The sequence below is a fragment of the Vibrio sp. T3Y01 genome (genome assembly GCF_013114525.1).
Lineage (GTDB): Bacteria > Pseudomonadota > Gammaproteobacteria > Enterobacterales > Vibrionaceae > Vibrio > Vibrio chagasii_B.
In genome coordinates this window covers 346029-393816 of sequence record NZ_VTXJ01000002.1, presented here as the reverse complement: position 1 = coordinate 393816, position 47788 = coordinate 346029, and the positions used below count along the sequence as shown (strand labels likewise).

At 45.6% G+C, this 47788-nt stretch carries 33 protein-coding genes (1 of these 33 running past the window's edge); 11 read left to right on the top strand and 22 right to left on the bottom strand.

Annotation, left to right across the window (positions count from 1 at the left end; genetic code table 11):
* Nucleotides 1–481 precede the first annotated feature (481 nt).
* The gene (locus F0232_RS04235) at nucleotides 482–1543 is read right to left on the bottom strand and encodes an alpha/beta hydrolase fold domain-containing protein (RefSeq protein ID WP_061032965.1); all 1062 of its coding nucleotides are present in this window, start codon (nucleotides 1541–1543) and stop codon (nucleotides 482–484) included.
* A gap of 209 nt (nucleotides 1544–1752) precedes the next feature.
* Here F0232_RS04235 and F0232_RS04230 point away from each other — a divergent pair, with 209 nt between their 5' ends.
* From F0232_RS04230 to F0232_RS04215, 4 genes are all read left to right on the top strand, one after another.
* Nucleotides 1753–2682, top strand: a complete 930-nt coding sequence (locus tag F0232_RS04230; protein ID WP_105058732.1) for a LysR family transcriptional regulator — start codon at nucleotides 1753–1755, stop codon at nucleotides 2680–2682.
* Between the two features lie 10 nt (nucleotides 2683–2692).
* Nucleotides 2693–3625: a LysR family transcriptional regulator gene (locus tag F0232_RS04225; protein WP_061032963.1), complete on the top strand. Its 933-nt coding sequence runs from the start codon at nucleotides 2693–2695 to the stop codon at nucleotides 3623–3625.
* Between the two features lie 129 nt (nucleotides 3626–3754).
* The gene (locus tag F0232_RS04220) at nucleotides 3755–4708 is read left to right on the top strand and encodes a DUF2860 family protein (RefSeq protein WP_105058731.1); all 954 of its coding nucleotides are present in this window, start codon (nucleotides 3755–3757) and stop codon (nucleotides 4706–4708) included.
* Between the two features lie 91 nt (nucleotides 4709–4799).
* Complete coding sequence (locus F0232_RS04215) at nucleotides 4800–6050, top strand: alpha/beta fold hydrolase (RefSeq protein WP_061032961.1); 1251 nt, start codon at nucleotides 4800–4802, stop codon at nucleotides 6048–6050.
* Nucleotides 6051–7265: 1215 nt separating this feature from the next.
* Here the strand turns inward: F0232_RS04215 and F0232_RS04210 are convergent.
* Both F0232_RS04210 and F0232_RS04205 read right to left on the bottom strand, forming a co-directional pair.
* Nucleotides 7266–8279: a LacI family DNA-binding transcriptional regulator gene (locus F0232_RS04210; RefSeq protein ID WP_050643642.1), complete on the bottom strand. Its 1014-nt coding sequence runs from the start codon at nucleotides 8277–8279 to the stop codon at nucleotides 7266–7268.
* A gap of 93 nt (nucleotides 8280–8372) precedes the next feature.
* Complete coding sequence (locus F0232_RS04205; protein ID WP_105058730.1) at nucleotides 8373–11447, bottom strand: GH116 family glycosyl hydrolase; 3075 nt, start codon at nucleotides 11445–11447, stop codon at nucleotides 8373–8375.
* Between the two features lie 64 nt (nucleotides 11448–11511).
* Here F0232_RS04205 and F0232_RS04200 point away from each other — a divergent pair, with 64 nt between their 5' ends.
* Complete coding sequence (locus tag F0232_RS04200; protein ID WP_055319186.1) at nucleotides 11512–12459, top strand: aldose 1-epimerase; 948 nt, start codon at nucleotides 11512–11514, stop codon at nucleotides 12457–12459.
* A 55-nt stretch (nucleotides 12460–12514) separates the two neighbouring features.
* Here F0232_RS04200 and F0232_RS04195 read toward each other — a convergent pair whose 3' ends face one another.
* From F0232_RS04195 to F0232_RS04145, 11 genes are all read right to left on the bottom strand, one after another.
* Nucleotides 12515–14929: a glycosyl transferase gene (locus F0232_RS04195; protein WP_105058729.1), complete on the bottom strand. Its 2415-nt coding sequence runs from the start codon at nucleotides 14927–14929 to the stop codon at nucleotides 12515–12517.
* A 93-nt stretch (nucleotides 14930–15022) separates the two neighbouring features.
* Nucleotides 15023–16114 (bottom strand): ABC transporter ATP-binding protein, encoded by a 1092-nt coding sequence (locus tag F0232_RS04190; RefSeq protein ID WP_105058728.1) that lies wholly within the window; start codon nucleotides 16112–16114, stop codon nucleotides 15023–15025.
* Nucleotides 16114–17463: a GH1 family beta-glucosidase gene (locus F0232_RS04185; protein ID WP_105058727.1), complete on the bottom strand. Its 1350-nt coding sequence runs from the start codon at nucleotides 17461–17463 to the stop codon at nucleotides 16114–16116. The genes F0232_RS04190 and F0232_RS04185 overlap by 1 nt, the downstream gene beginning before the upstream one ends.
* Nucleotides 17464–17480: 17 nt before the next feature.
* The gene (locus F0232_RS04180) at nucleotides 17481–18329 is read right to left on the bottom strand and encodes a carbohydrate ABC transporter permease (RefSeq protein WP_017061568.1); all 849 of its coding nucleotides are present in this window, start codon (nucleotides 18327–18329) and stop codon (nucleotides 17481–17483) included.
* Between the two features lie 46 nt (nucleotides 18330–18375).
* A complete protein-coding gene (locus F0232_RS04175) occupies nucleotides 18376–19362 on the bottom strand; it encodes a carbohydrate ABC transporter permease (protein WP_105023945.1) in 987 nt (328 codons plus the stop codon).
* A 67-nt stretch (nucleotides 19363–19429) separates the two neighbouring features.
* Nucleotides 19430–20677, bottom strand: coding sequence for an ABC transporter substrate-binding protein (locus F0232_RS04170; protein WP_017068576.1), 1248 nt, complete (start codon nucleotides 20675–20677; stop codon nucleotides 19430–19432).
* Between the two features lie 18 nt (nucleotides 20678–20695).
* Nucleotides 20696–21703, bottom strand: coding sequence for a substrate-binding domain-containing protein (locus F0232_RS04165; protein WP_171750708.1), 1008 nt, complete (start codon nucleotides 21701–21703; stop codon nucleotides 20696–20698).
* Nucleotides 21704–22137: 434 nt separating this feature from the next.
* A complete protein-coding gene (locus F0232_RS04160; protein ID WP_171750707.1) occupies nucleotides 22138–24156 on the bottom strand; it encodes a methyl-accepting chemotaxis protein in 2019 nt (672 codons plus the stop codon).
* Between the two features lie 199 nt (nucleotides 24157–24355).
* Nucleotides 24356–25645 (bottom strand): carbohydrate porin, encoded by a 1290-nt coding sequence (locus F0232_RS04155; RefSeq protein ID WP_171730367.1) that lies wholly within the window; start codon nucleotides 25643–25645, stop codon nucleotides 24356–24358.
* 373 nt (nucleotides 25646–26018) lie between these two features.
* The gene (locus F0232_RS04150; protein ID WP_171750706.1) at nucleotides 26019–28079 is read right to left on the bottom strand and encodes a prolyl oligopeptidase family protein; all 2061 of its coding nucleotides are present in this window, start codon (nucleotides 28077–28079) and stop codon (nucleotides 26019–26021) included.
* 11 nt (nucleotides 28080–28090) lie between these two features.
* Nucleotides 28091–29008, bottom strand: a complete 918-nt coding sequence (locus tag F0232_RS04145) for a LysR family transcriptional regulator (RefSeq protein WP_128163337.1) — start codon at nucleotides 29006–29008, stop codon at nucleotides 28091–28093.
* A gap of 233 nt (nucleotides 29009–29241) precedes the next feature.
* On the opposite strand from F0232_RS04145, the gene F0232_RS04140 reads away from it, so the two are divergent.
* The 3 genes from F0232_RS04140 to F0232_RS04130 all read left to right on the top strand — a co-directional run bounded on the left by F0232_RS04140 (nucleotide 29242) and on the right by F0232_RS04130 (nucleotide 35551).
* A complete protein-coding gene (locus F0232_RS04140; RefSeq protein WP_171750705.1) occupies nucleotides 29242–30936 on the top strand; it encodes an L-lactate permease in 1695 nt (564 codons plus the stop codon).
* A gap of 203 nt (nucleotides 30937–31139) precedes the next feature.
* Nucleotides 31140–32279 (top strand): FMN-dependent L-lactate dehydrogenase LldD, encoded by a 1140-nt coding sequence (gene lldD, locus F0232_RS04135; RefSeq protein ID WP_171750704.1) that lies wholly within the window; start codon nucleotides 31140–31142, stop codon nucleotides 32277–32279.
* Nucleotides 32280–32695: 416 nt separating this feature from the next.
* A complete protein-coding gene (locus tag F0232_RS04130; protein ID WP_171750703.1) occupies nucleotides 32696–35551 on the top strand; it encodes an FAD-binding and (Fe-S)-binding domain-containing protein in 2856 nt (951 codons plus the stop codon).
* Between the two features lie 106 nt (nucleotides 35552–35657).
* Here the strand turns inward: F0232_RS04130 and F0232_RS04125 are convergent, their stop codons facing one another.
* From F0232_RS04125 to F0232_RS04095, 7 genes are all read right to left on the bottom strand, one after another.
* Nucleotides 35658–35900, bottom strand: a complete 243-nt coding sequence (locus tag F0232_RS04125) for a hypothetical protein (RefSeq protein ID WP_171730362.1) — start codon at nucleotides 35898–35900, stop codon at nucleotides 35658–35660.
* 113 nt (nucleotides 35901–36013) lie between these two features.
* Nucleotides 36014–37750 carry an ABC transporter permease subunit gene (locus F0232_RS04120; protein WP_171750702.1) on the bottom strand — a complete coding sequence of 579 codons (1737 nt, stop codon included), beginning with the start codon at nucleotides 37748–37750 and terminating at the stop codon, nucleotides 36014–36016.
* Nucleotides 37751–37754: 4 nt separating this feature from the next.
* Nucleotides 37755–39284 carry an ABC transporter substrate-binding protein gene (locus F0232_RS04115; protein WP_105058719.1) on the bottom strand — a complete coding sequence of 510 codons (1530 nt, stop codon included), beginning with the start codon at nucleotides 39282–39284 and terminating at the stop codon, nucleotides 37755–37757.
* Between the two features lie 47 nt (nucleotides 39285–39331).
* A complete protein-coding gene (locus tag F0232_RS04110; protein WP_171750701.1) occupies nucleotides 39332–40183 on the bottom strand; it encodes an ABC transporter ATP-binding protein in 852 nt (283 codons plus the stop codon).
* On the bottom strand, nucleotides 40180–40938 hold the full coding sequence (locus tag F0232_RS04105; RefSeq protein WP_105058717.1) for an ATP-binding cassette domain-containing protein: 759 nt from the start codon (nucleotides 40936–40938) through the stop codon (nucleotides 40180–40182). Before F0232_RS04105 ends, F0232_RS04110 begins: the two co-directional genes overlap by 4 nt.
* Nucleotides 40939–41147: 209 nt before the next feature.
* On the bottom strand, nucleotides 41148–42485 hold the full coding sequence (locus F0232_RS04100; RefSeq protein ID WP_105058716.1) for an MATE family efflux transporter: 1338 nt from the start codon (nucleotides 42483–42485) through the stop codon (nucleotides 41148–41150).
* Between the two features lie 210 nt (nucleotides 42486–42695).
* Entirely contained in the window at nucleotides 42696–43565 is an 870-nt protein-coding gene (locus F0232_RS04095) for a GyrI-like domain-containing protein (RefSeq protein ID WP_061032943.1), read from the bottom strand.
* 115 nt (nucleotides 43566–43680) lie between these two features.
* Here F0232_RS04095 and F0232_RS04090 point away from each other — a divergent pair, with 115 nt between their 5' ends.
* The 3 genes from F0232_RS04090 to F0232_RS04080 all read left to right on the top strand — a co-directional run bounded on the left by F0232_RS04090 (nucleotide 43681) and on the right by F0232_RS04080 (nucleotide 46493).
* A complete protein-coding gene (locus tag F0232_RS04090) occupies nucleotides 43681–44829 on the top strand; it encodes a PLP-dependent aminotransferase family protein (RefSeq protein ID WP_105058715.1) in 1149 nt (382 codons plus the stop codon).
* Nucleotides 44830–45089: 260 nt separating this feature from the next.
* A complete protein-coding gene (locus F0232_RS04085; RefSeq protein ID WP_061032941.1) occupies nucleotides 45090–46079 on the top strand; it encodes a rhodanese-related sulfurtransferase in 990 nt (329 codons plus the stop codon).
* A 156-nt stretch (nucleotides 46080–46235) separates the two neighbouring features.
* Nucleotides 46236–46493 (top strand): YdcH family protein, encoded by a 258-nt coding sequence (locus F0232_RS04080; RefSeq protein WP_032498145.1) that lies wholly within the window; start codon nucleotides 46236–46238, stop codon nucleotides 46491–46493.
* A 54-nt stretch (nucleotides 46494–46547) separates the two neighbouring features.
* On the opposite strand, the gene F0232_RS04075 is transcribed toward F0232_RS04080, so the two are convergent.
* Nucleotides 46548–47788: the 3' portion of a HAMP domain-containing sensor histidine kinase gene (locus F0232_RS04075; RefSeq protein WP_105058714.1), read on the bottom strand. It continues 34 nt past the right edge of the window; 1241 of the gene's 1275 nt are visible here — the last part of the coding sequence; its start codon lies off the right edge, out of view — the gene reads right to left on this strand; it ends in the stop codon at nucleotides 46548–46550.

The following is a 47788-nucleotide window of genomic DNA, read 5'->3' as shown; positions in this document are numbered from 1 at the left end:
TTTAAAAAGTACGCTAAATCAGTCCCGACATTTTCCCTCGGTAGTTAGTGTAATGACAAAGTCGCTTGGTAATTAAGGTACGACAGAATCGCTTGGTGATCACAGTCGCCGAGCGGCTTCGCTCAACTCGTTTTTGGACAGAAGTTTGTTAGTAATTTTACTCTAATTTGTAATGCTCGAATGGGTAAAGTATGGAATGGGGGGGCGGGTGTAATCCTTCGTTTCCTTTCAATATCTGGAATACTGATTAGACAACCTGATGTGTGAAGGTTGTGATGAGTTAATAATTATCGCCACCCACGATACCACTCGAGAGAAGCACGAGGTGTTGCTTTTAATTCGTTCCCTCTGGTTACGTAATATTGCGGCCTTCATATCTCCCCCGTTATCCAATATGCCAGCTCTTCACAACGGATATCATGCCACATAGGTGGCATGATTATATTAGAAGGAGTGAATATTAGTTATATTTAACTTAAAGTTACTTCACCAGATATCCATAAAGAAACTCACTCAATGCCTGATAATGTTCATTTGATTCAGGCGTACCAAAAGCGGCGGCGTAATCTCCATGTGACTGACCTTCGTAGACATTTAGCTCTGCCGGTACACCCACTCTTCTAAGTTCACGATGTACTCGAACAGTATCACTCAATAACAAATCGCGAGTACCAGTAATTAGATATGTTGGCGGAAAGTTGTTAAAGCTACCGTTGATTACAGATACAACCGGATCGCTCGGCTCTATGTCCCCAACATATACGTCAACCATAGCCGAGGCCATTCCGCGCCAAGCTCCTAGGATATGATCGAGTCCTTCGTTAATATAGCGGCTGTCTCCTGCCATTGTCATATCAACACTTGGTGTTCCGACATATAGTGCGCTTGGTATCGGCAATGCTTGCTTATTCAGCTCTTGAGTTACTGCGAGAGTTAGTGAGCCGCCAGCAGACGAGCCTCCCATAACAATTGATTCAGCGGAATGACTTTTTAATAGCTCGTTCCAGACTGTAATGATGTCATTTCGTGCAGCTGGAGCAGGTGCGTCGATCGATTTAGTGTAATCGATAGCAATCACTGGTATTTGCATTTTCGCTGCAATAATAGATGCCTCTGCTGCAGAAGCTAAACCACTATTGAGCATGTAAGCCCCCCCTTGTATTGCCACAAACAGTTTATCTTTTAACTTTGGTGCTACTGTTTTTGGCGTAACCCAATAGACGTCAACACCTGCAATTGAAGCTTTCTCTATGGTGACTTCTAAAGTATGAGCAATAAACTCAGTTCGCTCTATGGCAGCTTTATCTCGTGATTCAACAACAGAACGCCACTCAGACTCAGTTTTAGGTAAGTTTTCTTGCAATGCTTCAACATTAGCTGCCGGAAAGTTTTTCGAAAACTCGTAAAACTCGGGGCTCACAGCCGTCGTTAAAGGTATTGGTTGAGAAGAGAGAGTTAGCGCATTTTTATCTGCGTTCGCCATTACACCTGCACTAAATAAGCTTGCTGCAATATAAGAAAGAATAAGATTTCGTGATTTCATGTTGTCACCTATACAGTTTGATATAAAAGCACTCCTTGCTGCGATGAACGTAATATAAATAAATTAATTGAACTACTGTATGAATTAGAGAAATTCATTTTTGAAAGATAAGCTCTTAATTGAAAGAGAGTAGCAACTCTCATTTTAGTAAAGAAACGAATTGGCTTTGGTGTTTCTCTGCTAATGTTTAGGACAGTAACAACATAAGGATGTGTGCTATTAATATCAAAGAGTTAGATCTAAATCTTCTTCGAATTTTACGTGCTGTAGTTGAAACTCAGAACTCACATGCCGCTGCAGAAAAACTAGAGATATCACAAACCAGTGTTAGCCGAGCAATGGCAAAGCTTAAAGAGAACTTTGGTGAACAGCTATTTATCCGAAAAGCACATGGAGTGGAGCCATCTGAGTTAGCAGTCATGCTAGCTGAAGCTTCTACTCAGATGCTTCATCCTATTGAACGAGTGATTGAAGATTATTCTGCCTTTGATCCCAAACAATATTCAGGAAGTGTCAATATATTAGCCAATACCTTCTTGCTAGAATTTTTTGGACCACGATTGATTCTTGCATTGTATGCTGCTTTCCCTAACGCAACGTTCAACATATCTCAATGGCAAAAAGACTCACTCTATGAGGTATTGCAAGGGAATATCGACTATGTGATTCAATTTGAATCCTACGATATGCCTCAAGATATGTACTGTCGTAACCTTGCAACAATGGAAAACGTAATTTTAGCGAGAAAAGATCACCCCTCTCTTTCTCAAGGAAGTGAGTGGTGTTCTATCCATAATCTACCGATTGTTCGACTCTATCTTGACGGCATTAATCCTAGAAGAGGAATATTGGAGCGAGTATATGAGCAGCAAGGTTACCAAGCTAACTTTTTGCTGACCACACACAGTGTTAGGACGGTCGTAGAACTGGTTAAAAACAGTGATGCTATCATTTACTCGAGTGATTATGTTCGTCAAATTGCCCCAGAGCTTGCCTGTTACCCGCTCCCCCCGTTATCTCATCAATACAATGTACTCGACATCAATGGCGCTTACCTTCAAACTCGCCGAGGTAGTCCTTTTAGCCAATATTTGCATCAAACTGTCCACACATTTTTTGATCAGACTTTATCTGCATAGTGAAACTAGTATGAAGAACAAACTGCAAGAGCTTGACTTAAACTTATTGAAACTGCTTAAAACTGTGGTGGAAACACGTAATACTCACGCCGCAGCAGACAAGCTAGGGATTTCACAAACCAGTGTGAGTCGTGGCCTAGCAAAGCTTCGTGATGTGTTTGGTGAACAGCTGTTTATTCGTAAAGCACATGGGGTTGAGCCTTCCGAATTAGCTGAGAAGTTGGCGGAAGCGAGCGACTTGATGTTAAGGCCGTTAATCAAGGTAGTCGAGTCTTACCAGAACTTTGATCCAGTGGAGTTTAATGGCGACGTTAAAATTGCCATGAATATTTTCTTTTTAGAGCTGCACGGAGAAGGTATTTTTAACGTGTTACGTGGTCAATTTCCAAATGCTAACTTCAGCATGGTTTACTGGCAGGAACACTCACTGGCAGAAGTGCTTAACGGTAGCATTGACTACTTAATTCACTTTGAAGGCTACCCGCTACCTCAGGAAATATACAGCCACACTCTAGAAGAAGTTGAACTTTGTCTAGTAGCGAGAGAAAACCACCCGGTGCTGAGCAAAAGTTCAGAATGGGCATCAATTCACCATCTGCCATTGGCGCGAGTAATTATTGACGGAATAAACTCGAAGCGCTCTCCCGTTGAAGAAGTTTACCTTGCCAAAGGTTTTCAGCCACGAGTTTCCTTGACGACGCATAGTGTTCGCGTTCTAACCAATAAACTAAGCACGTCTGATGCAATTATGTTTGGTAGCCAGTATATGACTTCACTTGATCGGCGCTTGGCCAGCTACCCACTACCAGAGCTGCCTAAGCAAATGAGAAAGATCAGAGTGAGTGGCGGATATTTGCAATCAAAGCGTGGTTACCCACTCAATCAACACCTTCACCAAATCATCCAGTCTTACTTTGATAGTCTTGCACTCCCTGAGGTTTAAGCTAGATATGGCAAAAATGCATTTCTCTAATTCATAGTTAGCATGTATGAATAGGAATATACTTCTTATCAACTTATGGAATAGTCGTTTACGGATAGCCTGACCTAATAATGTTGATGAGAATGACCAATGAATAAGAAAACTCTTTGCCTTTTTGCCTTACTACCTATTTCTTTTAGCTCTGCTCATGCATTTGATACTTCACGCTTCAGTGGTGAGATCTCTTTAAACTCTGGCTTTAGCACTACCAACTCTAACTTTGATACCAATGGTCCAGAGCAAATCAATCATCTTGGTAAAGGTGAAAGTTCAGAGCAAGGGTTTATTGCCCCTCTAGGCAATCTTTACTACGCCCTAAACGAACAAAGTAACCAGCGAGTCTACCTAGGTACTTCACGTGATGACTTAGCCGTTGGAACACTCGCCTTTGAACTTGGATATCAATATGACTACAAAAATGGGACTAGACTCGATATCGGCTACCTTCCGACTGTTGTTGCCGATGAGGTATGGAGCAACCCTTATCTAACCGGACAAAATCGAGCGACTACAGACCGAAAAGGTGACGCCTATCGTCTGAAGCTTTCAAATATTTGGAACAGCGGTGTGTCTTTTGATATGGCCTATGCGACGGCAGATATTGAAAATGAAGAAATTACCTCTTCAGCACTTTTGAGAGAGAGTGATACCTACTATATTAAAGGACAATATCGCTCTATGCTGAATGTGAATTCCGGTTATATAACAGCTTTCAGCTACACTAAACACGATGCAACAGGTGAGGCAAATACGTTTGATGCTTACAAAGGTGAGCTAAGCTATTTTTATGTCACACAAAACTACGGCCTCTCATTGACAGGCAGCTACGCATGGAGAGACTTTTCAGCAAACAACCCGATTTTCAATCAAACAAGAAGCGATGATGTATATCGCCTATTTTTGGCTTATGAGTATAAGAATATTCCGAGTTGGGATAACTGGAGTATCACGTCATTTGTTGGTAGTACGATTAACAGTTCCAACATCGACTTTTACACGAGTGACAGTTTACTGATGTCTATCGGTATGAACTACAAATTCTAACTGTGAAAGTTACAGTGTTGTCGAGCCCGCTTATACAGCGGGCTTCTTGTAATGAATCCATAACAAATCGTTTTCCAGTAGGAGTAATTTGATGACACGGACACTTATTTGGGCACTGGGCCTATTGGTATTTCTCAGTGGCTGTGGTTCGTTAATCACACTTCAGTCAGACTTGCATCAAGCAGATAAGCTCTATCAAGAGTTTTCAATTGTTACTCCCGACTCTGACGAAAATGCTCGCTACCTCGTGCTGCAACTCTCAACAATAGATAAAAGTGGCGTACTGACCGCACACTCGATGTCGAGTAGCAACAAAACTCGCTTCCCTTCATTCTTCAACCTGACTGAATACATTGTCATTTTTGAAGATAGTAATTTAGATTTTATTTATCAAACTAACGAACCAAGCTATCTGTATCAAAAAACGTTGCTCGCTGACGATCAATTCATCCTTACTTCAAAGAATCGGATTTCAGATGGTATTCCCGCATTAGATGGCCTATTGGTTACTCCATATCTAGAATTCGAGGTAAAGCCAGAGCGAATTGGTAGAATTGTTGAATGGAATGACCCTGCGTTTTCCCATGAGGCAAAAGAAATGGGCATGTGGCAGCCTCTACAGTTTGTTGAGAGTGACTATGTGGGGCTATTTTTTCTTGAACCATACCAAGATGATAAAATCCCCGTCCTTTATATTCATGGAATGGGGGGAAGTGGAAGAGATTTTGAACAGATGATCGATGCGCTCGACCGGGACAAGTATCAACCGTGGATCATTAACTACCCCTCAGCCTTCTCGCATACACTGCTTTCACACTCGATCGCAGGCATTATGCGACAGCTACATCAAGAACACGATTATCAACCAATCCATATTGTGGCTCACAGTATGGGAGGCGTGTTAACTCAAAGATATCTGAATGTGTGTAGTGCTAGCAATCGCTGTGAACTCGTGCGCTCATTTACCTCGATAGCGTCTCCTTTTGGTGGGGTTTCTTCTGCGGAAGCAGGGGTCAAATACTCTCCAGTTGTCATGCCCTCGTGGCGAGATTTAACGCCAAATGGAAAAGCGATTCAAAACCTTTTTTCTCCCCAAGCGCAAAAGAATGTTCCCGCTCACTTGTTAATCTTTGCTTATCAAAAAAGTCCAACGACACGAGGAGAAAGTGGAGATGGAACCATATTGTTGAGTAGCCAATTACGAATAGAGTCGGTAAACCAAGCCCACTCACTTTACGGGGTAAATGAGGATCATATAAGTGTACTCCACAGTAGCGATGTGCAGAATAAAACCCTAACTTTCTGGGAGCTAATTGAAGAAGCAGAACTAGCTAATCGTTAGGAAAGTAACCATATGCATTTGGCCCTTACAAATACCCTAAAATATTGCCTTCAAAATAGTCGGTCTACTTTGGCATTAAAAAAAGGGAGTTTATCTACAAAGCATTGCTTATTTTCACATCTTCCGTTGAGGCTGAACAACCTATTGCCCCAAATAACGTTTTATCTCTATCTACACACATTGCGGGGCATTTCTGTGTTTCATACCCCACCAGCAAGCCTCTGGACTTAAGTTTTCCTTAGCATCGTTTCTTTAACGGTCACACAGAAGAGTAATTTTCCATCCACGAATGCAACTGCTGAGCTTTATTTAGAGCGATACTAATTTTTCCAATACTGAGTCAAAACTTTGTTCTGCGATTGATATTTCAGGTAATGGTGTTTCTATGTTTACTGATTTTCCCGACTTTATGATTCGTATTTTTTTATTTATTGGATCGGGAAAGAAATGAATCCAGTCGCGCCCATTAACTCGGGGTTTTGATGGCTCGGGATTAAATTGAGGAAAATGTTCTGAGACATAAGCTAAGTATTTTGGTGCAAATTCTGTTGTTTTGGGGCAAACCGTCGCAAGGTAAACCATTATTTCTTTATATGAAATGGCAGCGTCGTACGGCTCAGCATTTCAAGCGATATATGCCTTTGGGGCAATGATACATGTTCTAACATCTTGCCAAAGACCATCTTCTAGACCTCTGTTCCCCCTAAGCCTGTATCTCCCTCCTTGTTGAGCCTGAGCTGAAGCATCAATCTTGTTTTCAATAAGTATTGCTTGTGAGGATAAGTCATCTGATTGATAGATATAGACTAAGTCTGACTCGCCTAGGTTAGTATCTACGACAGAGTGCCAAGCACCGAGCGTTTTCACTAAGGTTATTTCTTCTCGAACACGACAAACAAACCATTGAGCAAATGAGTCGGAAACATTAAACTCCTCTAGCACTAACAGAATAACATCACGCTCATTAACACTCTAAAATGTATTTAGTTCTTTCATTAGCCATAGCTTTCCTATAGTTGTTATCTGATAAGCGCCCACTTCCCTAGACATTACATAGATAAGAAAAAGTAGGTCAAATCACCTCACTATCATTTGAGAGGTTGAGCGCGGCTGGCAAGGAATAGGGCAGAAGTGTTTTAGCTTACCTGCCCCATGCCCTGCATTAACATCAATACGAATTATCACGGGCGCACCACCTTGATGCTTGTGTTGAAATTAACGATACAAAGACTTAGTCGACTCCCTGACGATTAAATCGATCGGTGGTAATCGCGCTTCATGCCTCTCACCAGATAACAAGTTCAAGATCGACTGAGCACACACCTCGCCAATCTCTTCAATTGGCTGCCTTAATGTTGTTAACGCGGGTGTGAAATACTTTGACGTTGGCAAGTCATCAAACCCAATCACAGACACATCTTCTGGCACTTTGTAACCGTGATCATGGAGCGCCTTAATCGCCCCATAAGCCGTTTGATCATTGGCGGCAAACAGGGCAGAAAAATGAATCTTAGATTCAATTAATTCCACGGTTTTCTCATAGCCAGTTTCACTACTGAAATCCCCTTGCTTGACGAGCTTTGGCATCACCTTAATGCCCGCTTCTTGAAGCGCTTTCTTATAGCCTTCAAAACGATTACCTGCGTCTGGCTGGCTTGAAAGCCCTTTGATATGAGCAATATTCACATGCCCCTGTTGGAGCAAGTGGAGGGTTGCCATGTAACCACCCAACACATTATCAATGTTAATTGAGCGAACATTATCTGCAACCATGTCATAGCCTACCGCAACCACCGGAATGTCTTGCGCATACTTCGCGATGTCTTCTTTGGTAATGCTGCCTGTCACAATGATCATGCCATCGACATTGCTCTTAGCCAGATACTCTAAAGCGTGTATCTCGAGCTTTTTTTGCCAATGCCCGGTTGCTATCACTAACGAATAGCCTTGAGCTATCAGGGTTTTCTCCATGTCGTTGAGGATACGACTGGTATAAGGGCTATCAGGATGTTGCACCAATACACCTATAGTGAGTGAACGGCGATTAATGTTTTCCTGCATCTGAAAATTGGGCTTGTAGCCGGTGTCTTTGATCGCCTGTTCGATATTCTGGCTTTTATCATCCGACACATAGGTTGTTCGATTAAGAAAACGAGAAACCGTGCTTGGCGAAACGCCAGCTAGCCTCGCTACATCGTATACGGTGGTTTTTTTAGTTTTAGTGCGCATCTCGATACCCTAATCCAGTGACATTTGGGGAGCCCTAGAGCTCCCCATCAGTTTCAACTCAACATTGCTCAAGTTGAAACTCATACTATTTAATTAATATAAGTAGGCGAAAATCATCCCCGGTCGGAAGTAGCGACCTGCGGTGTATTTCAACCCAGTGCTCAGAAGCCACTTGTGAAGAACCATGGCTTGCTCCGCTGAAATTTCACCTTTAACCATATTAACAAATTTACCACTGTCTTTAGTCAGCTCAGGACTAACCCGACCGTCAGACAGCACACAGTTTTGCAATTTAAGTGCATTAATCCACTTTTTCGCATCATTTTGTGACAATTTAAAAGATTCTGTAAGATCTTTCTCATCAAATGAGACAGAACAATTGAACCCTTCTGGTGCGGCAAATGGAATCTTTGAATAGTCATACAGCGCGGTATACACAGTATCCATCAATGTTTCCGCTTGCTGCGATTTACCCGCTAAACTCAACGCTGTCGCGACACTAAACTGCACGCCGATCCACACGTCTTGCGCCTGAAAAGCCTCATGTGGAGAGCCATCCGCGAGCGTCATGTTCGCTACCCCAAGTTTAGGGCTGTTAATCTCGAAGTTATGTTTATAAACATAGTCCAATGCACGCTGAATGCGCTGTTGCGGGAAAATACCCTCTAGGCCAATCAGTTTGAGATAGCTGTCTGCAAGCAGTGCATCACCAAAGCTATTGTCTGAATCAGACACCAACTCTAGATATTCTTGCGTGAAAGCTTGAGGTGCTGTCTCACTCAATAAGCGTTTCTTAGAGGCTCTTTGAGATACCTTATTAATGTTAATGGAGGTATCGGTCTCATTGAGATAAGCATTGAGCGTATTCTTGTCAAGAATCGCATCACCCGTTAAAGTCAGCCCGAGAGTTTCCAAAGCTTGATAGCCTTCGCCCGTTAGATGCTTAGCTTGGACAGGCGTCACAAAGAAGTGGTAATAACCTTCTTTCTCATCCCACAAGCTCTGCTCAACTGTTGCTAATGCCTTTTTCGAACGTGTCAGGTAACCCGCGCCTAGATCGTTTTCACCTATCAATTGTGCAAGTTCACTCGCGGCTTGCAGGCCTGCAACCCAGAGACTCGCACAGTAAATAGAGATACCGTGAGACGCAAGGTTATCGAAGGTGTCGTCTGTACCTCGGGTTAGCGGTAAATCGTCACCTTCAGCAATCAAGTTCGATAAGAAATCGATGCTCTCAGTCACAGCCTGCCAGCACTCTTTAACCACTGATATATCTTGTGTGTTTTGGTAGTGACGGTACACCATTAGAATGTATTTCGGTGCTAAGTCCTTCCATTCCTTAACATTATGCCAGCTATACGCGTCAGGCTGAATGTCGAACGGGCTACCCAAATCGTGGATTACTGCACCTCGAATCGCACGCACACCTTGGTACTTTTCATCAACCAATTCAGCATTCGGTGTCGCTTCATATTCCCAGTAACGGCGCTGAGTGAAGTCTTCAGCCAAAATCGCTTTTGAGAACTCTTTCATTACGCAGCCATCAAGCTCCGGCAGCAAGTAAAGCAGTGAAAACGAGCCGTAAAAATACACATCCAAAGAGTTAAAGAATGGGTAATCAACACACTCTTTCACTAGGAACTTATCTTCTTTATCCCATACCGTAGATTCGGCTAAAAACGACAGTGAGTTCATCGCCATCGTCGCATAGCGCAGCGCTGATTCAGGCTGTGATATTTTGCTTTGAGCTTGCTCTAGGAAAGCGGTCTGTTGCTCAATAATCTTCTGCTCAATCACCTCAAGCTTTGGCAAAACATCTTGTAACATCGGTAAGGCAGGCTTTGCTTGTGGGTAGAATTGCGTGTAAGCCTTGTCTGAGTGCCAGCCATTGAGCATCACTTTACTGTGTGCCATCACCTGTGCGAAACGCAGGTCAACGGATTCGCCCGGCTCCAACTCAACCTGAACCACGACCAATGCACTCAATGCTTCGCGCCCAGTGTAGATCCCAGTTTGGAATTCTGTATTAGTACGGCCTGTTTTCAGTGCGAACTCAGTTTGCTGGGTCACTTTCGAAGTATAAAGCGTTGGCTTAACAGACACCGTTACCTTGCCAGATTTAGTCAAACGGTTTTCGGCTTGAACACCAAACACCACCTCACCCTCAATGTCACTTTGATAAGGGGACTGACTAGTGAGCTGAACACCGGTAAAACCGTGGCTTTCATCATTGACCTTCACCGCTTTATGCTGCTGAGCAATCGGGTTTTGAGATAAGGTACACGCCGAATCTTGAATCCCATCACGACCTTTTCGGTAGGTTGAACCAATCAAGTTTTGTAGAGGTTGAGCAAGAGTAATCACGCGTGTTTGCTGTGATTCATTAGTAATCTGGAAGTGGTTCCAGTGCATCGGCATAGAACAGAGGCGCTTATCCTCTTTAACGATCGGCGAGACTACCTTTCGCTTTATATTAATACCATCAAAACTATTATATTTATATTCAGCTAATGGATATAAAGCCTTATATTCGATATCGCTACCATTAACACTTTCTATATCACTATTATTTCCCGCAGTTAGTGATAGCTGTCTCGTTGTATCATTTATTAACAAACCATTAAAGAAATCTAAGGCTACATATAATTGACAATCAATCGACGATGAATCTGATTCTATTAATAATTGAGTCTTATTAGAAAATTCGACATCCCACTTTATAAACTTATCTTTATTTTCTTTATAGAAATTACCATTTTCTAATGCGGCACGAATGAGGTTAATCGCATTCGAAATGTTTTCTTTATCTATCTTCTTTCCATCGAATAGCGCTGGGTAAAAATTCAGATGAACACTAAGCTCTTGCTCGTTAACAACCTGAAGCGCTTCAATAGTCGGCACATCCATCACTGACGCATAAAAGTCATTAAAATTAATAACTTGTTCTGAACAGTCGACAAATATTCCTGGAATAAAGCTGAAGTTTGGCGTGTTACCATTTGGCGTCAATGTAAAAGTATTACCGATACCACCGATCGCCATACCTGTATTTTCTGGTGTCGTAGAAATTGGCGTGTACCAAGGTTGAATAAATTCAACTGCATCACCTTTTTTACACAGGTGTTTTGAATTTCCTGAATAGCTTGTATATGGAATTTTATTATTCATTTTAAAACCGCCATTGAATATTTTTTTCTTCTTGTTAATATCTTTCAAAAATGGAGACATCAACATGTTTAAAATTATAAATGAAAAATTTGGAAATATTGACTCTGTCACATTAATAAACCACCAGCATGGTATAGAACTTCAAATAATCAATGGATTTGGTGCTGTTATAAATAAATACATTGTAAATAACAGTCCATTCTCTTTTATTTGTGGTTATCAGAATTATGATGAACTGATCAACCAACATCCGTTCTTTTCCCGCAGTGCTAAATTATTCCCTTTTCCAAACCGTTTAAACTTAGGTCGCTACAGTTTCGACAACCAAAACCATCAACTCCCAGCTAACTTCCCTTGGTCTGATCACGCCGTACATGGCTTGCTCTACAACCAACCTTTTTCAATCAAAAACAGCGCAGCCAATGAAAAATCAGCCAGTGTGACGCTGCAATATCAGACATCATCTTTGCACCCTGCTTTCCCGTTCGCTTTTAACCTTGAAGTCACCTTCACTATCGACACAACGGGTAAGCTCTCTTGCTCAACAACTGTCTCTAATTGTGGTGATTTCGCCTTCCCATTCGGTGATGCTTGGCACCCTTATTTCTCGCTCGGCAATGACCTAGAACAGTGTGAATTGACTATGTCGCCTTGCGCTGAGGTCGTACATGAGAACGACCTACCCAATGGTGAAAAACAGGCTTTTGACCGTTTGTCTTTGGATGACTCCCTGACCAGTCAAAGCCTAAACCACTGCTTTGAATTTGATTCTAAGACAACCAACCAACTGACTTTGACACACTCAGATTCATCTGCCGCAATTCATTATCAACAAGATGCGAGCTACCCATTTGTTCAGCTATACACTCCGACAAGTGAGCAAAGTATTGCAATAGAGCCCATGACTTGCCCTGCCGATGCATTCAATAACCAGATTGGCTTATTAACGCTTAGCCCGAACCAGTCTCAAACCTTCACTTGGCAATGCCAAGCCACCTATCAACCAAAATAACCAAAATAACCAAACGAAAGAGCAATAAAGGGCGCATAAAGCGCCCTTCTCTTTGTTAACCTAAAACCACCTCTACCGTGTGCTCTCCCGATGTAAATACCGGTGCTTTGTTGCCTGAAATCAGGTCACCATTGACCTTCATCTCAACCACGCCCTTACATACGTTATTCGGGTTCGTGACATGAATATGATACGTCGCACCACGGAACTGACGACGGACCTTAAACTCAGGCCACTCAGCCGGAATACAAGGATCCACCAGCAAGCCATCAATTTCAGGTCGAACACCTAGAATCCACTGCGTACCTGCCACGTATGTCCAAGATGAAGTACCAGACAGCCATGCATTACGACCTAGGCCGAACTGTTTATGTTCGTCGCCCAAGATGTTTTGCGGGTAGCAGTATGGCTCCGATTCGAAAGTATCAATATCGTCGTTCTTAGAAGCCGGATTAATTTGACGGTAGTACTCATAAGCACGCTCGCCGTTGCCCATTTTCGCTTCCGCGATCATCACCCATGGGTTTGAATGCAGGAAGATACCACCGTTCTCTTTCGCACCCGGTGGATATGTCGAAACGCCACCAAGTTGTGGATCAAAGCCGTTGTAGCCTGGAGTTGAAAGCTTGATACCATTGGTCGTGTTCAGCTTGTTGTAAACCGAATCTAGTGCTTGTGTGGCACGTTCTTGTGTCGCGAAACCAGAAATCACAGGCCAGCTTTGACCGTTAGTGTAGATCTGCCCTTGTTCATTCTTGTGAGAACCAATTGGCAGGCCTTGCTCATCAAAGTAACGCACAAACCATTCGCCATCCCAACCGCACTCATTCACTGTGCTCTGCATTTGTTGGTATTGCTCATTGAACTGAGCGGTCAGCTGTTCCTCACCGCGTAACTCACAGAGGTCCAACATATCGAGCAGAGCTTTACCGTACATGTTGGCTACCATCATCGACTCTGCACCTGTTGGCAGGTTCACCGTGTCATTCCAGTCTGCAAAACCTAATAACGGTAGGCCGTGCTCACCCGTATTGGTGTAGGTAAACTCGATCGCGCGGCACAAGTGATCCCAAACGGTGCCTGTTTCCACAGGGTTGCCCGCTTTGTCTTTTTGATAGAACGGAATCACTTTGTTCAAGAAATCAGCATTGCCTGTCTCTTTCACATATTGAGTGACTGCGTAGATGATCCACAGATGATCGTCGCCGTAGTAATCCGGACGATCTTCCTCTTCACGTGAGTCACCCGCGTTCGCTTCCATGGTTGAAGGGAAGAACTGGTGCATTGCAGAACCATTGATGTTTTGCACTGATAGTAAGCGCTCAATGAACTCACGCGCCTCTTCTGGCATATGAGTAATCACGCCCAACGTATCTTGCGAAGAATCACGGAAACCGATGCCACGTGCGCCATAGCCAAGCTGGTACAGAGACAGGTAACGAGACCAGTTTTTGGTGGTGTGACACTGACGTGGGTTATGTACGTTAAGCATCGAGTTCATAGCAGGGTCTGGTGTTTCAACCTGAACCGCTTGTAGGTAACCATCCCAATGTTCAGCCAGTTCAGCGAAAGCTGAATCAACCACTTGATGGTCACGATATTTAGCCAGCAGAGGAAGTGCAGCTTCTAGGCTCTGTTCTTGCGCGATTTGTACAATCGTACGTTCTGTCTGCTCTGGAGATAACCAACCCAAACGCAGGTTAAGCGCGCCAATGTTGTCACCACGCAAACACTCAGTATTGCCAAGCTCATCGTTTTCTAACGCTTGCGGGGCAGCCCATGTGCCGTAACCAAATTGACCAAGGAATGATTGGCGGTCTCCGTCAAACGACGTAGCAGGACGATCCGCTGTCATCAGGTTTACTGCATAGTCGCGCTTCATGAAGGCATACTGCTCAAGCACAGTATGACCCGACTCTTGCTGGTGCGCTTTCAGCGTCATGGTTTGTGGAACCCAATCCGCATTCAATAGCTGCTTAAGTGCATCGAAGTGTGTGAATTCATACACAGGAACGACATCAACGTGTAGCGCTTTATCTGAAATGTTGGTGACTTTGATGTCTTGTAACAGCACTTGGTCAGCTTTTGGCACGAAGAAGGTCGCTTCACAACGCACACCAAACGCCTCTGCAATGATGGTGGTGTAAGACAAGCCTGTATGGTTTTCAAACTTATCAAGCGGCTTCAGAGTTGGTGTGTAGAAAGGTGAGAACACCTCTACATTACCCTCTTCGTCACGCACCTTAAGGTATAGGGTCGAGCCTTTGAAATCTGAGTTAGGCAGCTGTGCAATGTACTTGGTGATGCGGTTCAGTGCCGGGTCGCCCTTACACAACAACACGCCACCGTTGCTATCAACAATGCCACCGAAATCTAATGTGCCCACGTAGTTACACCATTTGATTGGTGTACATGGTGTGGTTGCTACGTATTCTTTGTTTTTATCGTCAAAATATCCGAATTTCATCATCACTATCCCTAGCCCCTCCCAAATCAGGAGGAGCCAAAACAATTTGTCGTAAGTTGGTTGGTGTCAGCTCAATGGCTGATTTAAATTGACTGGCTAGCTCGCTAGCGAATTCTCGCTCAGTGCGTCAAACAGGTGGAAAGCATCCAGATCCAAGTAAAGTGTCAGTTCTTTCACATCCACTTCAGCTGCTTGGGTCTCAACCATCAGCGGTTGGCCGCCGATTTCTGTTTTCAGAAGAATGCTCGCACCCAGCAGTTCCTTGTCTTTGATTTTCACAGGGAATGGCAGCACACGGTCGTGGTCAACTTGCTCAGCACGTAGGTGAATGTCTGTTGGACGAACACCAAAGTGAAGCGCTAGGTTTTTAGACGCCAGAGACTTAAAACGCTCCGGAAGTGGGATATGAACATCACCAAGTTCAACGAAGTATTCACCTTCTTTTTCAATCAGCTTAGCTTCCAACATATTCATTGACGGGTTACCAATGAATTGCGCGACAAACTTGTTAGCTGGGCGTTGGAACACCTCAGTTGGTGTGCCCACTTGAGCAACATAACCGTCTTTCAGAATTACGATGCGGTCTGCTAGCGTCATCGCTTCGATCTGATCGTGTGTAACGTAGATGGTGGTGGTTTTAAGCTCACGGTGTAGGTGCTTTATTTCTTCACGCATCACGCCACGCAGCTTGGCATCAAGGTTAGATAACGGCTCATCAAACAAGAACACTTTCGGTGTACGAACCATCGCACGGCCCATGGCTACACGCTGACGCTGGCCACCAGAAAGCTCTTTTGGCTTACGGTTTAATAGTGGATCAAGCTCTAGCATTTTTGCAGCTTTGCGTACTTCTACATCAATCTCTGCCTTTGGCATGCCCTTCAGTTTCAGAGCGAAAGCGATGTTCTCGTAAACCGTCATGTGTGGGTACAGTGCGTAGCTTTGGAATACCATCGCTAAGTCACGGTCTTTAGCGTCAACCTTGTTCATCACTTTGCCACCAACCACGATATCGCCAGAGCTAATGCTTTCTAGGCCAGCAAGCATGCGAAGTGTGGTCGACTTACCACAGCCAGATGGGCCAAGGAAAACCACGAATTCACCGTCTTCAACCGTAAAATCAAACTCTTTAACCACTTCAACATCACCGAATGATTTCTTGATGTTTTTGAATTCTACTTTAGCCATTATCTGTTCTCCTCAGCGCGCTCTTGAAGCATGTTTCGGTACGCAATTGCGCTCTGTTTCAGTGTTCTTTCTTGGGTGGTGTAATCAACATGGACGATGCCAAAGCGTTGGCAGTAGCCGAATGCCCACTCAAAGTTATCCATTAGACTCCACGCAAAGTAGCCATCAACTTTCACACCTGCTTCAACTGCGTTGTGAACCGCTTCGATGTGGCCTTGGAAGTAACGAACACGTTGGTCATCCATCACTTGTCCGTTAACACGCTCGTCGTTACCTGCGGCGCCATTCTCAGTAATGTAGATAGGCGGCATGTTTTCGTAGCGAGCGTCTAGTCTTACCAATAAATCGGTTAAACCTTGTGGGTTGATTTCCCAGCCGATGTAAGTGTGTTCAGCGTCAGTCTGTTTTACTGATTCAATGTCGCCATTCTCATTGAAGCGAGCGACATTGCGCGTGTAGTAGTTGATACCGATGTAATCAACCGGTGCGCTGATGATGTCTAGATCGCCTTCTAATATCATCGGCATGTTCATCGCTTGACGGTCGACTACTGGCTGTGGGTATTCACCTTTCAATACAGGGTCGATGAACCAATGGTAGTTCTCTGCTTCACAGTAGTCTGCAGCGCCTTGGTCTTGCGGTGTCAGTGGGTAAGCCGGAGTCGCGTTAAATACCACACCATGCTTAGCATGAGGCGCGTTCTTACGAAGAATCGGCATCGCCAAACCATGGCCTAGCATTAAATGGTGAGAAGCTAAGAAGCCTTCTTTTTCACCCTTGATGCCCGGTGCATGCTCGCCCCAACGGTAGCCTAAGAACGCAGATACAAACGGTTCGTTCAATGTGGTGTAAACATCAATTTTATTGCCAAAGTAGTTACTCACCACTTCTGCATATTCTGCAAACTTGTAAGACGTTTCACGGTTTAACCAACCGCCTTTGTCTTCAAGGTATTGCGGTAGATCCCAGTGATAAAGTGTCACGAACACCTTCATTCCACGAGCATGACATTCATCGATGATCTGCTCGTAAAACTCTAGACCTTGCTGATTCACTACACCGTCTTGCGGCAAGATACGTGGCCATGCAATTGACAGGCGGTAAGCATCAACACCTAAGCCTTGAATCATCTCGATATCTTGTTGCCACAAGTGGTAGTGGTCGCACGCCACATCACCACTGTCGCCGTTATCTACCTTACCTGGTGTCTTACAAAACGTGTCCCAGATAGACGGTGTACGACCGCCCTCTTCAACGCCGCCTTCAATTTGGTATGAAGATGTCGCGACACCGAATACAAATTCCTTACTGCGTAACTTTGAATCACTTGGAAGTTGAAATTTATTCATTGTTATAACCCTTAAACCTAACCTTTAACTGCGCCGGACGTTAAACCACTGATCATCTGTTTCGATGCGAACAGGTATGTAATCACGAGTGGTAAAATAGAAATTGTGGTACCTAGCATTACCGCGCCCCATGGCGTATTCGGAATACCTTGAACACTTCGTAGTGCTTGTGTGATGACGTAATTGTCAGGGTTGTTCAGCACCACAAGAGGCTGCATAAACATGTTCCAGAAGAAGACAAACTGCACGATAGCGAGTGTTGCTAATGCTGGTTTCATCAGTGGCAATACCACACTCCAGTACGTTCTGAACTCACCTGCGCCATCTAACTTCGCCGCTTCTAATAGCTCTTTAGGAATCGATGCAATCACGTGCTGACGCATCAAGAAGATACCAAATGGCGTGGTTGTGAACGGTAGCCATACCGCCATGTGGTTATCCAACAAGCCTAAGAATTTCACGATCATGAAGTAAGGGATCAAGCTAAGCACTGGCGGAATTGCCATTGAGCCAACCAGCATGCCGAACAACACGTTCTTACCGCGGAACTTAAACACAGCAAACGCGTAACCACCCATGCTACAAAACAGCAGCGAGATGGTTGTGCCTAAGAAAGCCACGTAAATCGAGTTAAACATCGCTTTCCAAAACGGCATGATTTCCAGCAGTTTTGCGTAGTTCACCATTAGGCTATCGCCAATAGCAAAGCTGATGCCCGAGCCGAAGATCTCCGAACGGTCACGTGTTGAAAGCAGTGCAGACCACACAAATGGGAACACCGTAATGATTGCGGAAACAATCAGTAATATGCCGAGCATGACCATCAAGATCTTAGTCATGATGTACATGGTGCGTTCGCTTGGCATCAGGCCACTTAGTGGTGAGGTATTTGTCTTAATTGATGTCGACATCTTAATGTTCCCCTAAGCCTTTCTTACCGAAGAATAAAAATTGAACCAAAGTACAAGACGCGATCAGTGCAAACAGAAGCCATGAAATTGCTGACGCTGTGCCCATTTCTAACCATTCCCAACCCACTTTGTAGAGGTACATAGAGATAGTTAAACCAGATTGACCCGTACCACCTGTACCACGCGTTAGAACGAACGGTTCTTCAAACATTTGCAGGTTACCGATGATGGTCATGGTGATTGCAAAGAAGATGAATGGACGAATCATTGGTAGTGAGATGTTCCAGAAGCGGCGGAAGGCATTCGCACCATCCATACGAGCAGCTTCTAAAATATCTTTAGGAATCGTCATTAAACCAGTGGTGTAAAGGACGATGTTAAAACCGGTGTATTTCCAGAAAACCATGATCGCGATAGACGGCTTCACCATAGTGGCATCATCTAACCAGCGGATTGGTTGAAAATCGTTAACCCAAGCAAACGCCCAACCAAACAGCGTGCTATCGGCCAATGCCATTAGCGTTTGGTTGATAATTCCTGAGTTAGGAGAATACATATTGAAGAAAATCAGTGACGCTGCGACCGTTGATGTGATGAACGGTAGAAAGTACGCCGATGTTAGCCAGTGACGCATACGGTCACCCATTGAAACCAACATGTAAGCCACTGGAATAGCGACTAAGTGCTGAGCAACACCCGATGTGATTGCTAGCCATAATGTGTTCTTTAATGAACGCCATAGCCATGGGTCAGTCAAGGCAATGTGATAGTTCTCAAAACCAACGAACTCCATTGCATCCATGCCCTGTACTGGGTTCCATTCGTGGAACGACAGGTAAACAGAGAACAACAGCGGGAAGATCCCAAATACAGAAAAAATGATCAGAAACGGCAGAAGGAATCCATACGGTGTAAGCGCTTTCAAATTCAGACGAGAAAAAAGGCTTTGCTCCGAAGGTTCTATCGTTGTGCTCGCTGTATGATTCATAGTAACGACCTCTTAAAAAAGGAAGCGCGTTATCCACGCTTCCTCACTTACTTAAAGTAAAACCAAATTAAAGATTACGCGTACGACGCTTGATTAGACGCTCTGCCTCTTTCAATGCAGTCTCGATGTCCTTACCTTCATCAAGCACTTCCATCAATGCGTTCTCTAAAATTATAGAGCGTGCTACGTGGTCGCCTTGAGCTGGAGATACTGGCTTGATGTTCTGTGCCACTTCTGCAAATAGAAGACGTGCTTTCTGACCACCTAGGAACTCCATCTCTTCTTGGAATAACTCATCGTCATACGTCGTTACGTTCGCAGGGAAAGCCGCAATCGTTTCGAAGTGCTTAAGTTGAACATCACGGTCAGTCGTCATGTATTCAATCAGCGCCCAAGCTTCATCTGGGTTGTCAGATTGAGTTGGAATCGATAGGAATGAACCACCCCAGCTGCCGTAAATGCCATCAGGTAGGTTTTCTACTGCCCATTTACCTTTGGTTTCAGGAGCGATCCAGTTGTTTAGGTGACCAAGTAGCCAAGCGCCAGAAAGTTGAGTTGCAAATGTGCCGTTGCGAAAGCCCTCGTACCATTCGTTAGACCAAGCCAGAATGCGGCCGTCTAAGCCTTTGTCGCGAATCTCTTTTGCTACTTCAAAAGCGTGAACAAAACGCTCAGATGTCACAACTGGGTTGCCATCTTTATCGAAGTAAAGACCTTCTCCTTCAGGAACCGTTGTGAAGATGATCGCTTGTGCAACGTCGGCAGCTGAAGCGATAAGTTGTACGTTTTGCTCTTTCAGTTTTTCACCAGCAGCGATGTATGAATCCCAATCTTTAATTGCTTCTTCTACATTGATGCCCGCTTTTTCAAACACGTCGGTGCGGTAGTACATAACACCTGGACCAAGGTCGACAGGGATGCCGTACATGTCACCGTCAGCGCCTTTGCCTTGTGCCCACGCGTAAGGTGCGAATCGTTCTTCGTATTTATCTGCACCGTAGTTTTCAGACAGGTTAACTAGGCCGCCAGAGCCAACGAATGGACCGATTTTCTCTACGTCCACAACAATCACATCACCCGCACCTGAGCCTGTAGCTAGGTTAGTGGTTAGTTTTGTGTGGTGGTCACCGTGGTTGTTCATAAGGTAATCAACTTTGATCCCTGTTTCCTTTTCGAAATCAGGCAGTAATACCTTCAGGCTGCTATCGAAATCCGGGAAGCCGTCGAAACGAATCTCTTTGTCAGCAGCATTTACCGCTGTTGCACCTAGTCCTAAAGCAACCGCGCATGAAAGCGCTAAGGTCTTAAATTTCATGTTCTATCCTTAATATTTTTATAGGGTAACCAGTAAATCCGATACCGAGTTTCTAGTGACCAACGTCGGCAGCAATTTAAAGTTCACGTCATGTTTAATTTTCTTTAGCTTTTGCAGAGTGAGCTGTACTGCTTCAACGCTCATCTCTTCAATAGGGAAATTAATGGTGGTCAAACTAGGGGTCAGATAACGCGCGAAGATGGTGTTATCGAAGCCAACAAGAGAAACGTCTCTCGGAACAGACAATCCCTCTTTATGCAGAACTTCGAACGCGCCAAATGCCATGTGATCGTTTGAAGCAAATACCGCCGTAAAGTGGCATTTTCTGTTGATCAACTTCTTCATGGCGCTGATGCCTGTCTCTTCAGTAAATCCCGCCTCAGAGACTAAGGCTTCATCATATGGCACACCGGCTTCTTCCAGTGCCTTGCGATACCCCTGCAAACGCCCCCTAGCGTCGGCTTTATCTAAAGGCCCGGTAATACACGCGATATCTGTATGTCCCTTTTGCAAAAGATATTGAGTAGCGAGTAGCCCCCCGACTTCGTTATCAATATCAATGCAACTCATCGCCATTTCTGGGATGAAGCGGTTAATTAAAACCACAGGGGTCCCCTGTTCTTCCAATTCAATTAAATAGTCATCACTGAGCAGTTGAGTGTGAAGAATCAAAGCATCAACACGACGCCCCAACAGAAACTCCACAGACTCTCGCTGCCCTTGTTCGGTGTTCGAACCCGCTGTAACAACAGCGTGGTAACCAAAGCGGCGTAGGTTTTCTTCTATGCAATGCAAGATGCCTGAATAGAAAGAACCGCCCAGTTCTGGAACAACTACACCAACACTTCCGGTACGACTTGAAGCCAAAGCTTGAGCGATAGAGTTCGGGCGATAACCCAATTCTTTGATCGCTTTTTCAACCTTTAACTTCTTGTCATGACTCACTCTGCTAGTGCCATTAATAACCCTAGACACTGTCGCCTGAGACACACCTGCATGTTCTGATACGTGTTTAATTGTCGCCACTCGAACCTCGATACTTCATTAGCTTGTAACCGCTTACAAAACGATTATTAAGAAATTACGTTTTAGTTGAAGTGAGTGTCATCACACTAAAGTTGGAGGTAAAAATGCCAGTTGTGGAAATCATGAAAGCGCTTACAGATTCACTTTACGCCATGAAACTGTTTCATGAGATTATTGTTTATATTATCAATATGACGTTCGATTACTTGCTCGTCAGATCAAAGAAGTACGCCAAAATTCATTTTTTAAAGCGTCATTTGATGATGAATCCGCAGCTGACGGCAATATACACGGGGAAAGTGACCTTGTTATTTCAATGGCCTTTCGAAATTGTATGAGAACATTTCCTCTCATGAGCACTCACATTAATGCTTCGTTGACCCGACACAAAAATGCCCAGCAAAAGCTGGGCATGGAAGAGGGTAGAGTCTCCTCTAAACCGTATTTTCTGATTGCTCGGCGAGCTTAAACTCTTGAGTTAGCGAGAATTGCTGCTGCGACATGATTTCAAGCTGCTGCCCATGGGAGAACAGAACTTGAGATCGTTGAGAGTTGTCCTCTGCCAAGGTGTGTATCTGACTGATGTTTTGTGTGACTTGAGAAGCAACCACTTGATGTTCCGTGGTTGCGGTCGCGATTTGATGGCTCCTTTGCTCTACCTCATTGAGCAGATCAGAGACCGTCGATATTGAGTGATTCACTTCGCCCGTTTGCTTAACACATTGAACCATCCCCACCACACATTGATTGATTTGCTCCACCGCCAATTTAGAACTGGTTTGCAGCTGTTCTATCTTGTTGTGTATCTCTTGCGTCGAGGCATTGGTTTTGGCCGCTAACACGCGAACTTCATCGGCCACCACAGAGAAACCACGCCCTTGTTCGCCCGCTCGCGCCGCTTCAATGGCTGCATTCAATGCCAACAAATTGGTTTGTTCGGAGATCCCAGATATCACATCCAAAATAGAGCCAATGCTAGCGCTTTCGCTTTCAAGCTGGCCGATGGTCGCTGTTGATTCTGCTAACTTACGCTCTAAACTGCCCATCAACTCGACGCTTTTATCCATGGTCTTCTGACCAGCACAAGAACTCGACACCGCTTCGGTTACAAGCGTTAGCGTTTGATTCGCGGCTTGAGTTATTTCCGTCACCGAACACTCGATCTGTTCCATGGCCGTGGCCACCATCACCGTCTGATTGGTTTGGTCTTGCATCGCCTCGCTCAATGAACGGCTCGTGCTTTGGTTCTCTATGGACGCCTCTTTTAAGCACGTCGACGAATAACGCATGTTCTCAATCATTTGAGTCAGATGACTGATCACTAAGTTGACCTTGTCGCTCACTGAGCCAAACTCATTATTGGCTTGATACTGCACCATCGCGCTCAAGTCTTTATTGGCAACTTGGTCGAGTGCACTTTGTAGCAGCTTGCTTGGTTTACGGATACCTTTGGCAATATTCAACCCGATCAACAGAGCAATAAGCACGGAAGCAAGTGCAATAAAACCCTGCATCACAAGGGCTTGCAGTGAAGAGTCCATCGATTCGTGATACAGGCGTGTCGCGGTGTCTTCAGCATACATTGAAAGCTCATCAAAGTGACTTAGCTGAACATCAATCAACTGTTCAATTTCCTGCTTTTGGAGGGAGATAGACTCATCGAGTTTGACGGTTTCCTTATAGGTAGCGACTGAACCATTAGCTGAAAACGCATGTGAAGCGAGCAGTGATAAAGACTGTTTACTGCGGCGCAGCAAAGACGAATCTAAGTTATCTAAATCTGCTACCGCTTGTTCGAATCGCTCTTTTCGACTTTGCAGGCGACGCTCTACCCCACGTACCTCCGAAGATGTTTGCAGTGAAAACGCTTCGTTGGCTTCTGCAGCGATTAAACTCAATTGCACCAACAGAGCTTCGACTGCCTTTTGTGTCTGCTTCGAATCTGCACTCGCAAGTTGATTCACCAAAGTATTATTGAGCTGTCCCACCACAGATAGAAATTGCGCTTGTCCCATCGAACCGAGATCTTTGCTATCCAAATACTCAACATAAAGCTCTAATACCTGCTCTATCTTATCGATAGTCAACAAACCTGTTTGAGTGATGTTGTTAAGCATGTCTTCCATTTGTGAACCAGCTACGCTCTTGCCTTCGAACCAGTTCAATTGCTGCTGATATAGCTCGATGTTGTTTAAGACGGTTTGTTTCAGTGGCTCAAGTTCATCAATATAGTTAGCGGATAAGTAGGGTGTGGTGCTGCGATTAATGTCCAGAAATCGGATGGTTAACGTGGAGGATTGAAGCATTAATGGCGTAGCTTGCTGGGTGATGTTTTCGATTCGAGTGGTGATGTCTTTATTGCTACTGATGCTTAACCATGCAGAACCCAGCATGATCACAATCAGTACGAAGAAACCTAAATAAACTCGAGACACGATGGAAGAAAGTCTCATAGTAAATCCCTGATCTAGTGGCGAAAAAAAGGGCACAAAAATGTGCCCAAGAATGGAGTTAATTGAAACGTGCCCTAATCAATCTGCCTTTAGGGCTAAAATGGACAGTATTACGTGCTCTTAACAAGCATGGATATTCGAAAGCATGGCTCCTTGAAAATATGCCGAATTCAAAGAGCCGCTCTTTCTATATCGGTGATTACCACCAAGCTTCAAACATTGCGCCGAACGACAATGTGTCAACATTCGTTGTCTTCACTGTGTTGCCTTTGGTTTCTACATCACCCACAGTTGTGTAGAAACGAAGCATTGGACGGCTCCAAGGTAAGCCACCTAGAGAAACGTTTTGAGAAAGCGTTACTTTCCATGCGTTCTCTTCACCGTCGTCATCGTAATCAACCATGCCGTAGCCCGCTTCTAACCATGTAGAATGAACATCATCCCATTGGTACTGTGGACGAACGATACCAGCGTATTCCGTGTTCTCGCGGTCTAGATCAGAACCAGAGTTGTCTTTGTACGACACTAAGTAATCGATGATGAAGTTATCTGTTGCTGCGTAGCTACCTTCAACACTTGCGTACAAAGTTTGGTAGTCACCTTTTAGGTCAAATACTGATGAATCCGCACCGTCACCATACTTAACAACCAACTTGTTAGACTCACCCAAGCCTAAGGTTGCACCTACCAGGTATGCCGTTTCGTCACTGACTTTTGGAGCACCCGCTACGTCAGAGTCTGCTTCATCTGAAGCAAAACCATAGTTCGCATATAGGTCTAGTTGGCCGATACCCGCATTAATAGAGTGCAACTTAGAAGTAATTGCGTATCGACCGTTGTCGTTCACTAGGCCGCCTTTCACTTGGCCTACGAAGCCCATGTCTAGCTTGGCACCGCCGAAATCTAGGTTGTTAAAACCAGCACCTTGACCATCGTGTGTCATCCAGAAGTAATCGTTCAAACCTTGTTGCGGACGTTGATGGAAGTCACGACCAGCCCACATGTAAAGCTCAGGCTGGCTTTCAAATACATTGGTTACACCAGCGTACATTTTTTTCATGCTCAGGCCACCGTCATCAGCCCATGCGTCTGCTTCCCAGTGGTCAGCCATGAATACGATGTCCCAGATAGCGCCGTTGTCAGCTTGGAAAAGCTTAGCTAACTGAACTTCACCACCATTCGCTTCGTTACCTAAACGACCAACAGAGCGGCCTGTTGTACCGATGTCTACATAACGCTCATCACCACTTTTGTAGTGAGCGCCGTAGCGAGCGTAACCAGAGAAGACGATACCGTCTGGCACAGTTGTTTCTGAAGTTAGAACCGCTTGTTGCTGATCATCAACATACTTGATGTCCCCAACTTGAGATTCCAACTCTTGGATTCGTTGCTCGAGAGCAGCAAGATCCGTTTCTGCAGCAAAAGAAGAGAGTGAAGCAAGCGAAGCCGCCACTGCGACCGTTATTGGCAAAAGCTTAAATTTTTGCATTGTAATTCCCTATTATTTTTTTGAGTTTTCATCGAACAGGGAAATATTAAGCAATGAAAGCGTTGAAAAGTTGGTCGCTGTTCACACTGATAAATTAGGTCGAGAGCCATGAAACTTTTAGAAAAGTCATACCCAAAACTATTAATTTAATATCAGAAACTTAGGACGGGAAACGCGTGAAATATCAGCTTGAAATCGCTTTCATTTCATCAATAATGGCGGGGTCTATCACGGAAAAATGTATGTAAAAATGAAGGAAATATGGTGCAGTTTTGATAAGTTTTCATATATATGAAAAGCCTCAAAATCTAAGGTCGATTTTGAGGCTTTTTAGTCTGAGTCAAACACTCAATTATCTAGAATCTAGCATTATCTAAAACGAATCTAGAGATTCAACGCCCATATTAAACAGCGTAAACGCATAAATATCGGCAGTGAGATCGATCGCTTTACTCAGTGGCATTCCGGCGCCATGACCCGCATTTACGTCGATACGAATCATCACAGGCGCACCACCTTCATGCTTATCTTGCAGCTCTGCGATAAACTTATAAGAGTGTGCTGGCACCACGCGGTCATCATGATCCGCTGTCGTAACCAAAGTTGCTGGGTAGTCGACACCGCGCACAACGTTATGAACCGGAGAGTAACCAAGCAGGTATTCAAACATCTCTTTGCTTTGCGCGGAGGTACCATAGTCGTACGCCCAGCCTTCGCCAGACGTAAAGGTATGGTAACGCAGCATGTCTAGCACCCCAACAGCAGGTAGAGCCACTTGGAAAAGCTCCGGCCTCTGTGTCATACACGTACCCACCAGCAATCCACCGTTAGAGCCGCCACGAATCGCCAACTTGTCACTACTGGTATAGTTCTCGGCGATTAAGAACTCCGCAGCAGCAATGAAGTCATCAAACACATTCTGCTTTTGCTGCTGAGTACCCGCTTTATGCCACGCCTTACCGTACTCACCGCCGCCTCTCAGGTTGGGAACTGCGTACACGCCACCCAATTCTAACCAACTGCCCACCGTCCCCGAGAAAGAAGGCGTTAGGCTGACATTAAAGCCGCCATAGGCGTACAACATGGTTGGGTTATTACCGTCCAGTTTTAGTCCCTTCTTATAAGAGATAAGCATCGGAACCTGAGTGCCATCTTTTGAGGTATAAAAGACCTGTTTAGACTCAAACTTATCCGATTCAAACGGTGACTCAGAGCGCTGATAAACTTCTGAACTGCCCGACTCAATATCAAAAGAGAAAATGGTTGGCGGCGTAACATAGTTGGTAAAGGTGTAATAAAGCTGAGTTTGCTCTTTCTTACCACCTAAGCCACTGGCCGTTCCCAACCCAGGTAAATGGATTTCCCGAACTAGGTTGCCTTGGTAATCCAGCTGCTCAATTTTCGACACCACATCCACCATGTAGTGGGCAAACAAGTATCCGCCGCCAGTACTGATGTCTAATGGCTGTGGCTTTTCTGAGATGATATCTCTCCACTGCTCAGTGCCGCTATCAAAGCTCACGATCTTGCCATTCGGCGCATCAAGGTTGGTGTATAGAATGAAGTTCTCACCTTGATTATCGATGAGATACGTATCGCTATCCACATGATCAATCAGTGTGTTCAAAGACTGCTCTGATGATTTTAAATCGATATAGAACAGTCGATTACCTGATGTCGACTCCTTGCCGAGGATGATCAAGTATCGATCGTCTTCGGTGGTGTAGCCGGATACATAGCGGTGTTGCTCATCGTTGCTTTCGCCAAAGATCACCTTGTCGCTAGCTTGCTCTGTGCCCAACTCATGGAAGTACAGCTTGTGTTGTTCTGTACGAGCTGAAAGTTCACTACCGTCAGGCTTATCGTAACTGGAGTAGTAAAAACCGCGATTGCCTAACCAAGAAATGCCAGTAAATTTGGCGTCGGTAATTTCCGTTTCGAGCTGCTGCTTAGTCTCAGTTTCAATCACGAAGATCTTACGCCAGTCACTGCCACCCTCAGAAATACTGTACGCCACTAAGCTATAGTCTTTCGAAAACGACACCGAGCCCAGAGACGTCGTGCCATCTTCCGAGAAAGTGTTCGGGTCTAGGAATACTTCAACCGACTGTCCCTCTCTCTGACGATAGAGAATGCTGTGGTTCTGCAAGCCATCATTCTTATAGAAGTAGGTGTAGTCGCCTCGGACAAACGGCTGCGAGCTCTTTTTGTAGTCTTGCGCTTTTGCCAAACGCTCTCGCAGCTCTGCGCGATAGGGAATTTGAGCAAGGTAATCGAACGTGACTGCATTCTGGCTCGCTACCCACTCTGCAGTTTGGTCACTTCTATCATCTTCTAACCAGCGGTATGGGTCTTCGATTATCTGACCAAAATAGTCATCGCTGACGATATGCTTATTGGTGATTGGATATTGATACTCTTTTAAATAGCTCATCGTGATCCTTATTAAAAATAGTGTGAAATCGTCAGATAACGAGTTCTGATGTGTTCAATCAATAACTTAATCTTGTTGGGCGGCTGGCGCGTAAATGGGTACACCGCATAAATACCGAGCTTCTTACCCACTAAGTCAGGGAAGATATCCACCAGCTGACCGTTACGAATATCGTGATAAACCAGACAACGCGGCACGTACGCAACGCCATGTCCACCCAGCGCGGCTTTTCTTAATGCTGTCGCGTTGTCTGTCGAGAAAGAGCCCGAAACACGCACGATATATTTGTCGTTGTCTGTACAACCGTCTTTGCTATGCAGAAACTGCCACTCACTCGCCCCTGTGGTTTGATAGGCGTATTGCAAGCAGTTGTGCTCCACTAAGTCTTTGGGCTGCATCGGTTTACCGTTCTTGGCAATATAAGAGGGCGAGGCACACACCACCCATTGAGAATCCAATATGTGTCGCGCAATCAAGCTGGAGTCTTCTAGGTAACCGGTACGAATCACCAAGTCCAAACCATCTTCTACTAAGTCAACAAAGCGATTGTCCAGTGACATATCGACTGTTAAACCTGGATGCATATTACAAAACTCAGCAACGGCGTCTGCCAGAATCAAATCTCCAGAGATAGTAGGCACTGACATTTTGATATGACCGCTGACATTTTCACCAAAGCCTGAAACTGCGTCCATAGCCTCTTGAGTCGCCTGCTTCACATTTTTGGCTCCGTGCAAAATTGCCTTGCCCGCCTCAGTCAGGGTCAATTTACGCGTCGTTCGATATAATAATTGCACGCCAATTTCTTCCTCTAGGCGTGCAATTCTTTTACTAACTACCGAATTTGTAAGGTTATTTTGCTCTGCCACCTTACTGAAACTGCCCAGTTCTACTACCTGTGAAAACAGGATCAAATCATCTGCTCGCATCTGATTATGCCAATTTTGGAATTAATTATTTTCATTATTTCCCTATATCAATAAAAAATAAAGGGGTAAATTCACGCCAAATTAACAAAACAATTACAAAAGAGTCATTCCAATTACAAGATTCGCACCAAAATGGTTCCCGCTTAGAGGCCAATAGCGAATCAAAAATGACAACCCATAACGTGTTATCTACTTCAAACATGAACGTTTGAAAACAGTACGAGGAAGTACCCATGAGTGAAACTCTACTAGCTCTATTGGCCTTTTCACCAATAGTTGTTGCAGCGATTCTGCTGGTCGGCCTGAACTGGCCTGCGAAAAAAGCGATGCCAGTGGCATTTGCATTAACCGTTGCTATTGCCCTATTTGCTTGGGATATGTCTGGCACTCGCGTGCTGGCTTCTGTATTTCAAGGCTTCGGCATTACCGTGTCGGTTCTCTGGATTGTGTTCGGCGCCATCTTCTTATTAAACACTTTGAAACACACCGGAGCTATCACCACCATCCGTAACGGCTTCACGGACATATCCGCTGACCGTCGTGTTCAGGCGATCATCATCGCTTGGTGTTTCGGCTCCTTCATTGAGGGCGCATCTGGCTTCGGCACACCTGCAGCTATTGCAGCACCGTTACTGGTTGCGATCGGCTTCCCTGCGCTTGCTGCGGTACTGATGGGCATGATGATCCAATCGACACCAGTATCGTTCGGTGCGGTAGGTACACCTATCATCGTTGGTGTGAACAAAGGTTTGGACACGCACAACATCGGTGAAAGCCTGATTGCTCACGGTTCTACTTGGGACGCTTACCTGCAACAAATCACCTCAAGTGTGGCACTGATTCACGCCTCTGTGGGTGTGATGATGCCAGTACTAATGGCAATGATGCTGACTCGCTTCTTCGGTAAGAACAAAAGTTGGACAGAAGGTTTAGACATTCTACCGTTCGCACTGTTTGCTGGTGCAGCGTTCACCATCCCTTACGCACTAACAGGTGTCTTCCTAGGTGCTGAGTTCCCATCTCTAATTGGTGGTCTAGTCGGCCTAGCAATTGTGGTTACTGCAGCAAAACGTGGCTTCCTCGTTCCAAAATCAAAATGGGATTTCGAGAGCGAAGACAAGTGGCCAGCAGAATGGTTAGGTTCTCTGAAAATCGACCTTGATGACAACAATCAAAGCCATAAGAAAATGAGCATGGCGATGGCATGGGCACCATACGTGCTGCTAGCGGTGACCTTGGTTGCTAGCCGTGTGAGCCCTGAGTTCAAAGGCCTACTGAAGAGCGTTAGCCTTTCATTCAGCAACATCCTTGGTGAGACTGGCGTAAGCACAGCGATTCAACCTCTTTATCTGCCGGGCGGTATCCTAGTATTTGTTGCGCTGGTTGCTGTTCTGATTCAAGGCCGCAGCGCAGCGCCACTAGCGAAAGCATTCGGTGAATCAAGTAAAACACTGATTGGTGCAGGTTTCGTACTGGTATTCACCATCCCTATGGTTCGTATCTTCATCAACTCTGGTGTGAACGCAGCTGACCTAGCGAGTATGCCTGTAACAACAGCCAACTTTGCAGCTGACCTAGTTGGCAGCGCATTCCCAGCATTGAGTGCCACTGTTGGAGCGTTAGGTGCCTTCATTGCAGGTTCGAACACCGTTTCCAACATGATGTTCAGCCAGTTCCAATTCGAAGTAGCGCAGACCTTGACTATCTCGAGTGCAGTCGTCGTTGCCCTACAAGCCGTTGGTGCAGCAGCCGGTAACATGATTGCGATTCACAACGTGGTAGCCGCTTCGGCAACGGTAGGCCTACTAGGACGTGAAGGTGCAACACTACGTAAAACCGTTATCCCTACGTTCTATTACTTGGTGATGACGGGCATCATCGGCCTAGTGGTTATCTACGGTTTCAATATGACAGACGCACTTATGTAGACCATAAGTCGTTACAAAAGCACTTGGCGTTAATACTCAATTCCCCGACAGCGACACCGTCTAATAAGACAGTTGATGAGTTCCGGGATGGATACTAGAACACATCAACACCCACGGGTATTAACGCCATTTTCCCCGAATTAAAGCAGCCCAAACCAAGCTCTCAAAGAAGAGCAACATCCCAAGAATTTAGGACTGAAATTATGATCATATCCGCATCGACTGATTACCGCGCCGCAGCAAAAGCGAAATTACCACGGTTTCTTTTCCACTACATTGATGGTGGCTCTTACGGAGAACATACCCTACGCCGCAACACGGCTGACCTTGCTGAGATTTCGCTAAAACAACGCGTACTCAACGACATGTCGGACCTAAATTTGGAAACCGAGCTGTTCGGTGAGAAGCTTGCGATGCCAATCGCACTGGCGCCTGTTGGTTTAACGGGTATGTACGCAAGACGCGGTGAAGTACAAGCCGCCAAAGCTGCAGACAACAAAGGCATTCCGTTTACCATGTCGACCGTGTCGGTGTGCCCGATTGAAGAAGTAGCCCCTAAGATTGAACGTCCAATGTGGTTCCAGCTTTACGTTCTCAAAGATCGTGGCTTCATGAAGAACGTACTAGAGCGTGCAAAAGCGGCAGGCGTAACCACATTGGTTTTCACGGTTGATATGCCCGTACCGGGGGCACGCTACCGTGACATGCATTCCGGAATGAGTGGACCAAATGCAGCAGTACGCCGCGTATTCCAATCTATGCGTCATCCTAGCTGGGCAGTTGATGTCGGCTTGCTGGGTAAACCACACGACCTAGGCAACATCTCTACTTATCGTGGTTCTCCTACCAAGCTGGAAGACTACATCGGTTGGTTAGGTGACAACTTCGATCCGTCGATTTCATGGAAAGACCTAGAGTGGATTCGTGATTTCTGGGACGGCCCAATGGTCATAAAAGGCATTCTCGACGAAGAGGATGCAAAAGACGCAGTGAGATTTGGCGCAGACGGCATCGTCGTTTCAAACCACGGTGGTCGTCAGCTTGATGGTGTTCTATCGAGTGCTAAAGCACTGCCTTCGATTGCTGATGCAGTGAAAGGCGATACCAAGATTCTGGTCGATTCAGGCATTCGCACGGGCTTAGATGTGGTTCGCATGATGGCACTTGGCGCAGACTGCACCTTGCTTGGCCGTTCTTTCGTATACGCATTAGCAGCTCAAGGACAAGCCGGCGTTGAGAACCTACTCGACCTTTACGACAAAGAGATGCGCGTTGCCATGACATTAACTGGCGCAAAGACAATCAAAGACTTAACTCGTGAATCTTTGGTGGGGTTAGAGTAAGCCCGTTGATTCACTGTAATGCTTGGGTCTACTTAGACTGAAGTTCAATCGGTGTCACAGCAATTCCACTGCCGTTGTGACACCGTTTAAGCACTGGAAAATAAAATAAAAAGCTAGGGCGTGTTGATCTTTCGAGCTGATTTTTGCAGCGAGTTGCTGGGTATTTATACAAGGCAGAGGCGTCGATGTGTAGCTAGCCTACATGAGAAGCCGATAACGTAGTAGAAATGGTCAGCAAACGCTGCCCGAAGGGTTCAGCTAAAAGCGTTTTACTCTTTGTTGAGAGGAATTTGCTTAGAGTGACTAGGCTACTTCCCCCTCGCCGCGATTAAAACGCTTTTGACTCGAACAAAATTTAACCACGAAAGATCAACACGCCCTGATCAGTGCCAAATAAGAAGCACAAGGAAGCAAAGATGGAGACAAACACATCCCATGAGCGAGTAATTGACGTTAAAGCTTATCAGCAGCTTGAGGCGATACTGGCTCAAAAAATGGAAACGGAACGCATTGTCACGCAAGAGGCAAAGCGATTGGCTTACGGCACCGATGCGAGTTTTTATCGCTTGGTGCCGAAAATGGTTCTAAGACTTAAAAACTTAGAGGAAGTGATATTCACGATTCAAAGCTGTCGTGAACTGGGCATTCATTTTACCTTTCGCGCGGCAGGTACCAGCCTTTCAGGACAAGCGGTTTCAGATTCAGTACTTATCACTCTGACTGACGACTGGCGCGGCCATGAGATTGTCGATAACGGCAATCAAATCATTCTTCAACCCGGTGTGATTGGCGCTGATGCCAATAAATACCTCGCCCCGTTCCAACGTAAAATAGGCCCAGACCCAGCCTCTATCAACACCTGTAAGATTGGTGGTATTGCCGCGAACAACGCCAGTGGCATGTGTTGTGGTACTGCGCAGAACTCCTATCGCACGGTCGAAAGCATGAAAGTCGTATTGAGCGATGGCACCCTGCTCGATACCGCAGACAGTGCTAGCGTTGAATCATTCAAGCAGTCACACAAAACGCTGTTTGATGGTATTGCTGAATTACACCGTCAAACCAGCTCAAATCAAGAACTCGCCGACAGAATCCGCCACAAGTATCGCCTTAAAAACACCACGGGCTACGCACTCAATGCATTAGTCGATTACCACGACCCAATCGAAATCATTAAACACCTGATGATCGGTTCAGAGGGCACGCTAGGCTTCATCGCTGAGATCACTTACAACACAGTGATTGAACACCCGAACAAAGCCTCTGCTCTGTTGGTGTTTGCCGATATCGAGCAAGCCAGTAAGGCTGTGACTACGCTATCCAAAACTCCGGTTGCTGCTGTTGAGTTAATGGACGGTAGAGCGCTACGTTCTGTCGCGGATAAACCGGGTATGCCTGCGTTCATGCCAAGCCTAGATCTAGAAGCTGCAGCTATTTTGGTGGAATCACACGCCAGCTCCCAGCAGGACTTAGATTTACAATGTAAATCAATTTTGGATGCATTAGCTGATTACACGATTGTCGAATCTGTCCCTTTCACGTCCGATCCTAAGACTGTCGCTACCCTGTGGGGCATCCGTAAAGGCATGTTCCCGGCCGTTGGCGCAGTGCGTGAAGTCGGCACGACGGTCATCATTGAAGATGTTGCTTTCCCAGTCGAAAATCTTGCAAATGGCATTCGAGAGCTGCAAGAGCTGTTCGATAAATACGACTACAGCGAGGCGATCATTTTTGGCCACGCTCTGGAAGGCAACCTGCACTTTGTGTTTACCCAAAGTTTTGATAGCCAAGAAGAGATCGACCGTTACGGTGGTTTCATGGATGACGTAGCCGAGCTTGTCGCCGTGAAATATCAAGGATCTCTGAAAGCGGAACACGGCACAGGCCGTAACATGGCACCTTACGTGGAGTTGGAATGGGGCAAAGATGGTTACGCCTTGATGCAACAGATCAAAGCGCTGTTCGACCCAGAAAGGTTGCTCAACCCTGGCGTTATCATCAACGACAACCCAAACTCCCACATCACAGACTTAAAGCCAATGCCAGCTGCCGACGATCTTGTCGACCGCTGTATTGAGTGTGGATTCTGTGAGCCAGTCTGCCCGTCTCGCACACTGACCTTGTCACCTCGCCAACGTATTGTGCTGTACCGAGAACTGCAACGCCGACGAGCAGCAGGTGAAGAGATAGAAGCCAGCGAACTAGAAAAAACCTTCGAATACCAAGGCATCGATACCTGCGCGGCAACAGGTCTGTGTGCCGAACGCTGTCCAGTAGGCATTAATACGGGTGACTTGGTGAAGAAGATTCGTGTTGCCAAGTATGAGAAGTTCACACCAATCGCCAAATGGACAGCGGATCATTTCTCGACCACCACGAAGCTGACCAAAGCCGGCCTCAAAACCAATCAAGTAGCGAGTAAGGTCTTGGGGGCAAACACGGTCGGTAAGCTTACCAATGGCCTGCGCTCAGTGACCAAAGGCGTAACGCCTGTTTGGATGCCTGAGATGCCGCAGTCCAACAGTTACTCTCTCACGGCTTCACCAATGACAGCCGAAACTTCTAATGACGCAAAGAAAGTGGTTTACCTCCCGTCGTGTGCTAGCCGAACCATGGGGCAACAGAGTGATGCGGGCGACCAACGTCCTCTAACGGAAGTGACCATGTCTTTACTTAACAAAGCCGGATTTGAGGTTATTCTTCCGAAGAAGCTAGATGACCAATGTTGTGGCATGCCTTACGACAGCAAAGGAATGAGCGATTTAGCCCAATCTAAAGCGCAACAACTCGAAGAAGTGTTGTGGCAAGCGAGTCGTCAGGGTGAATACCCAGTATTGATGGACACCAGCCCGTGTGCCAAACGCAGTATTGAGCAGTTCACTAAGCCGTTAGAAGTGCTAGAACCGACAGGATTTGTGAACCAATACTTGCTAGAACACCTGACGCTTGAACCACTTAAAGAGACCGTGATGCTGCATGTCACTTGTAGCTCTCGCCGAATGGGCTTAGAAGGGGCGATGTTAAACCTTGCTAAAGCGTGTACTGAAGAAGTGATTGTTCCAGAGCATATTCAATGTTGTGGCTGGGCGGGTGACAAAGGCTTCACTACGCCAGAACTGAATGAAGCAGCGGTGCACCCACTTAAGGAACAAGTACCGAGCAACTGTACTCGTGGATTCAGTAACAGCCGAACTTGTGAGATCGGTTTGTCACATCACAGTGGCATTCCATATCAATCAATCTTGTACTTGGTGGACGAAGTTGCACAGTAGCTTCACTCTCATTACTAGTGACGAGCTCTAGCTTAAAACGAAAAATGGCAGCCTAATCAGGCTGCCATTTCTTTATTCGATTTAAAACGTGCTAATGAGCTAACAGTTAGAGAGCTAAACGCATCAACTCTTCTGGCGAGTAGTGTTCTGCTTCTGCACCTTTGGCAATTAAGTCGATCACTCGGAACGCACTCATATCACCAAATTCTTTGGTCAAGTAATCACGAAACGCTTTTTCGTTCGGCCATTTTCCTCGCACGATATAACCCTCTTCTTTGTCGAAGTCTTCCGTCTCAAAGAAAGAAAAATCAGTCATACCAATGTTGTGGCAATACAAAACGAGATACATGTTGAATCCTTTACACTTAACTAGGGTCTATTGAACTTTCGAGCAGTTCTAAAAGCAGACCTAAGATTACAACATAAATAGCCAACCGAAAACTTAAGCCCCTTGCTGATTCGTTAGTCGTCAAACATCATGTTGATGGCAGCACCCAACAGAATTAGTCCAATAATTGGTCCCATCACAGCCAATGGCGCGCGCTCAATGTATGGCAAGTTCTCTGCAATCATTAAACCCCATTCAGGTGTTGGTGGTTTTGCCCCTAACCCGATGAAACTCAGTGATGTCAGGCTTAGCGTGATGACTGGCAACCTCAACAACGCGTGTCTTAGTAGCGGCGGTAACACATAAGGAAGCAAGTAGAAGCGGAAGATGCTCAGCTTGCTAGTACCCCACAATGGCGCGAGGTGCGTATAAGGCTGAGCCTTAGCTTCCACAATTAAACTTGAACAGTGCGCCGCTAATGGCGCCCAAGATACCAGTACAATCGCGATTAATGCGCTGTTCGGGTTCATCCCAGTTAAGCCCGCAACCAACAGGCCAGCAATGATGTAAGGGATGCCCTTAGTGATCTCGATAAGGCCTTGGCTAAAACGTGTGTTGAAGCCCATGATGATGCCCGTCACCAAGCTCAAGAAGGTTGCCAAGATACCCGCTTGGAAGGTCTCGACCATACCAGAACCGATTCTCGCTAACAGGTCTCTCCCAATGCCATCGGCCCCCAAAGGTGCTTGCCAGCTCGGTGATGCCAAACGTGCAAACTGGCTGGTGTATGGGTCTCGGAATACCGCCCATACCACGATAGCAATTAGGAATGAGAAGATCGCAAAAGCAGTGACACGCTTGGCGCGGCTCTGGGTAAAGCGAAACGAAGAGTGACTACTAATTAGCTTGCCGCTTTTCAGGCTATGACCCAGAATCAACTGCTGAACAAATAAGCTGATGCTGCTTACTGCAATCGAAAACAGCAGCAATACTAATAAGCCGCCTTGCAGCATAGGTAGATCTTGCGCCTTAGCAGCACCAAGAATCATGCGCCCGATCCCCGGAATCGAGAAGATAAGCTCAACTGCGACCGCGCCACCCGTCAAGCCGATCACAATCATCGCGATTTGTGGGATCAGGCTGCTCAACGCTCTTTTCAGCGCAAAGCGAATAATTTGATTAGAGTGAACGTTGGCACTGAGCCAAGTGATCACCCAAGGTTCATTAAGAACGCGTTGTAAACTGTCTCTGAGTAGGCGACTAAATAGGCCGCTAGCGGGCAGTGCGAGTGCTAAACTCGGTAGCCAGATATCTTGCCAGCCTTGCCAACCATACGGTGGTAGCCAGCCTAACCAGATTGAGAACACCAGTATTAATACCGAAGCCACCACGTACTCTGGCAAGGATATTAATACGGTGCTTAAACTGCTGTAACTCTGCCCTAATTTGCCTTTCTTCCAACTACGCAAGGTAACAAGTAAACCTGCACCGCACAGTACGAAAGTCATAACAAGTGCACTAGACATCAAAAACAGAGATGTGGACGCTGTTTTTTGAATACCTAATGCAACCGAAGAACCATCAATCCAAGATTTACCTAGATCACCAAAAAAGGCACTTCCTATCCAGTCGATCAGGCGCTCGCTTGCCGAACGGTCAAGCTGAAGATCAGCACGTACCGCCGCTAAAGCTTCAGGCGTAAGCAAGTGTTGTTGCCCCGCTCTCGCTCGCAAAATGGATTGACTTGGGTCGATGCCGGCAATGTCAGGCATCAAGCCAACAAGAGTCACCACCACAATTAATGAAGCGATTCTTGATAGCCAAGGCGTCAAGATAAATAAGGTTCGACGCAGAGTCTCAGCAGATAGCATTTATTTAGTTAACCTGTGTTGCCGAGTTAACTTGTGTCGCTTTTTTGACCTGTGTAGTTTGGTCAACCAAGCGACGCTCACTTGGGTCACGAACTACATTGCTTACACGCTCGCTTTCACCTTGAATCACACGCTCATGAAGCAGCGGAATAGCCGCGACGTCATTAAGTATTTTTTGCTCAGCTTCAATGATCGCTTGCTGACGCAGCGCACCTAGTGGTTGCAGGTCTGCGTGAGTCAATGCTTTGTCTACTTCTTGAGAGCAGAACTGACCAAGGTTGAATGAACCCTTACAGCCAAAGTCACTCATCATGTAAGCCACTGGGTCACCAGAATCCAGAACGGTTGCACGAGAAAGGATGAACGCATCAAACTTGCCAGACAATGCATCGTTTTCAATCTGAGCGTATTCGCGGATATCCAGCTCAACTTTAAAACCAGCCGCTTCGAGTTGCTGTTTAAGTAGTGCAGCGACTTCTGGAAGCTCAGCACGATCAGTAAAAGTACCGATAACAATGCTTTCACCGTTTGCTTTTAACGTTTTGTCTACCGCCTGACCTTCAGGTCGAATCGGCTCAGCCCAAGCAAGTGCAGGACCTAACAGACCTTGCGCGATATCCGCGTGATTTTCGTACACGGTCTTAACGATTTGCTCACGGTCTACCGCAGCAGCAGCGACTTTACGTAGGTTGATATCGCTAAATACACCCGATTTGTTGTTCAGGTAAAGCGTGTTAGTGCGAGGCATTGCCACTTCATAAAGCAGGTTAGAGTCAATGGTCGCGATTTGTGAAACTGGCACCGCTTCAACGACGTCTGCTGTACCTGTTCTTAGAGCAGCAGCACGCGCAAAGCCGTTTGGAACATACTCTGCAATCACAGATTCAATTCTCGCCTTTTCGCCCCAGTAGTCATCAAATCGCTGGAGCTTAGCACTTGTTGTTCCGTTAATTTCAGTCAACTCAAACGGGCCCGTACCTGCGCCAGTTGGGATTACACGACCATCTTCTTGGTAAGCGCTTGCTGCAAGAATCGCTAGCTGAGGGCTTGATAGACGGCTTGGTAAAAGAGGGTCATCAAAGCTGGTTTTGATCTCTACGCGGTAGTTGTCCATCGCTTTCACTTCTAACTCTACACCATCTAGGATGCGTGGCTTAGGTGCCGCTTCTAGAGCTTTCTGTAGTGAGTTCACAACAGACTCTGCGGTTAATGTCGAACCATCGTGGAATTTAACACCTTGGCGAACCGTGAATTGCCACGTCAGTGGATCCACCTGTTGCCAGTCCGTAGCCAGCATTGGCTCAGCTTCTGAAGCTGGGCTCAGGTTAACTAGCGTTTCAGCCGTGCTCCAACGCGATAACTTAAACGCATCATCAGAAAGTGGCGATAGGCCCGTTCTTGGTGGCTGCATCATCGCGACACGGATTTCAGATTTGACCGCAGCTTCGCTCGACTCTGGTTGAGAGTCAAAACAGCCTGTCAAAGGCAGCGCTAGCGCAAGTGCGCAAGCCAATTTGATTGAATTAAAACGCATAGTTATTTTTCTCTATAGCTGTATTTTATTAATTAGTAAGGTTGTGTTTAACAAGTAGATTTCGACAGAGGCTGAGATTCGATCAGCATCTGAGTCGCTGGATGAGCAGGAATGCTCATCACTTGATAGGTCGATCCGAGCCCCACCATTTCACCATGGTCGAGGACCAGAATTTCTTCACAAAGTGCCTTTGCCGCCCCTAGATCATGTGTCACCAAAACTAGGCGCATATCACGCTTCTTTTTCAATGAATTCAATAAGTCGAGTAGCCTCTGACGATTCACCGGATCTAGGCTGCTGGTTGGCTCATCGGCAACTAATACTGCGGGTCTAACGACAAGCGCCCGAGCAATCGCCACACGTTGAGCTTGGCCTGTAGAAAGTTGATTGGGTTTCAGTGATAACAAAGACGCAGGTAAGCCAACGTCCGATAGCGTCTCTTCAATGATGCTTTCATGATTGCCAGAAACATCAAGGTTGCTCAACGGCTCGGCTAAGATCTGTCGAACGGTGTAGTAAGGGTTGAGGCTAGTGTGTGGCTCTTGTGGCACCAGTTGGATAAGACGACATACTGCCGCTTGCACTTTGCTATCTCGAATTGGCAATGAATAACCAAACAAGCTGATATCACCAACGGTCGGCGATTTCAGTCCAAATAGCAGTTCAATCAGCGTAGATTTACCCGCACCAGAACGTCCAACAATAGCTAGGCTTTTGTCTTCAACATTAAGGTCGATGTTCTGTAGCGCTTTGAACGCCTGGCCACCTAACCAACGAGGAATGGAGTAATAGTGCACTCCGACATTCTCGAACTTAATCTCAATCGGTGTTTGTGTTTCTGAATCAATCACAGGCATTGACGGCGAGACTTCTGAATTTAGTGGAAAGGCTGAGCTCATTCGATGAGATCTCTCAATGAACAACAGAACGCGTGAGAACTCGATTCAAGCGCATGTTTCGGTGCTCCATAAGCCACCACGCCGCCATCATCGATCACCAATAACTTGTCACACGCTAACGCACTGTGTAGATCATGAGTAATAAGCAAGCCACCAATCTGGCGCTGCTTAACATTGTCACGAATCAGCTTAAGTATCTCTTGCTCTGTTACCGGGTCTAACGCACTGGTGGGCTCATCGGCAATGATGATGTCGGCGTTACTCAGCAAACCAATCGCAATACACACTCGTTGACGTTGTCCTCCAGAGATTTGGCTTGGGTATAACGGCAAAATAGTTTCTGGATTTGGGAAACCCAGTTGCACCAACAGTTCGTTGATCTTGGTTTTGTCTTTTGGCTTAGGTTTTGTGCGAGTCCCTGTCAGTGCCAAACTGAGCTGACCTTCAATGGAAACGAGCGGATTAAGCGCTTGAAGGGCATCTTGGAAGATAACCGCTGGCCTTTGTGCTGCTGTTCTTTGCAGCATTGGTAAGCCACATACCGCCTCACCAGCAAAAGTAATATGACCATCCACTTCGACAGCCTCTGGCAGAAACCCCGCAATAGCGCGAGAAAGCATCGACTTACCAATGCCTGAAGGTCCCATGATCGCCAACAGCTCACCGCGATAAACATCGAAGTGGATATCTTGGAAAAGGGTTCTCGAAGAGGTTTTGATCGTTAGGTGGTCAACAGACAAAAGTGGGGCGTTCACGAAAATACTCACAGATAAGATGTTATAACATAACAACCCTATCATTTGGCCGACATGATGAAAAGAGAACATTGAACTGTATCGCAGTTTTTTGCTGTTTGATTGACCGATTTTAACTATTCATCGGATACAAAAAAGCGCCGTCTAAATTTACTGTGTAAAGATAAACAAGCGCTTTCATAAAGTTTTAGAAGTGACTTTAGATAGAGTTAATTCGTCGCCCCATTAAGACCCTCTTTTGCCGGGTAACACTTCTGTTTAACCTGAGTGATGAACGGGTACAGGAAGGCAATACGCCCAAGGTAGAACAGAGTAAACGCTAGCCACAAACCATGATTACCCCATGCACCAACAGCTAGTGCTTGGACAACCAAGAACACCAACAAAGTCGCGATGCTAGAGTCTCGAACCGGACGTGTGGTTCCTGTTCCAGTAAAAATGCCGTAAACCGTTAAGCCAAAGCCTGCCACCAGCGGGAACACAATCAGCCACGGGGCCATCTCTTGATACAAGGCAACCAGCGCTGGAATATCGGTAAACAAGAAAACAATCATGTCTTTGAAAATCAAAGTTAAAAGCGTCAGCGCAGCAATGAAACCTGCGGTCCATTGGAAGTTAAGCCTTAGCACACGATCCAACACCGACGCATTTTTCTGCCCCACCGCTTTACCCGCAAATACACTCGATGCGTTAGCAATACCATCAAACATGTAACTAACAATGAAAGTTACCTGCATCAAAATTGCATTAGCGGCAAGAACATCGGTACCCAGTTTAGAACCGGTACGTGCCATCATATTGAAGAACACTAAGATACAAATTGTACGTAACAGTAGGTCAGTATTCGAAGAGATGATTGTCGACAGGTCTTTCTTGGTCATCTTCGAGCCTTGTAGGAACTCAGAGACCGAGATGTTGCTGGTCTTCATAACCAGCGTCATACCAATCGCAAAGGTGGTGATTTGGGCAATCAAACTTGCGTATGCCACACCCGCAACACCTAAGTCGAAATACAGGACAAACACCGCGTCTAATACAATGTTCAGCACGTTGCCAAACACTTGTGTATAAAGGACTTCTTTGGCTTTCGCCTGCCCCATCAACCATCCAATAATGGTGTAGTTGAGTAGCACAAAAGGTGCGCCATAAATCAAAATACTGAAGTAGATGTGCGCTTGATCAGCCACGTTAGCTTCAGGCTCTATCACCCACATCGCACCTTGCCAGATCAGGGGTTGTATCAAGATAAAGATCAACCCCACCAAACCAGACAACACGAATGGGCGCATCAAGCTGCCTGCCAGTTCCGAGCGTTCTCCCTTGCCTAACGCCATTGCACTTTGCCCAGTGGTGCTGACACGAAAGAAACCAAACAACCAATACATGGTATTCATGATGATGGTGCCAATCGCGACTCCACCTATCAGTTCAGCAATACCAAGTTGCCCAATCAGAGCAGTATCCACGGCACCGAGCAGAGGCTGAGTAACCGTAGAGATAATGAAAGGGAAAGCGATTTTCAGATAATCTTTGTGAGTAATAGTCATGTTTACTAGCAGGTGATATTAAGAACTATTTGCAATAAGAAGGTGATGCTATCGTTTAATCCGTACGTTGTCATCTTTTAATGGAGTACATTATCAACAAAGCGTGTCTATCTTCGTCTACCTGCATAGAATCGTTGGCAGCTATTGGTCGTGCTAATTTGTCCCAACAAAAGAGCAAAGTCTGGTTCAACAAAACAGCACAACCATCGATTAGTAAAAACTCACGGGAAGATAGAAATCAAGTTCAAACACTTCATCACTATTAAGGAAATGATTCTGATGATAATGCACATAGGCGGGAGTTGAACGCTGCTTGAAACCTGATGTAGGTAACCATTTTTCTAATACCATACTGATCTGTGGTAGCAACTCTCCATAACGGCCATTGAGTCGAAACACGGCATGCAAACCACCGGGAATCACCATCTGATTAACCACGCAACGGTACTTAATCGGTTCACTGATCGCGATACACGCCACATAGCGACACTGGTCCATTTCGACCCAAGCAGGGTTTGAATGGTGCAAACCAAACTGGGTCGAAAAATCACGCTGTTCTGAATTCGCCCACGCTTTCAATATCAACCACGCATTGCGAATAGAACGGTTATAGCCAGTGTGTCGAACATAGGCTGCCATGCGTTCAGGTGTTTCCACTATTTTGGGTTCGGGTAGCTTGCGCTGTGCGACATTTTGATAACCAGCCGCCACTTCAGGATCTTTCAAATAAGGCTTTTCGGCGATCTGCAAATCGTGCTTGCGCCACTCGCCCGGAGACATATTAAAGGTCGCTTTAAAAGCCCGGCTAAACGAAGACACCGAACTGAAACCACATTTATTGGCTATCTCAACCACCGACGAGCGGGTATCGAACATCAACTGATTAGCGGCATACTCCATTCGGGTACGTCGAATGTATTGATGTAACGACTCCCCCACCACACTTTTGAACGTGCGATGAAAATGTTGCTCTGAGTAAGCCGCAATCTCAGATAGCGCTTTGGCAGACAACGGCTGACTGATGTCTTGATGAATATGGAACAGAACATCATTGATTCGAGATATATGTTGACGTGACATCGTTTAAATAGCATAAATGGACATGTTTAAGAGCATAAATGGACACGCTAGTTTTTACAATTGCCGTGTAATATCAAGCGATAGAATAAAAACGGAAAACGACGAGACACAACACATGGAAATCGCACAGTCATTACAACAAATTCAATCTTCATATATTCGAGAGATCCTCGCTGCAGCAAGCGATCCAAACGTCATCTCACTGGCCGGTGGTCTGCCGGATGAGAAAACATTCCCAATCGATTTAATGAAGCCAACGCTAGAAAATCTAGCGAACATGCCTGAAGTTTTCCAATACGGCTCTACGGCTGGTTACGGCCCATTGCTTGACCATCTAACGCAAAGCTACCACTTGCCAGAAACTCACACTGCGATGATCTGTACAGGCTCTCAGCAAGGTCTAGATTTGATTGCTCGTGCATATGTTGATCCCAATGATGTAGTTGTGATGGAAGCGCCGAGCTACTTAGGTGCGATGCAAGTGTTTGGCTTGGTTCAAGCAAACATTGTGACTGTGTCTCAAACCGAATTTGGCCCTAACCTAGATGAACTAGAAACGTGCTTTGCCGAGCAATCGCCAAAGATGTTCTACGCGGTGCCAGATTTCCATAACCCAACGGGCGTATGTTGGACAACAGAGACTCGCCAAAAAGTGGCAGAGCTGTGTATCAAATACAACGTCGCGTTCATTGAAGATGCACCATACCGAGAGCTACGTTTCACGGGCACAGAGCTGCCGTTGGTTTCGTCTTTCTGCCCTGATAACTCTATCGTTCTTCGTTCATTCTCTAAGATTGCATCACCTGGTTTACGTATCGGTGCGGTAACAGGCAAGCGCAGCTACCTTGAGCCACTGATCAAGGTGAAGCAAGGCGCAGATTTACACTCAAGCGTTCCTATGCAAGCCTTACTGCTTGGCCTTCTAAAACACCAAGACTTCAACGTACACATGGAAAGCATTCGTTCACTGTACAAGTCTCGCTATGAAGTGCTGTTTTCAGAACTAGAAAAACAACTGCCTGCTGACTGTGTATTGAAAGCGGTCGACGGCGGGATGTTCATTTGGGTTGAGATTCCAGAGTGCGATACTTTTGAATTGGCTAAGACCTTACTTTCAAATGGTGTAGCCGTTGTACCAAGTCCAGTATTCTATCCAAAGCCAGATGGAGCAAAAGCCGCACTGCGCTTGAACTTCACTAACGCTAATCCAGAAGAGCTGACTGAAGCAGTGAAGCGCTTAGCGGAAGTACTTAACCAAGCGTAGTCGCTAATTAAGTAAGACAGATTCAACACAAGCCCTGCTGTATTTGTACAGCAGGGCTTTTTCGTTCCTCAAACCGTAAATCCACAATAAAACAGGTGATAAATAGCCCTACAATTGGTTGGTTTTTGTCCTACATCGCCTTAGTTATACTGCGGCGGATTTTAATAAGCCATCATGACGAGCTAGGCTTCAATGTCCAGCTATGATCAGAATAGGCAACCGCTCTGGATTTACGTTCCAGCTCGCAGAAAGGAAAAACCATGTCTCAATATGTTGTATGTGCTCTGTATAAATTCGTAGCACTTGATGATTACCAAGAAATTCGTCTACCGCTAACTGAACTTCTAGAAGCCAATAACATTCGCGGTACTTTGTTACTCGCAAGTGAAGGTATCAATGGTACCGTTGCTGGTAAGCGCGAATCTATCGACGCTCTTCTTCAATGGTTCAAGCAAGACACTCGCTTAGCGGATGTTGTTTACAAAGAGTCGTTCAACGACGAACAACCATTCAACCGCACCAAGGTAAAGCTTAAGAAAGAGATCGTAACCATGGGTGTTGAAGGCATCGACCCTCGCCATGTTGTTGGTACTTACGTTAAGCCAAACGAATGGAATGACCTTATCTCAGATCCAGATGTGATCTTGGTTGATACTCGTAACGACTACGAAGTAGATATCGGCACATTCAAAAACGCAGTAAACCCGAATACGGAAACTTTCCGTGAATTCCCTCAATACGTTGAAGATAACCTAGACCCGAAGAAGCACAAGAAAGTCGCGATGTTCTGTACTGGTGGTATTCGTTGTGAAAAATCAACGGCCTACATGAAAGAACAAGGCTTTGAAGAGGTTTACCACCTTGAAGGCGGCATTCTAAAGTACCTAGAAGAAGTACCAGAAGAAGAGAGCATGTGGGAAGGCGATTGCTACGTGTTTGATGGTCGTGTTGCCGTTAACCACCAGCTAGAAAAGAGTGGCTACGATGTATGTAACGCTTGTCGTCTACCAATCACAGAAGAAGACAAAGCCTCTGAGCATTTCGAGAAAGGCGTAAGCTGTCCTAAGTGTTTTGATAAGCACTCTGAGGAGCAGAAAGCGCGTTTCCGTGAACGTGAAAAGCAAGTACAGCTATCAAATGCGCGTGGTGAAACCCACGTAGGTGGCGATGCTGCTCACCTAATCGAACAGCGCAAAAAAGAAAAACTGGCACACAAAGAGCAACAACGTTCTGGTAAGAAAGCTCAGTAATATTTGATTCTGCTGAAATAACAAAGGGCATTAACGTATCCACAATGGAAGGTTAGTGCCCTTTTTTGATCCTACTCTCGCTTTGTGTTTAGGGACACATTTATCTTCAAAAATAGGTTCTATACTGAAGTTAATTTGATGAAAGAGGAAGTGCCAATGCTCAATGAAAACCATGCCTTTATCTTAGATTTCCCAGAGCTAAAATTAGACATTGTTCAACTCAACCACGACGACGAAACCTTCAAAGCGGACATGCAGAAATACCATCAACTCGACTACGACATCCGTCAGCTTGAGATCTCGGGTAGTCCAATTGATGACGACAGCATGCACAACCTAAAAGTAGAGCGCATGGAGCTCAAAGACTCGCTTCACAAGCAACTCACTCGACATCACGCCCTAAAAATGGTGTAGCCATACAAACACTTAGTGTGGCCGCAATCGTCACACTAAGTGATTAGCTAAACGTTAAGTTACCTTATTCCCATCAGAAAAATTCAAATAGGTATGAAACCTCTCGCCATCATCTCGGGTTTCAAAATGCCAATTCATACGCTCACAAATACGCTGAACAATAATCAGACCACAGCCGTAGCCTGCGTTATAGGTTTCGTTACCATCATGCCTATTGACGATCACCAACTCTTTCTCAATCAATTGAATATCAATGTCGCCGATACTGTAGCTAAATGCATTCTTGATTAAGTTGTTCATGACCACGGTGATGAAGCTTTCAGGCGCATACACGGTAGCTGATCTTGAAACATTAAGGCGGTAGCTCGCATCCTGTTTGGCAAACAAAATTGCCAACTCTTTCAGTTGCTGTCGGACCATGGTTTCTAAATCATGCTCAGAGAAGCGGTGTTCATCGACACTTTCTTTCCCAAGCAGCAAAAACATCTCAGTCAGAACACGCATTTGTTCACTGGCTTCTTGAACTCGATTGATAGCTTTCAACGCCACAGGAGGCTGGTTGTCGACTTTGGCGAGTAAATCTGCAGAACCTTGAATTACCATGATTGGCGTACGAAGTTCATGAGCGGCAAAGCGACTAAACTCCTCTTCTCGCTGAAAGTAGCCCGATATATCGTTTTTAGAATCGAGTAGAGTTTGCTCGATATGACGGGTTTCCGCGTAACCAGTTGTCACCTCAAAAGAGGGCTGGTCGGGCTGCATTAAACTGATTTTTTGCTCTATCTGATTCAGTGGACGTGACAATGAACGCACGACATAAACACTATAAAAAACCATAGCCAAGGAAATAAAGCCCCCCAACAGCATGGTGTAATAGTGGAGGCTCCACTCGTAGTTATCTAGGTAATCATCTGCATCATCTTGAAAGACGATGTACATCATCCCCTTGCCCGAAGGATGCTTCAAAACGATGAAATGTTTGTCCTCCGCCCCCAGAAGGTATTCATAGAAGCCTGGTGTTTTATAGTAACTTAACCAACGGGGTAATTCGTTCTCGCTCCAATAGGTGGAGAACTCATTCGGATTGGGCAATAAGGTATCTTCACCATATAACTCATACTCTGCGGTATAGCGGCTCGCTTCGGTATCTAACCAGTGGTGTAAGCTAATGACTTCCATCTGGTTTTCGGCCAAATAAATGGCTGTCCAGAACATGCTGAACATAACAAGTGTCATGATCCCAAAGCTTCTACGAATTTTCTTATAGATGCTTGGGTACGTGCTTTCTTTGACTG

Coding starts and splice junctions, on each gene's coding strand:
- F0232_RS04220 (WP_105058731.1), top strand. CDS start 3,755: ATGAATAAGAAAACTCTTTGCCTTTTTGCCTTACTACCTATTTCTTTT.
- F0232_RS04205 (WP_105058730.1), bottom strand. CDS start 11,447: ATGAATAATAAAATTCCATATACAAGCTATTCAGGAAATTCAAAACAC.
- F0232_RS04150 (WP_171750706.1), bottom strand. CDS start 28,079: ATGAGCTATTTAAAAGAGTATCAATATCCAATCACCAATAAGCATATC.
- F0232_RS04195 (WP_105058729.1), bottom strand. CDS start 14,929: ATGATGAAATTCGGATATTTTGACGATAAAAACAAAGAATACGTAGCA.
- F0232_RS04170 (WP_017068576.1), bottom strand. CDS start 20,677: ATGAAATTTAAGACCTTAGCGCTTTCATGCGCGGTTGCTTTAGGACTA.
- lldD (WP_171750704.1), top strand. CDS start 31,140: ATGATCATATCCGCATCGACTGATTACCGCGCCGCAGCAAAAGCGAAA.
- F0232_RS04120 (WP_171750702.1), bottom strand. CDS start 37,750: ATGCTATCTGCTGAGACTCTGCGTCGAACCTTATTTATCTTGACGCCT.
- F0232_RS04225 (WP_061032963.1), top strand. CDS start 2,693: ATGAAGAACAAACTGCAAGAGCTTGACTTAAACTTATTGAAACTGCTT.
- F0232_RS04155 (WP_171730367.1), bottom strand. CDS start 25,645: ATGCAAAAATTTAAGCTTTTGCCAATAACGGTCGCAGTGGCGGCTTCG.
- F0232_RS04130 (WP_171750703.1), top strand. CDS start 32,696: ATGGAGACAAACACATCCCATGAGCGAGTAATTGACGTTAAAGCTTAT.
- F0232_RS04180 (WP_017061568.1), bottom strand. CDS start 18,329: ATGCCAAGCGAACGCACCATGTACATCATGACTAAGATCTTGATGGTC.
- F0232_RS04175 (WP_105023945.1), bottom strand. CDS start 19,362: ATGAATCATACAGCGAGCACAACGATAGAACCTTCGGAGCAAAGCCTT.
- F0232_RS04185 (WP_105058727.1), bottom strand. CDS start 17,463: ATGAATAAATTTCAACTTCCAAGTGATTCAAAGTTACGCAGTAAGGAA.
- F0232_RS04090 (WP_105058715.1), top strand. CDS start 43,681: ATGGAAATCGCACAGTCATTACAACAAATTCAATCTTCATATATTCGA.
- F0232_RS04110 (WP_171750701.1), bottom strand. CDS start 40,183: ATGAGCTCAGCCTTTCCACTAAATTCAGAAGTCTCGCCGTCAATGCCT.
- F0232_RS04160 (WP_171750707.1), bottom strand. CDS start 24,156: ATGAGACTTTCTTCCATCGTGTCTCGAGTTTATTTAGGTTTCTTCGTA.
- F0232_RS04145 (WP_128163337.1), bottom strand. CDS start 29,008: ATGCGAGCAGATGATTTGATCCTGTTTTCACAGGTAGTAGAACTGGGC.
- F0232_RS04125 (WP_171730362.1), bottom strand. CDS start 35,900: ATGTATCTCGTTTTGTATTGCCACAACATTGGTATGACTGATTTTTCT.
- F0232_RS04235 (WP_061032965.1), bottom strand. CDS start 1,543: ATGAAATCACGAAATCTTATTCTTTCTTATATTGCAGCAAGCTTATTT.
- F0232_RS04210 (WP_050643642.1), bottom strand. CDS start 8,279: ATGCGCACTAAAACTAAAAAAACCACCGTATACGATGTAGCGAGGCTA.
- F0232_RS04085 (WP_061032941.1), top strand. CDS start 45,090: ATGTCTCAATATGTTGTATGTGCTCTGTATAAATTCGTAGCACTTGAT.
- F0232_RS04080 (WP_032498145.1), top strand. CDS start 46,236: ATGCTCAATGAAAACCATGCCTTTATCTTAGATTTCCCAGAGCTAAAA.
- F0232_RS04215 (WP_061032961.1), top strand. CDS start 4,800: ATGACACGGACACTTATTTGGGCACTGGGCCTATTGGTATTTCTCAGT.
- F0232_RS04230 (WP_105058732.1), top strand. CDS start 1,753: ATGTGTGCTATTAATATCAAAGAGTTAGATCTAAATCTTCTTCGAATT.
- F0232_RS04115 (WP_105058719.1), bottom strand. CDS start 39,284: ATGCGTTTTAATTCAATCAAATTGGCTTGCGCACTTGCGCTAGCGCTG.
- F0232_RS04190 (WP_105058728.1), bottom strand. CDS start 16,114: ATGGCTAAAGTAGAATTCAAAAACATCAAGAAATCATTCGGTGATGTT.
- F0232_RS04140 (WP_171750705.1), top strand. CDS start 29,242: ATGAGTGAAACTCTACTAGCTCTATTGGCCTTTTCACCAATAGTTGTT.
- F0232_RS04100 (WP_105058716.1), bottom strand. CDS start 42,485: ATGACTATTACTCACAAAGATTATCTGAAAATCGCTTTCCCTTTCATT.
- F0232_RS04095 (WP_061032943.1), bottom strand. CDS start 43,565: ATGTCACGTCAACATATATCTCGAATCAATGATGTTCTGTTCCATATT.
- F0232_RS04200 (WP_055319186.1), top strand. CDS start 11,512: ATGTTTAAAATTATAAATGAAAAATTTGGAAATATTGACTCTGTCACA.